At 60.6% G+C, this 57,671-nt stretch carries 54 protein-coding genes (2 of these 54 cut by a window edge); 44 read left to right on the top strand and 10 right to left on the bottom strand.

Annotated elements, in window-relative coordinates; genetic code table 11:
- Window positions 1-198, bottom strand: partial view of a YciI family protein gene (locus HKK53_RS12505; protein ID WP_169371068.1) — the 5' portion only. It extends 102 nt beyond the left edge of the window; the window shows 198 of its 300 coding nt (coding positions 1-198); its start codon is at window positions 196-198; the stop codon falls past the left edge of the window.
- 1 nt (window position 199) lies between these two features.
- Window positions 200-796 carry a septation protein A gene (locus HKK53_RS12500; RefSeq protein WP_133839185.1) on the bottom strand — a complete coding sequence of 199 codons (597 nt, stop codon included), beginning with the start codon at window positions 794-796 and terminating at the stop codon, window positions 200-202.
- Window positions 797-883: 87 nt separating this feature from the next.
- Between HKK53_RS12500 and HKK53_RS12495 the strand changes: the two genes are divergently transcribed.
- The 6 genes from HKK53_RS12495 to rluB all read left to right on the top strand — a co-directional run bounded on the left by HKK53_RS12495 (window position 884) and on the right by rluB (window position 5,986).
- A complete protein-coding gene (locus HKK53_RS12495; RefSeq protein ID WP_133839184.1) occupies window positions 884-1,747 on the top strand; it encodes a PHP domain-containing protein in 864 nt (287 codons plus the stop codon).
- Between the two features lie 13 nt (window positions 1,748-1,760).
- On the top strand, window positions 1,761-2,390 hold the full coding sequence (locus HKK53_RS12490; protein ID WP_169371067.1) for an L-threonylcarbamoyladenylate synthase: 630 nt from the start codon (window positions 1,761-1,763) through the stop codon (window positions 2,388-2,390).
- Between the two features lie 60 nt (window positions 2,391-2,450).
- A complete protein-coding gene (locus HKK53_RS12485) occupies window positions 2,451-3,209 on the top strand; it encodes a segregation and condensation protein A (protein ID WP_178117485.1) in 759 nt (252 codons plus the stop codon).
- Window positions 3,210-3,220: 11 nt separating this feature from the next.
- A complete protein-coding gene (gene scpB, locus HKK53_RS12480) occupies window positions 3,221-4,210 on the top strand; it encodes an SMC-Scp complex subunit ScpB (RefSeq protein WP_169371065.1) in 990 nt (329 codons plus the stop codon).
- A gap of 124 nt (window positions 4,211-4,334) precedes the next feature.
- On the top strand, window positions 4,335-4,526 hold the full coding sequence (locus HKK53_RS12475) for a DUF1289 domain-containing protein (RefSeq protein ID WP_169371064.1): 192 nt from the start codon (window positions 4,335-4,337) through the stop codon (window positions 4,524-4,526).
- 155 nt (window positions 4,527-4,681) lie between these two features.
- On the top strand, window positions 4,682-5,986 hold the full coding sequence (gene rluB / locus HKK53_RS12470) for a 23S rRNA pseudouridine(2605) synthase RluB (protein WP_169371063.1): 1,305 nt from the start codon (window positions 4,682-4,684) through the stop codon (window positions 5,984-5,986).
- Window positions 5,987-6,157: 171 nt separating this feature from the next.
- Here the strand turns inward: rluB and HKK53_RS12465 are convergent, their stop codons facing one another.
- Window positions 6,158-7,123 (bottom strand): leucyl aminopeptidase, encoded by a 966-nt coding sequence (locus HKK53_RS12465; protein ID WP_169371062.1) that lies wholly within the window; start codon window positions 7,121-7,123, stop codon window positions 6,158-6,160.
- A gap of 68 nt (window positions 7,124-7,191) precedes the next feature.
- A complete protein-coding gene (locus HKK53_RS32795) occupies window positions 7,192-7,326 on the bottom strand; it encodes a hypothetical protein (RefSeq protein WP_054049237.1) in 135 nt (44 codons plus the stop codon).
- 926 nt (window positions 7,327-8,252) lie between these two features.
- On the opposite strand from HKK53_RS32795, the gene HKK53_RS12460 reads away from it, so the two are divergent.
- Together HKK53_RS12460 and arfB are read left to right on the top strand one after the other, a co-directional pair.
- Window positions 8,253-9,665 carry an amino acid permease gene (locus HKK53_RS12460; protein WP_169371061.1) on the top strand — a complete coding sequence of 471 codons (1,413 nt, stop codon included), beginning with the start codon at window positions 8,253-8,255 and terminating at the stop codon, window positions 9,663-9,665.
- Window positions 9,666-9,861: 196 nt separating this feature from the next.
- On the top strand, window positions 9,862-10,275 hold the full coding sequence (gene arfB, locus HKK53_RS12455; protein ID WP_007920134.1) for an alternative ribosome rescue aminoacyl-tRNA hydrolase ArfB: 414 nt from the start codon (window positions 9,862-9,864) through the stop codon (window positions 10,273-10,275).
- Here arfB and HKK53_RS12450 read toward each other — a convergent pair.
- The 6 genes from HKK53_RS12450 to phhA all read right to left on the bottom strand — a co-directional run bounded on the left by HKK53_RS12450 (window position 10,272) and on the right by phhA (window position 14,586).
- The gene (locus HKK53_RS12450) at window positions 10,272-11,471 is read right to left on the bottom strand and encodes an MFS transporter (RefSeq protein ID WP_169371060.1); all 1,200 of its coding nucleotides are present in this window, start codon (window positions 11,469-11,471) and stop codon (window positions 10,272-10,274) included. The genes arfB and HKK53_RS12450 overlap by 4 nt on opposite strands.
- 102 nt (window positions 11,472-11,573) lie before the next feature.
- Window positions 11,574-11,756 carry a hypothetical protein gene (locus HKK53_RS12445; RefSeq protein WP_054049614.1) on the bottom strand — a complete coding sequence of 61 codons (183 nt, stop codon included), beginning with the start codon at window positions 11,754-11,756 and terminating at the stop codon, window positions 11,574-11,576.
- Between the two features lie 77 nt (window positions 11,757-11,833).
- Window positions 11,834-11,965 (bottom strand): hypothetical protein, encoded by a 132-nt coding sequence (locus HKK53_RS32790; protein ID WP_256672193.1) that lies wholly within the window; start codon window positions 11,963-11,965, stop codon window positions 11,834-11,836.
- A gap of 209 nt (window positions 11,966-12,174) precedes the next feature.
- Entirely contained in the window at window positions 12,175-13,368 is a 1,194-nt protein-coding gene (locus tag HKK53_RS12440; RefSeq protein WP_429513994.1) for an amino acid aminotransferase, read from the bottom strand.
- Entirely contained in the window at window positions 13,368-13,724 is a 357-nt protein-coding gene (locus HKK53_RS12435; protein ID WP_123509107.1) for a 4a-hydroxytetrahydrobiopterin dehydratase, read from the bottom strand. The genes HKK53_RS12440 and HKK53_RS12435 overlap by 1 nt, the downstream gene beginning before the upstream one ends.
- A gap of 70 nt (window positions 13,725-13,794) precedes the next feature.
- On the bottom strand, window positions 13,795-14,586 hold the full coding sequence (gene phhA, locus HKK53_RS12430) for a phenylalanine 4-monooxygenase (protein ID WP_169371059.1): 792 nt from the start codon (window positions 14,584-14,586) through the stop codon (window positions 13,795-13,797).
- A 280-nt stretch (window positions 14,587-14,866) separates the two neighbouring features.
- On the opposite strand from phhA, the gene HKK53_RS12425 reads away from it, so the two are divergent.
- The 36 genes from HKK53_RS12425 to fliF form a co-directional block, all read left to right on the top strand.
- Window positions 14,867-16,429: a sigma-54-dependent transcriptional regulator gene (locus HKK53_RS12425; RefSeq protein WP_169371058.1), complete on the top strand. Its 1,563-nt coding sequence runs from the start codon at window positions 14,867-14,869 to the stop codon at window positions 16,427-16,429.
- 300 nt (window positions 16,430-16,729) lie between these two features.
- Entirely contained in the window at window positions 16,730-17,470 is a 741-nt protein-coding gene (locus HKK53_RS12420) for a flagellar basal body rod protein FlgF (protein WP_169371057.1), read from the top strand.
- Window positions 17,471-17,515: 45 nt separating this feature from the next.
- The gene (gene flgG, locus HKK53_RS12415) at window positions 17,516-18,301 is read left to right on the top strand and encodes a flagellar basal-body rod protein FlgG (protein ID WP_169371056.1); all 786 of its coding nucleotides are present in this window, start codon (window positions 17,516-17,518) and stop codon (window positions 18,299-18,301) included.
- A gap of 51 nt (window positions 18,302-18,352) precedes the next feature.
- A complete protein-coding gene (gene flgH, locus HKK53_RS12410) occupies window positions 18,353-19,048 on the top strand; it encodes a flagellar basal body L-ring protein FlgH (RefSeq protein WP_169371055.1) in 696 nt (231 codons plus the stop codon).
- A gap of 27 nt (window positions 19,049-19,075) precedes the next feature.
- Window positions 19,076-20,164, top strand: coding sequence for a flagellar basal body P-ring protein FlgI (locus HKK53_RS12405; RefSeq protein ID WP_169374234.1), 1,089 nt, complete (start codon window positions 19,076-19,078; stop codon window positions 20,162-20,164).
- Window positions 20,165-20,175: 11 nt separating this feature from the next.
- Window positions 20,176-21,474 (top strand): flagellar assembly peptidoglycan hydrolase FlgJ, encoded by a 1,299-nt coding sequence (gene flgJ / locus HKK53_RS12400; RefSeq protein ID WP_169371054.1) that lies wholly within the window; start codon window positions 20,176-20,178, stop codon window positions 21,472-21,474.
- 23 nt (window positions 21,475-21,497) lie between these two features.
- The gene (gene flgK, locus HKK53_RS12395) at window positions 21,498-23,540 is read left to right on the top strand and encodes a flagellar hook-associated protein FlgK (RefSeq protein WP_169371053.1); all 2,043 of its coding nucleotides are present in this window, start codon (window positions 21,498-21,500) and stop codon (window positions 23,538-23,540) included.
- A 13-nt stretch (window positions 23,541-23,553) separates the two neighbouring features.
- Window positions 23,554-25,131, top strand: a complete 1,578-nt coding sequence (locus HKK53_RS12390; protein ID WP_169371052.1) for a flagellar hook-associated protein 3 — start codon at window positions 23,554-23,556, stop codon at window positions 25,129-25,131.
- 114 nt (window positions 25,132-25,245) lie between these two features.
- The gene (locus tag HKK53_RS12385) at window positions 25,246-28,842 is read left to right on the top strand and encodes a glycosyltransferase (protein ID WP_169371051.1); all 3,597 of its coding nucleotides are present in this window, start codon (window positions 25,246-25,248) and stop codon (window positions 28,840-28,842) included.
- Window positions 28,843-28,976: 134 nt separating this feature from the next.
- On the top strand, window positions 28,977-30,776 hold the full coding sequence (locus HKK53_RS12380) for a calcium-binding protein (RefSeq protein WP_169371050.1): 1,800 nt from the start codon (window positions 28,977-28,979) through the stop codon (window positions 30,774-30,776).
- Window positions 30,777-31,086: 310 nt separating this feature from the next.
- Complete coding sequence (rfbF, locus tag HKK53_RS12375) at window positions 31,087-31,860, top strand: glucose-1-phosphate cytidylyltransferase (RefSeq protein WP_169371049.1); 774 nt, start codon at window positions 31,087-31,089, stop codon at window positions 31,858-31,860.
- Entirely contained in the window at window positions 31,842-32,924 is a 1,083-nt protein-coding gene (rfbG, locus tag HKK53_RS12370; protein WP_169371048.1) for a CDP-glucose 4,6-dehydratase, read from the top strand. The genes rfbF and rfbG overlap by 19 nt, the downstream gene beginning before the upstream one ends.
- Window positions 32,921-33,481 carry a dTDP-4-dehydrorhamnose 3,5-epimerase gene (gene rfbC, locus HKK53_RS12365; RefSeq protein WP_169371047.1) on the top strand — a complete coding sequence of 187 codons (561 nt, stop codon included), beginning with the start codon at window positions 32,921-32,923 and terminating at the stop codon, window positions 33,479-33,481. Before rfbG ends, rfbC begins: the two co-directional genes overlap by 4 nt.
- 11 nt (window positions 33,482-33,492) lie before the next feature.
- The gene (locus HKK53_RS12360; protein WP_169371046.1) at window positions 33,493-34,350 is read left to right on the top strand and encodes an NAD-dependent epimerase/dehydratase family protein; all 858 of its coding nucleotides are present in this window, start codon (window positions 33,493-33,495) and stop codon (window positions 34,348-34,350) included.
- A complete protein-coding gene (locus tag HKK53_RS12355) occupies window positions 34,340-35,410 on the top strand; it encodes a class I SAM-dependent methyltransferase (RefSeq protein WP_169371045.1) in 1,071 nt (356 codons plus the stop codon). The genes HKK53_RS12360 and HKK53_RS12355 overlap by 11 nt, the downstream gene beginning before the upstream one ends.
- A gap of 17 nt (window positions 35,411-35,427) precedes the next feature.
- Window positions 35,428-36,165: a cephalosporin hydroxylase family protein gene (locus HKK53_RS12350; RefSeq protein WP_169371044.1), complete on the top strand. Its 738-nt coding sequence runs from the start codon at window positions 35,428-35,430 to the stop codon at window positions 36,163-36,165.
- A 55-nt stretch (window positions 36,166-36,220) separates the two neighbouring features.
- A complete protein-coding gene (locus tag HKK53_RS12345) occupies window positions 36,221-39,136 on the top strand; it encodes a glycosyltransferase family 2 protein (protein WP_169371043.1) in 2,916 nt (971 codons plus the stop codon).
- A gap of 30 nt (window positions 39,137-39,166) precedes the next feature.
- The gene (pseB, locus tag HKK53_RS12340; RefSeq protein WP_169371042.1) at window positions 39,167-40,168 is read left to right on the top strand and encodes a UDP-N-acetylglucosamine 4,6-dehydratase (inverting); all 1,002 of its coding nucleotides are present in this window, start codon (window positions 39,167-39,169) and stop codon (window positions 40,166-40,168) included.
- Window positions 40,165-41,322, top strand: a complete 1,158-nt coding sequence (gene pseC, locus HKK53_RS12335) for a UDP-4-amino-4,6-dideoxy-N-acetyl-beta-L-altrosamine transaminase (RefSeq protein WP_169371041.1) — start codon at window positions 40,165-40,167, stop codon at window positions 41,320-41,322. The genes pseB and pseC overlap by 4 nt, the downstream gene beginning before the upstream one ends.
- A 59-nt stretch (window positions 41,323-41,381) precedes the next feature.
- Window positions 41,382-42,002, top strand: a complete 621-nt coding sequence (locus HKK53_RS12330) for a pseudaminic acid biosynthesis-associated methylase (RefSeq protein ID WP_169371040.1) — start codon at window positions 41,382-41,384, stop codon at window positions 42,000-42,002.
- Complete coding sequence (gene pseF, locus HKK53_RS12325; RefSeq protein WP_169371039.1) at window positions 41,999-42,697, top strand: pseudaminic acid cytidylyltransferase; 699 nt, start codon at window positions 41,999-42,001, stop codon at window positions 42,695-42,697. The genes HKK53_RS12330 and pseF overlap by 4 nt, the downstream gene beginning before the upstream one ends.
- Window positions 42,694-44,199 carry a UDP-2,4-diacetamido-2,4,6-trideoxy-beta-L-altropyranose hydrolase gene (pseG, locus tag HKK53_RS12320; protein ID WP_169371038.1) on the top strand — a complete coding sequence of 502 codons (1,506 nt, stop codon included), beginning with the start codon at window positions 42,694-42,696 and terminating at the stop codon, window positions 44,197-44,199. Before pseF ends, pseG begins: the two co-directional genes overlap by 4 nt.
- Window positions 44,192-45,244: a pseudaminic acid synthase gene (gene pseI, locus HKK53_RS12315; RefSeq protein WP_169371037.1), complete on the top strand. Its 1,053-nt coding sequence runs from the start codon at window positions 44,192-44,194 to the stop codon at window positions 45,242-45,244. Before pseG ends, pseI begins: the two co-directional genes overlap by 8 nt.
- A 229-nt stretch (window positions 45,245-45,473) precedes the next feature.
- A complete protein-coding gene (locus HKK53_RS12310; RefSeq protein WP_169371036.1) occupies window positions 45,474-46,400 on the top strand; it encodes a ketoacyl-ACP synthase III in 927 nt (308 codons plus the stop codon).
- A gap of 78 nt (window positions 46,401-46,478) precedes the next feature.
- Window positions 46,479-47,771 carry a motility associated factor glycosyltransferase family protein gene (locus HKK53_RS12305; protein ID WP_169371035.1) on the top strand — a complete coding sequence of 431 codons (1,293 nt, stop codon included), beginning with the start codon at window positions 46,479-46,481 and terminating at the stop codon, window positions 47,769-47,771.
- Window positions 47,768-48,034, top strand: a complete 267-nt coding sequence (locus tag HKK53_RS12300; protein WP_169371034.1) for a hypothetical protein — start codon at window positions 47,768-47,770, stop codon at window positions 48,032-48,034. The genes HKK53_RS12305 and HKK53_RS12300 overlap by 4 nt, the downstream gene beginning before the upstream one ends.
- Window positions 48,035-48,278: 244 nt before the next feature.
- Window positions 48,279-49,139 (top strand): flagellin domain-containing protein, encoded by an 861-nt coding sequence (locus HKK53_RS12295; protein WP_169371033.1) that lies wholly within the window; start codon window positions 48,279-48,281, stop codon window positions 49,137-49,139.
- Window positions 49,140-49,216: 77 nt separating this feature from the next.
- Complete coding sequence (locus tag HKK53_RS12290) at window positions 49,217-49,588, top strand: flagellar protein FlaG (protein WP_169371032.1); 372 nt, start codon at window positions 49,217-49,219, stop codon at window positions 49,586-49,588.
- Window positions 49,589-49,670: 82 nt separating this feature from the next.
- Complete coding sequence (fliD, locus tag HKK53_RS12285; protein ID WP_169371031.1) at window positions 49,671-51,092, top strand: flagellar filament capping protein FliD; 1,422 nt, start codon at window positions 49,671-49,673, stop codon at window positions 51,090-51,092.
- 131 nt (window positions 51,093-51,223) lie between these two features.
- Window positions 51,224-51,619, top strand: coding sequence for a flagellar export chaperone FliS (gene fliS, locus HKK53_RS12280; protein ID WP_169371030.1), 396 nt, complete (start codon window positions 51,224-51,226; stop codon window positions 51,617-51,619).
- Window positions 51,620-51,629: 10 nt separating this feature from the next.
- Entirely contained in the window at window positions 51,630-51,926 is a 297-nt protein-coding gene (locus HKK53_RS12275; RefSeq protein WP_169371029.1) for a flagellar protein FliT, read from the top strand.
- A 169-nt stretch (window positions 51,927-52,095) separates the two neighbouring features.
- On the top strand, window positions 52,096-53,571 hold the full coding sequence (locus HKK53_RS12270; RefSeq protein ID WP_133839143.1) for a sigma-54 dependent transcriptional regulator: 1,476 nt from the start codon (window positions 52,096-52,098) through the stop codon (window positions 53,569-53,571).
- 128 nt (window positions 53,572-53,699) lie between these two features.
- On the top strand, window positions 53,700-54,893 hold the full coding sequence (locus HKK53_RS12265) for a sensor histidine kinase (RefSeq protein ID WP_169374233.1): 1,194 nt from the start codon (window positions 53,700-53,702) through the stop codon (window positions 54,891-54,893).
- A 5-nt stretch (window positions 54,894-54,898) separates the two neighbouring features.
- Window positions 54,899-56,278 (top strand): sigma-54-dependent transcriptional regulator, encoded by a 1,380-nt coding sequence (locus HKK53_RS12260; RefSeq protein ID WP_169371028.1) that lies wholly within the window; start codon window positions 54,899-54,901, stop codon window positions 56,276-56,278.
- A gap of 115 nt (window positions 56,279-56,393) precedes the next feature.
- Window positions 56,394-56,723 (top strand): flagellar hook-basal body complex protein FliE, encoded by a 330-nt coding sequence (gene fliE, locus HKK53_RS12255; protein WP_163909067.1) that lies wholly within the window; start codon window positions 56,394-56,396, stop codon window positions 56,721-56,723.
- A gap of 15 nt (window positions 56,724-56,738) precedes the next feature.
- Window positions 56,739-57,671, top strand: partial view of a flagellar basal-body MS-ring/collar protein FliF gene (fliF, locus tag HKK53_RS12250; RefSeq protein ID WP_169371027.1) — the 5' portion only. Its footprint extends 855 nt past the window's final position; 933 of the gene's 1,788 nt are visible here — the first part of the coding sequence; the start codon lies at window positions 56,739-56,741; its stop codon lies beyond the right edge, outside the window.

The following is a 57,671-nucleotide window of genomic DNA, read 5'->3' as shown; positions in this document are numbered from 1 at the left end:
TTCGAATTCGGCAACGATCAGGCTGCCGGTGAATCCTGCGGCGCCCGGATCATTGCTGTCCACGGCAGGGTTCGGGCCGGCGAGCACGATGCGACCTTCGCTCTTGAGCTGTTGCAGGCGCTCAAGGTGCGCGGGCCGGTTAGCCAGGCGGGCTTCCAGGGAGTTGGCGACGTCTGTGGCAACAATGGCGTAGAGCATGTCAGTCCTCGGTTTTTGGCGTTGTAGTGTCGGCGTCATGCAGGTGGCGGGACAGGTAGATACCCTGCGCGACCAGGAACAGCAGGGTCATGCCCAGGCTGCCGAACACCTTGAAGTCGACCCAGTAGTTCTGGAAGGTGAACGCGACGAACAGGTTGGCGGCGCCGCAGAACAGGAAAAAGGCGATCCAGGCGATGTTCAGGCGGGTCCAGACCGCGTCCGGCAGGGTCAGCGCGTGGCCCATGATGCGTTTGATCAGCAGTTGGTCGCCGATGAAGTGGCTGCCGATGAACGCCAGGGCGAACAGCCAGTTGACCACCGGGGCTTTCCATTTCAGGAAGGTTTCGCTGTGGAACGCCAGGGTCAGGCTACCGAAGACCAGGCAGGCGATCAGGGTCAGCCACTGGCTCTTCTCCAGCTTGCGTTGTTTGATGAAGAGCGTGCCGTACACCACCAGGGAACTGATGATCAGCATGGCGGTGGCACTGTAAATACCGCCTACAGTGACCTCATGACCGGCAATGTCGACGACCCGTGGATCGATTTTGAAGACAATGAAAAACAGCAGAAGCGGGATGAAGTCGATGAATTGTTTCACAGTGGCAGCCAGAAGCAGGATGTGTCGGCATAATAACAAACATATTGGCGCGCGATAGCGCCAGCTGATTTGAGGTTACAAAGCCCTGTGAATGTTGATTTGCACTGCCATAGCACGGCCTCCGATGGCGCCCTGGCGCCTGCGGTACTGGTTGCGCGTGCGTTCGAGAAAGGCGTGCGAGTCCTGGCCTTGACCGATCACGACACCCTTGAAGGCCTCGATGAGGCCCGCAGCGCGGCGACGGCGTTGGGGATGCAACTGGTCAACGGCGTCGAATTGTCCTGCACCTGGGGCGGCGCGACCATTCATGTGTTGGGCTACGGTTTCGACGTGAATGCCGTACCGTTGGTCGAGGCGATTGCCCGATTGCACGATGGGCGCTGGCTACGGTCCGAAGAAATAAGCCGCAAATTGGCGCTCAAGGGCATGCCTGGCGCGATGGACGGTGCTCGCGAGATGCAGCAAGCACTGGGCGACAGCGGCAACGCGCCGGCCCGTCCGCATTTTGCCGACTGGATGGTGCGCGAAGGCTACGTCAAGGACCGCGCCGAAGCGTTCCGCAAATGGCTGGGCGCCGGCAAGCTGGGGGACGTCAAGCAACACTGGCCGACCCTGGAAGACACCGTCGCGACCCTGCGCGCCGCCGGTGCCTGGGTTAGCCTGGCGCACCCATGGCATTACGATTTCACTCGCAGCAAGCGTCGTCGCCTGATTTCTGACTATATTCAAGCAGGGGGCCACGCAATCGAAGTGGTCAATGGCCATCAGCCCGCCGAACAGGTCGGCAGCCTGGCCATTCTTGCTCGCGAGTTCGGTCTGCTGGTCAGCGCCGGCAGTGATTTTCATGGCCCTGGAGGCTGGTCGGAAATCGGTGAATACCGCCCGGTTCCGGAGGATCTGCCACCATTATGGTGTCGATTCAAACATGACCCAATTATTGCCGCCGTCTGAACAGGTAGAGAATGTGAGTCAATTTTTCCAGATTCATCCGGAAAACCCGCAAGCGCGCCTGATCAAACAGGCTGTCGAGATCATCCGCAAAGGCGGGGTGGTGATTTATCCCACAGACTCGTCCTACGCCATTGGTTGCCAGATCGGCGACAAGAACGCCGTGGAGCGCGTACGCCGCTTGCGTCAGCTCGACGACAAGCACAACTTCGCGCTGATTTGCAGTGACCTGTCGCAGCTGGGCATTTTTGCCAAGATCGACACCGGCACTTTCCGTATCCTCAAGGCCCACCTGCCGGGGCCTTACACCTTTATTCTCAACGCCACCCGCGAAGTGCCGCGCCTGTTGCTGCACGCCAAGAAGCGCACCATCGGCCTGCGGGTGCCGAGCCATCCGATCGCCCTGGCGCTGCTGGCCGAACTGGGCGAGCCATTGATGAGCGTGACCCTGATCATGCCGGGCGACACCGACCCGCTGAGCGATCCCCACGAAATGCGCCAGTTGCTGGAGCACCAGGTGGATCTGATCATCGACGGCGGTTTCGGCGGGATCAAGGCGTCCACGGTGATCAACCTCGCCGACGGCGAACCGGAAGTGATCCGCGTCGGTTGCGGCGACCCTGCGCCGTTCATGGCCGAGGCGTAGATGTCTGCAGTAGAACCCGTCGACAGTCAGGCCGGAGCCCAGCAAGAGCTGCCCTTCGCCATGGTCTATGGCCAGGCGGTCATGGAAATGCCGCTGGACCTGTACATCCCGCCGGATGCCCTCGAAGTCTTTCTCGAAGCCTTTGAAGGCCCGCTCGATCTGCTGCTGTACCTGATCCGCAAACAGAACATCAACATCCTCGACATCCCGGTGGCGGAAATCACCCGGCAATACATGGGCTATGTCGAGTTGATGCAGTCGGTGCGCCTGGAACTGGCCGCCGAGTACCTGGTGATGGCGGCGATGCTGGCCGAGATCAAGTCGCGGATGTTGCTGCCGCGCGCCGAAACCATTGAAGCCGAGGAAGATGACCCGCGCGCCGAACTGATCCGGCGCTTGCAGGAATACGAGCGCTTCAAAGCCGCTGCCGAAGGCATCGATGGCCTGAGCCGGGTCGGTCGCGACGTGGTGGTGCCCAAGCTTGATGCCCCGGAAGCTCGGGCGCGAAAGCTGGTACCGGACGTGAGCCTGGAAGAATTGCTGATGTCCATGGCCGAGGTCCTGCGCCGGGGCGACATGTTCGAAAGTCACCAGGTCAGCCGCGAGGCCTTGTCCACCCGCGAGCGCATGAGTGACGTGCTGGAACGGCTCAAGGGCGGCGGCTTCGTGCCCTTTGTCGAACTGTTCACCGCGGAAGAAGGACGGCTGGGGGTGGTGGTGACCTTTATGGCGGTCCTCGAACTGGTCAAGGAATCCTTGGTCGAGCTGGTGCAGAATGAGCCGTTCGCGCCGATCCATGTGCGGGCCCGAGCCGAATAACGAGTTGAATCATGAACCTGACTGAACCCCGCGAGCTGGCGCCACTGCTTGAAGCCTTTCTGTTGGCCTCGGGAAAACCGCAATCCCTTGAACGCCTGTTCGAACTCTTCGAAGAGGGCGAGCGGCCGGAACCGCCGGTATTCAAGAAAGCGCTGACGATTCTGGCCAAGTCCTGCGACGGCCGCGCTTTTGAATTGAAGGAAGTCGCGTCCGGTTATCGCCTGCAAATCCGTGAGAAGTTTTCGCCGTGGGTCGGTCGTTTGTGGGAGGAGCGCCCGCAACGTTATTCCCGCGCCATGCTCGAAACCATGGCGCTGATCGCCTATCGCCAGCCGATCACCCGGGGCGAGATCGAAGACGTGCGCGGCGTGGCGGTCAACAGCCACATCGTCAAAACGTTGCTGGAACGCGAGTGGATTCGCATCGTCGGTTACCGTGATGTGCCGGGCAAACCGGCGATGTTCGCCACCACCAAGGTGTTTCTCGATCACTTCAACCTGAAGAATCTCGACGATTTGCCGCCGCTCGCTGAACTGCGCGAGATGGAGCCGGATCCGGTGCTCGACTTCGACGACGCACCGGTACCGGCCGGTTTGCAGGAACTGGCCGACGCCAGTGCCGAGCCGGAAGAGCCCAAGGAAGAAACCAGTTTCCACACGCTGTTGCTGGAACTGGATGACATGGAGCAGGGGATCAAGACTGACTTTGATGACTTGTTGCGTGATGGCGCGGTGACGGAGGGCGAGGAGCTTTTGGAGCAGCGGGAGCCTGAGCCTGAGCCGGAAATCGAAGTTGAACTTCAAATCGAAGCTGAAGCCACAGTTGAAGAAGAGCCGGAAGACGACGTGCTCGGTGTGGCCGAAGCCCGGGAGAAGCTCCTGGCTGCTGTCGCCGCTCTGGAGCAACCCAAGCCCGAACCGGAGCTGAGCGACGAAGAAGCCGAAGCCCGGGCCCTGGCCGAAGCGATCGAGGCCGAACGCCGCGAATTCGACGACGATTAACCTTCCACTGATCGTTCCCACGCTCCGCGTGGGAATGCATCCCGTGACGCTCTGCGTCACAGCGGACGCAAAGCGTCCGTGGTGGTATTCCCACGCGGAGCGAGGGAGCGAGCGGAGTCAAAAAATGAGCTCAACCAAAGACCCCTGCATCAGCGTCTGCAAATTCACCGACGACATCTGCGTGGGGTGCGGGCGCAGCAAGCGCGAAATCAAGGCCTGGAAGAAACTCGACAAGACCGACAAACGCACCGTGCTCGCCGAAGCGGCGCTGCGCCTGATCAAGCTTGGCGCCACCGGTCGGCGGAAAGGCAAGTAAGTCTCGATTGATCAGCTAGTCTCTGATGCGCGAACGCTCGCATGAGCGTATGATTCGCGACCCTCCGGCGATCCCTTCGCCCGAGACCCTGCTTTCAACGCTTCAGGCCCCTCACTTCAGAGCTGCCTGAACAGACCACACCGGGAGGTGCCCAGATGAGTATCAACGACCAGAAAGACGGCCCGAAAGACGACGCCGAAATCGGCCCCGCAGGCGAAAAACTGCAGAAAGTCCTCGCCCGTATCGGCGTCGGCTCGCGCCGTGACGTAGAAGCCTGGATCAGCCACGGCCGCATCAAGGTCAACGGCAAAGACGCCACCCTTGGCCAGCGCGTCGACATGCACGACGCCATCACCATTGATGGCCGCGTGATCAAGCGCGAAGAAGCCGCCGAGTCGGTACGCCGCGTGATCATGTACAACAAGCCCGACGGCGAAATCTGCACCCGCCTTGACCCGGAAGGCCGTCCGACCGTATTCGACAAGATGCCAAAACCGAAAGAAGGTCGCTGGATCAACATCGGCCGTCTGGACATCAACACCACCGGTCTGCTGATGTTCACCACCGACGGTGAACTGGCCAACCGCCTGATGCACCCTTCCTACGAAATGGACCGTGAATACGCGGTACGTGTGCGTGGCGAAGTCGATGACGAGATGATCGAGCGCTTGAAAGCAGGCGTCGTCCTCGAAGACGGCCCGGCCAAGTTCACCGACATCAAGCAAGCCCCGGGTGGCGAAGGTTTCAACCACTGGTACCACTGCGTGGTGATGGAAGGTCGCAACCGCGAAGTTCGTCGCCTGTGGGAATCCCAGGGCCTAGTGGTCAGCCGCCTGAAGCGCGTGCGTTTTGGTCCGGTGTTCCTCAACTCCGACCTGCCGATGGGGCGCTGGCGCGAAATGAGCCAGTACGAAGTCGACATTCTGAGTGCTGAAGTGGGCCTGACGCCTGTGGCCATGCCGCAGATGAACGCCAAGAGCAAAGACAAGCTCGATCGCATGCAGCGTAAATCGTCGCGTCCGATGGGCAAGACCGAGCGCGTGCGTTCGTTGCGTCCAGCCATCGGTAACCAGACCGCTGCGACGCCGCGTGATACCCGCGAACCGCATATCGAAGGCGAGCGTCCAGCCCGCAAGCCCGCAGCACCTCGTGCTGACGGCGAGCGCGGTCCACGCACGCCACGTCCGGCCAATGGCCGCACCGAGCGCGGCGAAGGCCGTGGCGCACCAAGCGGTGGTCGTAGCGATCGCGGCGCTCCTCGTGGTGAGGCTCGTGGTGATTCGAGTCGCGGTACGCCAGTGGCGGATCGTCCGGCCGATACCAAGCGCCCGGCCAAGGCACCGGCGAAGAAGCGTCCGGGCATCGTCCTGGTCGACAAGGACACGCCATCGGGCAAACGCCGTGGCGCGCCAGCCGGTTCGGGCCAGCGTCCGGGCTTTGGGCGTCGCAAGCCGGAGTAATCGGTAAGCGAGTCATAAAAAACGCCAACCTTAGGGTTGGCGTTTTTTTTGGTCTGGCTGATCGTTCCCACGCTCTGCGTGGGAATGCAGCCCGGGACGCTCCGCGTCCCAACCGAAGCGAACGCGGAGCGTCCATTGAGGCATTCCCACGCGGTGCATGGGAACGATCATTCAGAACACAAACCGCCCATCAAACACCGTCTCATCGTCCAGCGCCAACACGCCACTGGAGAAGATCAAATCCAGGTGATGACTGCCCTTGGCCCCGCCGCCCAACCCCAGGTGCAAGCCGCAATGGCGTTCCTCGAACCCGGCGTTGCGCGCGTAAAGCTCCTTCACGCCTTCATTGGTGCCAATGCCCAACTCCTCGATCCGCCGATTCGACGGATTGGCGTCCAGGTATTTGTTGAAGTCATGCTCCAGCCCCGGCACGTCCGTGGCGATTTTGCGGATGGTCGAGTTCTCGATCCACAGCTCCAGCGGCGATTCCAGGACTCCGTACTTGCGGGCAAACGGAATGGTGCTGAGGAACGTTCCCATGAACTTCACGCGGCCATTAATCTCTTCGCTATGAGTCGCGATCTCGCCGGGGGCCAGGTCAAAGTTGCCGACACCGTTGATGTCAGTCCACTTCTTGATACTGCTCAGCGGTGTTTCAAACCATGAGCCGTGATCATCTTTGAAACTGAGCGTCGTGGCATGGGACATGCGCTGGATCAAGTGGCTGTTCAACCCGGCAATGCGCTGCGGGGTGACGCTGAAAGTGTCGTAGAAATAATCGCCGTAATCCTTGAACAGCAGCGACTTCTTCCAGTTTTCCGCCATTACGCCTTGCAGCGCGCGGACAAATTCCGGGCCGTCGGGACGTGGGTTGGGCAGGGTGGAAGAGTCGTAGAAGAAAATATACAGATCACTGTCAGTAATCGCCTGAGCCAGCAATTCGGTGGGTTCGAGGTCCAGGCGCATGGCGCTGAAGCTGAACGGTGTGCTGCTACCGGCCTGTTCGGCGATAGCGCCGGTCAGTGCCTCGTAATCAGCGGTGTGGCCGAGCAGGACCTTCGCCGGGTTGACGCCGACGAGGGCCGGATGTTGTTCGAGGTAGTAAAGGAAATGCGAGATAGCCCGTTGCTTATCCATGTAGTCCTCCCTGACAAACCGAGAAATGTGGCAGGCGCGACCGGCCGGATCGCGCCTGCCGGGATGGCTTACAGAGGCCACATCGCCGTGCCGAACGGAACAACCGCGTCGGCTTGCATCATTTCAACGGCGGCTTCATGGGTCGGTGCCTCAAACCAATCGTCCAGTTGCAGTTCAGTTTCCAAGTCTTTGTCCAGTTGCATGTGAATCTCCTAGATGACTTTTGAGTAAGAACAGCGGCGTTGTTTTCAATCGATGAATACAACACCAACTTGCCGGTCGATGCGGCTCGGCAAGTCGCTGAAAACCTAGTTCAACGGTTTTTAAAATGCAAAAAAATAATTAAATAAGATTTGTTTGAACTATTTATTCCATTTTTTCAAGGCGAACTTCTTAATAAAAAACAAAAAACTAACTCGACCTTTTCCTTAGGAAGCTTCCTACCGTCAATTTGCAGTCGGCTGACAGAAAGATCTGATTTGGCAAATTTACGTTACGGCTTGTAACGCAAAGTTGACGAAATCGACGGCCAAACCCTGTCGTAGGACGCCTTTGCAAGGGCTGTAAGGAAAACCTTCCGCCAGGTCGTCTCGCGCCTGTCTCGCAAGGCTCTGGCGCGCTTGTTTCAGCGGCGTTTGAAGGGTGAGATGCGTCCCATGCCTGCCGTGCAGGTGCATAACAAGAAGGAGGCGCAATGAACGCCGTGATCGATCTCCATTTCTCCCCGTGGGTGGATTTTTTCATCGCCTGCGCCGACGACCTGCAAAGGTCCGACTCTTTTATTGCAGCTGCCCGAGACCCTCGAGGCGGACACAGGCAATCCCGGCAACCGACACGCTGATCCAGCGGGTCTGGCAGCAGGGGGTTAGCGGTGTACAATGCGCCGCGTTTTAACTGTGACCTCCTGCGCATCTGCGCACTTCAAGGCTACCCGTCTTGTTCACTCCGCCGCGCCACAAGCGTGTCGGGTTCGATTTCGTCACAGATAAAAACAAACAGGTGACGCATGACCGTTGTAAATACGCTGAACTCCTGGTGCTTGCGCTGGGGTTTGATCGGCGCTGCTTGAAATTGCAGCTGAGCAGCAACGTCTACTGAACATCATCAAACCTTGCGTGAGACCCTTTTCATGAGTGGACAAAACTCGCATTCAGGCGAGCTGAAACGCGGCCTGAAAAATCGCCATATCCAGCTGATCGCCCTCGGTGGCGCGATCGGTACCGGGCTGTTCCTTGGTTCGGCGGGCGTCCTTAAATCCGCTGGCCCGTCGATGATCCTCGGCTATGCCATCTGCGGTTTCATCGCTTTCATGATCATGCGCCAGCTCGGCGAGATGATCGTCGAAGAGCCGGTGGCCGGTTCCTTCAGCCACTTCGCCCACAAATACTGGGGCGGTTTCGCCGGCTTCCTGTCGGGCTGGAACTGCTGGATCCTGTACATCCTGGTGGGCATGTCGGAGCTGACCGCGGTCGGCAAGTACATCCACTACTGGGCGCCGGACATCCCGACCTGGGTCTCGGCCGCCGGTTTCTTCGTGCTGATCAACCTGATCAACCTGGCCAACGTCAAAGTATTCGGCGAGGCCGAATTCTGGTTCGCCATCATCAAGGTCGTGGCGATCGTCGGCATGATTGCCCTGGGCAGCTATTTGCTGGTCAGCGGCAACGGCGGCCCGCAGGCCTCGGTGAGCAACCTGTGGTCCCACGGTGGTTTCTTCCCGAATGGCGTCAGCGGACTGGTGATGGCCATGGCGATCATCATGTTCTCCTTCGGCGGCCTGGAAATGCTCGGTTTCACCGCAGCTGAAGCCGACAAGCCGAAAACCGTGATCCCGAAAGCCATCAACCAGGTGATCTACCGGATCCTGATTTTCTACATCGGCGCCCTGGTCATCCTGCTGTCGCTGACGCCATGGGACAGCCTGCTGGCGACCCTGAACGCGTCCGGCGATTCCTATAGCGGCAGCCCGTTTGTGCAGGTGTTCTCGATGCTCGGCAGCAACACCGCCGCGCACATCCTCAACTTCGTGGTCCTGACCGCGGCATTGTCGGTGTACAACAGCGGCACCTACTGCAACAGCCGCATGCTGCTGGGCATGGCCGAGCAGGGCGATGCGCCGAAGGCCCTGGCGAAGATCGACAAGCGCGGCGTGCCGGTGCGTTCGATCCTGGCCTCGGCCGCAGTGACGCTGATTGCCGTGCTGCTGAACTACCTGATCCCGCAAAACGCCCTGGAGCTGTTGATGTCCCTGGTCGTGGCGACCCTGGTGATCAACTGGGCGATGATTAGCTTTTCGCACTTCAAGTTCCGCCAGCATATGGACAAAACCAAGCAGACGCCGCTGTTCAAGGCCCTGTGGTACCCGTACGGGAACTACATCTGCCTGGCGTTCGTGGCGTTCATCCTGTGCGTGATGCTGCTGATCCCGGGCATTCAGATCTCGGTGTATGCGATCCCGGTGTGGGTCGCGTTCATGTGGATCTGCTACGGCATCAAGAACAAGCGCAGTGCGCAGCATGCGTTGCAGGCTGCAGCGAAATAACGCAGCACGTAGAAACAACAAACCCGGCCATGTGCCGGGTTTTTTGTTTTCAGGGGGATGCAAAATCCTGTAGGAGCAAGGCTTGCCCGCGAAGGCGTCGGCACATTCAGAATTGATGTTGGATGTGCCGACACCTTCGCGGGCAAGCCTCGCTCCTACAAGGTATTCTGGCGGTCCTGATATCGGACTTTTTTCCATGCTGGTGATTTCCAACAACGTGCATCTGCCGGATGCCGAGATCGAATTGACCGCCATCCGCGCCCAGGGCGCCGGGGGGCAGAACGTCAACAAGGTCTCCAGCGCCATGCACCTGCGCTTCGACATCCCGGCCTCGTCCTTGCCCGAGTTCTACAAGGAACGGCTGCTGGCGTTGCGCGACAGCCGCATCACCAGCGATGGCGTGTTGATCATCAAGGCCCAGCAATACCGCACGCAGGAAGCCAACCGCGCCGATGCGCTGGAACGGCTGGTCGAGTTGATCCTCAGCGCGACCAAAGTCGAAAAGAAGCGCCGCCCGACCAAGCCGACCCTCGGTTCGAAGAAGCGTCGGCTGGAATCGAAGACCAAGCGCGGCAGTATCAAGGCCGGGCGTGGCAAGGTGGATTTCTAGCGCGCGTCGCGTTGCTCCCGATACTTGGGCGCCTGGCGGTACAGGTAAACGCTCAACGCCAGACCGCTCAACGCGGCGAGGGCGGCAAACAGGAAGATCGAAGCAAAGCCAAATCCTGCCGCAATCGCACCGGCCAATGGCCCGGTAATCCCCAGCGACAAATCGATGAACAACGAATAAGCGCCAACCGCCGCGCCACGGCTGGAGGCGGGCACCAGGTTGACGGCTTCCACGCCCAGCGCCGGGAACACCAGCGAGAAGCCGAAGCCGCTCAGCGCCGCACCGGCCAGCGCCCAATTGGCGTCCGGTGCCATCCACAGCAGCAGCAAGCCCAGGGTTTCCACCGACAGGCAGGCAATCGCCACGCGAAATCCGCCGAGGCGGTTGATCAGGTTGCCGAACAGCAGTCGCGCGCCGATGAAACTGGCGCCGAACAGGCTCAGGCAGAGCACCGCGTTCGACCAATGCTGCGTGGCGTAATACAGAGTAATGAAGGTGGCAATGGTGCCGAAACCGATCGAGCCCAGTGCCAGGCCGCAGCCGTGGGGCAACACGCGACCGAGCACGTGCATGAACGGCAGGCGTTCCCCGACGACAATCGGTGCAGCGGTTTTCGGCCAGGCCAGTGCCAAGCCCAGCACGGCCAGTAGCACAATGCTCACGCCCATGCTCCACAAGCCCAGTTTATCGACCAGCCACACGCCAAACGGAGCGCCGATGGCGATGGCGCCGTAACTGGCGATGCCGTTCCAGGAGATGACCTTGGCGGTGTTCGCCGCGCCGACCCGGCCGATGCCCCAGCCGATCGAGCCGGAGCCCACCAGGCTTTCCGCGCTGCCGAGGATCAGGCGGCCGATCAGCAGGCTGATCAGGCTCAGCATCGGCAGGCTTTGGGTCCAGGCCGAAACCAGCATGAACACACCGCTCAAGCCACAACCGGCGAGGCCGTACATCACCGCCAGTTTGCTGCCCTTGTTGTCGATAATGCGCCCGGCGTACGGGCGGCTGAGCAGGGTGGCGAGGTATTGCACGCTGATTACCAGCCCGGCGATCACCGCGCCGAAGCCCAGGTCGCTGTGGACGTAGCCCGGCAATACGGCCAGGGGGATGCCGATATTGAGGTAGCCGATAAACGTGAAGAGGACGATGGAAACGACTTGCAGCGTGACCGCCAGGGGGCGCTGGTTTTCTGACATGGGTAAAAGTCCACGGGGCAGCAGGATAGATAGGCTGCTTATGATAGCGGCGCGAGGGGCGGGCGGTCGTGGAAAAGTAAAACTATTTGCCGGACGGGGGAATCAGGATTTGGCGGGCGCGACCAATTGAGTCGTGACCAGAGCGGCGAGGGCGTTTTCTTCGCTGCCGAAACGGGCCAGCAGGGCGGCTTGTTTTTCGGGGGAGAGGCGATTCCAGATCTCGATCATCTTCTCGGCGGTGCCGATCAGGACGCTGGCCTGGGTTTCGCTAAAATCATCAGTCATGGGGCGGGACTCGGGGGTTCAGGCGGTGTGGAAAGCGCATGTTAGCGCTTTCCACACGGTCTGGCATTGCAGGTGGATCAGTCTTCGCTGTCAGTCTTTCGACGGTCAGTGGCTTCTTTCGGCTCAGGCTGTTGGGCACTGGCTTGTTGCGGGGTTGTCTGCTCAGTTTCGTGCAGGCTTGGGAAGGGGAGATTAGGGATCTCGTGCATGTTTCGCGCTCCTCGCAAAGTCTGTTGATAGATCTGGTAGATCCGCGCTTTTAAAAAGCCTGGGCAGGATACAGCAGGAGAAATGACAAATAGACTTTTATCTGGGATTTCTGCGACCAATGGCCGCAGGGGAGGCGAAACGCAAAAGATCGAAGTCCCTACATGATCGTTCCCACGCAGAGCGTGGGAACGATCAGTGCGAAGTGAGGTTACTTGCAGACTTCAGCGATGGCTTCGGCCAGCAGCGCCAAACGCGTCGCATCAATTCCCGCCACGTTGGCCCGGCCGGAGTTGACCATGTACACGCTGTGATGATCGCGCAGTTGTTTCACCTGCTCGGCCGTCAACCCGGTGTAGGAGAACATCCCACGTTGCACGCCAATGTGCGCAAAGCGTTCGCGCAAGCCATGGGGTTCCAGGGCTTCCACCAGACCGCTGCGCAGTTGCGCGATGCGCAAACGCATGGCTTCCACTTCGTCGGCCCAGAGGCTTTTCAGCTCTGGATCGCCAAGGATGGTTGCCACCACAGCCGCGCCGTGATCCGGCGGGGTCGACCACAGGTTACGGGCGATGTTGGCCAGTTGGCTGCGGATATCGATTAATTTGTCCGCGGTCTTCGCGCAGACAATCAGCGCACCAGTGCGGTCGCGGTACAGGCCGAAGTTCTTCGAGCAGGAGCTGGTGATCAGCACTTCGGGCAACGCATCAACGAACAACCGGGTGGACCAGGCGTCCTGTTCCAGGCCATCGCCGAAACCTTGGTAGGCGAAGTCGATCAGCGGCAACAGCTCGCGGCGACGGACCACGTCCAGCACCCGACGCCAATCGTCATGGGACAGGTCGAAACCGGTCGGGTTATGGCAGCAGGCGTGCAGCAGCACTACATCGCCCTTCGGCGCTTCGTTGAGCACCGCAAGCATCGCTTCGACATCGAGACGGTTGTCGCTGCCCACGTACGGGTAGTGACTGACCTTGACCCCGGCCGTGGCGAAAATCGTTTCGTGGATCGGCCAGGTCGGGTTGCTCAACCAGACGCCACGGCCCGGCAGCATTTGCGCGATGAAGTCCGCGCTCAAGCGCAGCGCGCCGGTGCCGCCCGGGGTCTGGGTGACGCCGGCCCGTTGCTCGGCAATCAGCGCCGAATCGGCGCCGAGCACCAGCTCGTTCATCACTTTGCCGAAGGCTGGATCGCCATGCCCACCGATGTAGGTCTTGGTGGTCTGGCGATCCACCAGACGCGCCTCGGCGAGTTTCACCGCTTGAGGAATCGACGTCAGGCCCTGGGCGTCTTTGTAGACACCCACGCCCAAGTCGAATTTGCGCGGGTTGGGGTCCTGCGCATAGGCCTCCATCAGGCCGAGAATCGGGTCGCCGGGTACTCGGCCGATGGCGTCGAAATGCATTATTTGCGGCCCTCGGCATCCTTGGCGACGTCGTCAGTGCGCGCGGCCATGATGAAGTCGTTGCGGTGCAGGCCCTTGATCGAGTGGCTCCACCAGGTCACGGTGACTTTGCCCCACTCGGTCAACAAGCCCGGGTGGTGACCTTCGGCCTCGGAGATTTCACCGACAGCGTTGGTGAAGGCCAAGGCGTGCTTGAAATTCTTGAACAGGAAAACTTTTTCCAGCTGCATCACGCTGTCGCGAACTTCGATGTTCCAGTCAGGGATCTGTTTGATCAGTACCGGCAACTCTTCGTCGCTGACCTGAGGGGCGCCGGCTTGGCAGGCTTCGCAGTGGGCTTGGTTCAAAGTGGACATGGTCTGTTTCCCGATTCGATTCTTGTTAGACGTTACTATTTTTCAGCGCTGACCGCGACTGCCGGCATGTTCAGGCGGCTTTTGGCTTGGGCGGAAATTTCGGTGCGTGCAAGCCCAGCTGCATGCCTTGCTTGACCATGCCCATGATGTCTTCGTGGGCCAGGTCGAACAGGCGCTTGAGGTTGGGCAGCACAAAGTACAGCGGCTGCAAGATGTCGATGCGATACGGCGTGCGCATGCATTCCAGCGGATCGAAGGCCTGATGTTCCGGCTCGTCCGACATGCAATAAACAGTTTCTTTGGGCGAGGACAGGATGCCGCCGCCATAGATGCGCTGGCCCTGCGGGGTGTCGACCATGCCGAATTCGATGGTCATCCAGTACAGGCGCGCCAGGTACACGCGTTCTTCCTTGGAAGCCTGTAGGCCGAGTTTGCCGTAGGTGTGGGTAAATTCAGCAAACCAGGGGTTGGTCAGCAGCGGGCAGTGGCCAAAGATCTCGTGGAAAATGTCCGGCTCTTGCAGGTAATCCAGCTCTTCGCGGGTACGAATAAACGTCGCTACCGGAAACTGCTTGTTGGCGAGCAACTCGAAGAACGTCTGGAAGGGAATCAGCGCCGGAACCCGGGCAACCTGCCAGCCGGTGGTTTCACCAAGGACTTTGTTGATCTCTCCGAGTTGCGGAATGCGGTCGTGGGGCAGACCGAGTTTTTCGATACCGTCCAGGTATTCCTGGCACGCACGCCCTTCGATCACTTTCAGTTGGCGAGTGATCAGCGTGTTCCACACCGCGTGTTCTTCGGCGGGGTAGTCGATAAAACCTTGCGCATCGGGCTCGCGGGCCACGTATTGCGTCTGCTTCATGCTGCTCTCCTGCTAGGGGAATTCGTTCTTGTTATGTCCAAGCTATGGACCTAGGAATACCCCAAGGCGTGCGGTGATGCAGCAGAGGGTTTGGGTCGCGCGTAGGAAAAATCGCGGCTTTTCGTAAAGTTTTCGTTACGGATTGGCGACTGTGGCGCAGGTATTGAGTTTTCCGGGTTTGAAAAGCGCTCCGGCTGTCACATAATCTTGACGACTAACTGAGCACTCCCGCAGAAATTTTCCGGCGGCGAGCCTCGATCACCCTGTCCAGGCTCTTTATATGCGTATCAAAGTCCACTGCCAGAACCGCATCGGCATCCTGCGCGACATCCTTAACCTGCTGGTGGAATACGGGATCAACGTCGCGCGCGGCGAGGTCGGCGGTGAGCATGGCAACGCGATCTACCTGCACTGCCCGAACCTGATCAACATCCAGTTCCAGGCACTGCGTCCGAAATTCGAGGCGATTGCCGGGGTATTTGGCGTCAAGCGGGTAGGGCTGATGCCCAGCGAGCGTCGGCACATGGAGCTGAACGCGTTGCTCGGTGCCCTGGAGTTCCCGGTGTTGTCGATCGACATGGGTGGCTCCATTGTTGCGGCCAACCGTGCGGCGGCGCAGTTGCTCGGGGTGCGGGTGGACGAGGTGCCGGGGATTCCCTTGTCCCGTTACGCCGAGGATTTCGACTTGCCGGAACTGGTGCGCGCCAACAAATCGCGGATCAACGGTTTACGGGTGAAGGTCAAGGGCGACGTGTTTCTCGCCGACATCGCCCCGCTGCAATCGGAGCATGACGACAGCGAAGCCATGGCCGGCGCCGTGTTGACGTTGCACCGGGCGGATCGGGTCGGTGAGCGCATCTATAACGTGCGCAAGCAAGAGTTGCGCGGTTTCGACAGCATTTTCCAGAGCTCGAAAGTCATGGCAGCGGTGGTGCGCGAAGCGCGGCGCATGGCACCGCTGGATGCGCCGCTCTTGATAGAAGGCGAAACCGGCACCGGCAAAGAGTTGCTGGCGCGGGCCTGTCACCTGGCCAGTCCTCGCGGCCAGTCGCCGCTGATGGCGCTCAACTGCGCCGGCCTCCCAGAGTCCATGGCCGAGACCGAGCTGTTCGGCTACGGCCCTGGCGCCTTTGAGGGCGCTCGAGCCGAAGGCAAGCTCGGGCTGCTGGAGCTGACGGCGGGCGGTACACTGTTTCTCGATGGCGTCGGCGAAATGAGCCCGCGCTTGCAGGTGAAATTGCTGCGCTTTTTGCAGGACGGTTGCTTCCGTCGTGTCGGCAGTGATGAAGAAGTCTATCTGGATGTGCGAGTGATCTGCGCCACGCAAGTGGACCTGTCCGAATTGTGCGCGCGCGGCGAGTTTCGCCAGGATTTGTATCACCGCTTGAACGTGCTGTCGTTGCACATCCCGCCGCTGCGCGAATGCCTCGACGGGTTGACGCCGCTGGTGGAGCACTTCCTTGACCAGGCCAGTCGGCAAATCGGTTGCCCCTTGCCGAAACTGGCACCGGCGGCCATGGAGCGGCTCAGTCATTACCATTGGCCGGGCAATGTCCGGCAGTTGGAAAACGTGTTGTTCCAGGCGGTTTCCCTGTGCGAGGGCGGGACGGTCAAGGTCGAGCATATTCGCCTGCCGGATTACGGCGTGCGTCAGCCGCTTGGCGATTTCTCGCTGGAAGGCGGGCTGGATGCGATTGTCGGGCGCTTTGAAAAAGCGGTACTGGAGCGGCTGTATTCCGAGCATCCGAGCAGCCGGCAGTTGGGTAAGCGGTTGGGGGTTTCGCACACGACCATTGCCAATAAGCTCCGCGAATATGACGTCGGCAAAGAGTCAGGCACATGATCGTTCCCACGCTCTGCGTGGGAATGCAGCCCGGGACGCAGAGCGTCCCCAAAGCGGACGCAGAGCGTCCATTGAGGCATTCCCACGCAGAACGTGGGAACGATCAGTCCGAGGTTTGCCGCGAAGCGGCATAACACCGCCGGTTTTTCGACTTCGACACAATCCCCTCATCCCCTCCAAACCCCTCAAGTCCTTTGTTTGCCGGGCCCGGCGCCGTCAGAAAAAAGTTGGTCTGCAAATTGCTTAAGGCTCAGCAGTACAGCAGTGGGCGGCAAACGTCCGGCATGCAGAGGAAAGAGTGTGGACAAGTACCTTTATGTGGCAATGACCGGCGCCAGCCAGAATGCACTGGCGCAGAAGGCTCATGCGAACAACCTGGCGAACATCTCCACCAATGGTTTTCAAAAGGACCTGGAGCAGGCCCGTTCGATGCCGGTGTTTGGTGACAGCTTTCCGGCGCGTGCCTACGCCATGACCGAGCGCCCGGCCACCGACTTCTCGCCAGGTTCGATGGTGGAAACCGGTCGTGACCTCGACGTCGCCGTGACCGGCAATGGCTGGATCGCCGTGCAGACGCCTGATGGCGGCGAAAGCTACGTGCGCACCGGCAGCCTGAACATTGACGCCCTGGGCGTGCTGCGCGCCGGCAACGGTATGCCGGTGATGGGCAATGGCGGGCCGATTGCCGTGCCGCCCGAGCAGCAAGTCGAAGTGGGCGAGGACGGCACCATCAGCATCCGAGCCATGGGCGAAGGCCCGCGGGTGATGGCCGAAGTCGACCGCATCAAGCTGGTCAACCCTGACCTGAAGAACATGACCAAAGGCCTGGATGGTTCGATCCACACCAAGGACGGTAAGCCGGCGCAAGCCGATGCGGGCGTCAAGCTGGTGTCCGGGTTCCTTGAGTCGAGCAACGTCAATGCCGTGGAAGAAATGACCTCGGTGCTGGCTTTGTCGAAGCAGTTCGAGCTGCACATCAAGATGATGAACACCGCCAAAGACGATGACCAGGCCATGGCTCGGGTCTTGCAGATCAGCTAATTATCAGAACGTCGCGCCGTAAAACAGGCGCACGAGGAGAATCGAATGCTTCCGGCTCTATGGGTTGCCAAAACAGGTCTGTCCGCCCAAGACACTAACCTGACGACCATTTCCAACAACCTGGCCAACGTGTCGACCACGGGTTTCAAACGTGACCGCGCCGAGTTCCAGGACTTGCTGTACCAGATCAAACGCCAGCCAGGCGCCCAGTCGACCCAGGACAGCGAACTGCCGTCGGGCCTGCAAGTGGGTACCGGTGTGCGCATCGTCGGCACCCAGAAAAACTTCACCGCCGGCAGCCTGCAGACCACCGAAAACCCGCTGGACCTGGCGGTCGACGGTCGCGGTTTCTTCCAGATCCTGCAACCGGATGGCACGACTTCCTACACCCGTGACGGCACCTTCCACCTCGACTCCAACGGTCAGGTCGTGAACGCCAGCGGCTTCGCCCTGGAGCCGGCGATTGTCATTCCGAACAACGCCCAGACCTTCACGGTCGGTCGCGACGGCACCGTGTCCATCACCATTGCCGGCAACGCTGCCTCGCAAGTGATCGGCAACCTGCAAACCGCCGACTTCATCAACCCGGCCGGCCTGCAAGCGGTGGGTAACAACCTGTTCCTGGAAACCGCTGCCAGCGGCGCGCCGCAAGTCGGTACGCCAGGCCTGAACGGCTTCGGTACCACGCTGCAGAACACCCTGGAAACGTCCAACGTCAGCACCGTTGAAGAGATGGTCAACATGATCACCACTCAGCGCGCCTACGAGATGAACTCCAAGGTGATCTCCACCGCCGACCAGATGCTCTCGTTCGTAACGCAGAATCTGTAATCAAGTCTATGTGGCGGCCTGAAGCCGCCTGCAACACCGTGAGGTAGGGTCATGAATCGCTTTGTATCTGTTCTGGCACTGAGTGGGGTCGTCGGGCTCGCGGGCTGCGTTTCCCCGCCGCCCAAGCCCAATGACCCTTACTACGCCCCGGTGTTGCCGCGCACGCCGCTGCCGGCTGCGGCCAACAATGGCTCGATCTACCAGGCCGGTTTCGAACAGAACCTGTACAGCGACCGCAAGGCATTCCGGGTCGGCGACATCATCACCATCACCCTGAACGAGCGGACCCAGGCCAGCAAAGGCGCCAACTCGCAGATCGACAAGACCAGCAAGACCGGTATCGGCCTGTCGTCGTTGTTTGGCGGCGGCTTGAGCACCAATAACCCGGTGGGCAGCGGTGACCTGAGCCTGGACGTCGGCTACAGCGGCGACCGTGCCACCAACGGCGCGAGCAAGTCCGGCCAGAGCAACAGCCTGACCGGTTCGATCACCGTGACCGTCGCCGACGTCTTGCCCAACGGCATCATCGCCGTGCGTGGCGAGAAGTGGATGACCCTCAACTCTGGCGATGAACTGGTACGGATTGCCGGCCTGGTGCGCGCCGATGACATTGCAACCGATAACACCGTGTCGTCGACCCGCGTCGCCGATGCACGTATCACCTATTCGGGCACCGGTGCGTTTGCCGATGCGAGTCAGCCAGGCTGGTTCGACCGTTTCTTCCTCAGCCCGCTGTTCCCTTTCTAGGTGGCTACGTTGAACTTCAAACACCTGATGGTGGCCGCTCTGATGCTGTCCGCAGCCTTCACCGCTCAAGCCGAGCGGTTGAAGGACATCGCCAGCATTTCCGGCGTGCGGACCAACCAATTGATCGGTTACGGGCTGGTGGTCGGGCTTAACGGTACCGGTGACCAGACGACCCAGACCCCGTTCACCCTGCAGACCTTCAACAACATGCTCTCGCAGTTCGGCATCAAGGTGCCGCCGGGTTCGGGCAACGTGCAGTTGAAGAACGTTGCGGCGGTGTCGATCAGTGCGGATCTGCCGGCGTTTGCCAAACCGGGTCAACAGGTTGACATCACGGTGGCGTCCATCGGTAACTCCAAGAGCCTGCGCGGTGGGACCTTGCTGTTGACGCCGCTCAAAGGTATCGACGGCAACGTCTACGCCATCGCCCAGGGCAACCTGGTGGTCGGCGGTTTCGATGCCGAAGGCCGCGACGGTTCCAAGATCACGGTCAACGTGCCGTCGGCCGGTCGTATTCCCGGCGGTGCCTCGGTCGAGCGTTCGGTGCCGAGCGGTTTCAACCAGGGCAACAGCCTGACCCTGAACCTCAACCGTTCGGACTTCACCACCGCCAAGCGTGTGGTCGACAAGATCAACGACCTGCTCGGCCCTGGCGTGGCCCAGGCCATCGATGGCGGTTCGATCCGCGTCACGGCGCCACTGGACCCGAGCCAGCGGGTCGACTACCTGTCGATCCTGGAAAACCTTGAAGTCGATCCGGGCCAGGCGGTGGCGAAAGTCATCATCAACTCGCGCACCGGCACCATCGTGATCGGCCAGAATGTGAAAGTGTCCCCGGCCGCCGTAACCCACGGCAGCCTGACCGTGACCATCACCGAAGACCCGATCGTCAGTCAGCCCGGTCCTCTGTCCAATGGGCAGACGGCCGTCGTGCCGCGCTCGCGGGTCAACGCCCAGCAAGAAGCCAAGCCAATGTTCAAGTTCGGCCCGGGCACCACCCTCGACGAGATCGTCCGTGCGGTGAACCAGGTCGGCGCGGCGCCGGGTGACTTGATGGCCATCCTCGAAGCATTGAAACAGGCCGGCGCGTTGCAAGCCGACCTGATCGTGATCTGAGGACAGCGACCATGGACATGCGCAAGAGCGGGGCAATCAACAACAGCGATTCGGGTTCCTATTCGGACCTCAATCGCTTGAACCAGCTCAAGGTCGGTGACAAGAACAGCGACGGCAACATGCGCAAAGTGGCGCAGGAATTCGAGTCGCTGTTCCTCGGTGAAATGCTCAAGTCCATGCGCTCGGCCACCGAAACGCTGGGCCAGGACAATCCGCTCAACACCCCGGCCGCCAAGCAATACCAGGAAATGTACGACCAGCAGTTGGCCGTTTCCATGTCCCGCGAAGGTGGCGGTATCGGCCTGGCGGACGTGCTGATGCGTCAGATGTCGAAGAACAAGCCACTGGCACCGGGCGAAGCGGCGACGCTGTCGGCCGAGAAGCAGGAAGCGGCGAAAAAAGCCGCCGTCGAAACGCCGATTGCTGCCGGCACCATCGCCACCCACGGGCCGCTGTCGCGGGTCAATGGCGAGCGTCCGTTATGGGCTTCGCGTTCGCTGAAAGGTTCGACGGCCACCAGCGATCACAGCAATGACGTGGCGCTGCTCAACCAGCGTCGCCTGGCCCTGCCGCCGAAACTGGCCGACCGTTTGCTCGCCGGCCTGGTGCCGTCGACATCGACCGCCGCCACGACCGCCGCGACGATCAACAAGACCCTGTTGCCTGAACGCGCCACCACGCCGACCGGCGCGGGTCCGCTGTACAACGGCGATTGGCTGCCAACCGCAACGGCAGCGGCGTCGAGCGGGCAGATGCAGATTTACGGTCGTGCCATGGCGCAGATTCCCCTGGCGCCGGCGAAGAAAGCTTTCAGTTCCGCCGACGAATTCGTCAACACCATGTTGCCGATGGCCAAGGAAGCTGCCGACCGCATCGGCGTCGATCCGCGTTACCTGGTGGCCCAGGCCGCCCTGGAAACCGGTTGGGGCAAATCGGTCATGCGCGCCCAGGATGGCAGCAGCAGTCACAACCTGTTCGGCATCAAGGCCGGCAGCAGTTGGACGGGCGATTCGGCTCGGGCAATCACCAGCGAGTTCAGGGATGGCGCGATGGTCAAGGAGACGGCGCAGTTCCGTTCCTATGCCTCTTACAAGGACAGCTTCCATGACCTTGTGACGTTGCTGCAATCCAATAATCGCTATCAAGATGTGGTGAAGTCGGCCGATAACCCAGAACAGTTTGTGCGCGAGTTGCAAAAGGCCGGTTATGCAACCGACCCGAACTACGCAAGCAAGATTTCGCAGATAGCCAAGCAGATGACGAGTTACCAAAACTACGCTGCGGCGGGCGCTTCCACCACGCCTTTATAGGCACAAGGCATAAGGTCTGAACCATGAGTTTGCTCAATATCGGGATGTCGGGACTGGCGGCTAGCCAATCCTCTTTGGCTGTGACGGGCAACAACATTGCCAACGTCGACACCGCCGGTTACTCGCGTCAGCAAACCGTGCAGGGCACCAAGGCCTCGCAGCAGTACGGGAATGTCTTCATCGGCACCGGCACGACCCTGGCCGACGTTCGCCGGGTGTACAACGCCTACCTCGATTCCCAGTTGCAGACCGCCACTTCGCTCAATAGCGAAGCCGCTTCGTTCCAGGGCCAGGCCACGCCGCTGGATGCGTCGCTGTCGGACGTCAACACCGGCCTGACCGGCGTGTTGCAGAAATTTTTCACCTCGATGCAAGGTGTCTCGACCTCGGCGACTGACGATACCTCTCGCCAGTCGGTGTTGACCGGCGCCCAGGCGTTGACCAATCGCTTCAACACCCTTGCCAAGCAGTTGAACGATCAGAACAGCACGATCAATGGCAGCCTGGGGGACATGGCGGCGCGGGTGAACACGCTGGCCACCTCGATTGCCAACCTGAACCAGAAGATCGGCGAACTCTCCTCCAGCGGCGGCCAGCCGAACGACTTGCTCGACACCCGTAACGAAGCGGTGCGCCAACTGTCCGAAATGGTCGGTGCGCAAGTCGTCGAGCGCGGTTCCAGCTACGACGTCTATCTCGGCAGCGGCCAGCCATTGGTGATGGGCAACACCACCAATACCCTGGAGACCGTCGCGAGCAAGGACGACCCGACGCGCCTGGGCCTGCAGATGAACCGCGGCTCCAGCACCATCGACATCACGTCGGTGATCAGCGGTGGCGAAATCGGTGGGCTGCTCACGTATCGCAAGGAAGTGCTCGACCCGTCACTCAACGAGTTGGGGCGTGTGGCCCTGGTGGTCGCTGACCAGATCAACAGTCAGCAGGCGCAAGGCATCGACAAGAACGGTGAATTCGGCGCGGCCATTTTCAACAACATCAACAGTGCCGCCCTGATCAGCCAGCGCAGCATTGCCCAGTCGAGCAACAGCGCCGGTTCCGGCAACCTGGATGTCACCATCAAGGACACCGGCAAGCTGACCACCAGTGACTATCAGGTGACGTTCACCAGCGCCACCGACTACAGCGTCAAGCGTTCCGATGGCACTGACATGGGCACCTTCAGCACCACGACCACACCGCCACCGGTGATCGACGGTTTCAGCCTGGCGCTCAAAGGCGGCGCCCTGAGCGCGGGCGACAGCTTCAAGGTCACCCCGACGCGCAATGCCGCAGCCAGCATCCAGACCGTATTGAGCGACCCGAAAAAGATCGCCGCGGCCGCGCCGTTGACCGGCGTAGCCAGCGCCAACAACGGCGGCACGTACACCCAGCCAACGCTCAGCAGCACGCTGGATATCTACAACCCGGCGTCCCAGTCGGAATTGCAGGCGGCGCTGAAAAACTCGACGCCGGTCAAACTGACCTTCGGTGCCGCAAGCGGCGGCAGCCAGACCTACACCCTGACCGACGCCCAAGGCCATTCGCTGGGTAGCGGCACCATTGTTCCGGGCCAGAGCAACACCCTGAACCTGAAAGTGGGCATGGTCGATGCCAGCGGCAACCCGATCACGGACGGTGGCACCCCGCCGATCCAGAAAACCTTCACCGTGCAGACCACCGTCGGCGGCACGCCGAAGACCGGCGAAAGCTTCAGCATGTCCCTGACCGGCGCGTCCTCCTCGGACAACCGTAACGCGCAGTCGCTGGTCGCGCTGCAAACCAAGCAAACCGTGGACACCGGTTCGGCGAGCAAGGGCATCAGCCTGACCGACGCCTACAACAAACTGGTGACCAACGTCGGTACCCAGGCGGCCCAGGGCAAGTCCGACAGCGCCGCGACCACGGCGATCCTGACCCAGGCCAAGAGCGCCCGTGATTCGCTTTCCGGGGTCAACCTGGATGAAGAAACCGGCAACCTGGTCAAATACCAGCAGTACTACACCGCCTCTTCGCAGATCATCAAGGCTGCGCAGGAAACTTTCAGCGTGCTGATCAATAGCCTTTAAGGAGTCGTAATTCATGCGCATTGCTACCGCCCAGTATTACGAGACAACCGCTGCCAACTATCAGCGCAACTTCAACAAGGCGATCGCGACCAGCGACGAAGCCAGCAGCCTGACGCGCATCAACACCGCCGCCGATGATCCGCTGGGGGCCGGGCGTTTGCTGGAATTGGGCCAGCAGAGCGCGATGCTGAGCCAGTACAGCGGCAATATCAGCACGACCAAGAGCGCGCTGAGCCTGCAGGAAACCACCCTGGACTCCATTGGTACCGCGTTGCAGCGCGCCAAGGAAATTGCCCTCAGTGCCAACAATGGCATTGCCACCGACGACGACCGTAAGGCCTATGCCGCGGAGTTGAACGAGATCAAGCAGCAAGTGCTGGGCCTGATGAACTCCAAGGATTCGGGCGGCAATTACCTGTTCGCCGGTTCGAAAACCGACACCGCGCCGTACTCGCAGAATTCCGACGGCACCTACACCTACAACGGTGACCAGAGCAGCATCAACCTGGGCATTGGCGATGGCTTGTCGGTGGCGACCAACACCACGGGCTGGGACGCGTTCCAGCAGTCCATCAATACCAGCCGCACCCAGACCACCATGACCGCACCGGCGGTAGATGATGGTCGCGTGATCCTGTCCAATGGCCAGGTCGGTACCAGCGCCACCTACGACGCCAAGTTTGCCAACGGCCAGCCGTACACCGTCAGCTTCCTCAGCAGCACCCAGCTGAAAATCACGGATGCGCTGGGTAACGATGTCACGACCGAGGCCAGCCAGAACGGTGTGATCAGCAACAGCAACGGCGCCAACCAGTCGGTTAGTTTCCGGGGTGTCGACCTGAACCTGAACATCAACCTCAAGGCGGGTGATGTGGCGGATACGGTTATTGCCGGTCACAGCTTCCAGCTGTCAGCCAAGCCGGACACGTTCAACGCCACACGCAGCGCCGGTAACCCGTCCACCGCCGTCATTACCGGCTCCACCGTGACGGACCCGACCGCCTACAACAGCACCTTCCCGACGGGCGGGGCGATTATCAAGTTCACCAGCGCCACCGCCTTCGATATGTACGCGGCGCCAGTGACTGCCGACAGCCGCCCCGTGTCGTCGGGCGCCGTGGTTGCCGGGCCTCCTGCCACGGCCACCGCCGCAGGCGTGACGTTTGCCCTGGGCGGCGGCGCACCGGCCGCCGGCGACCAGTTCGCCGTGCAGTCCAACAATCACCAGACCCAGAATGTGCTCGACACCCTGAGCAAAATGTCCGCCGCCATGAGCCTGCCGATCGACGGTAACACCGTCGCCAAGCAGCAATTCCAGGCGGCCATGGAATCGGGCATCGCGAATCTGGGCAGCGCCAGCGACCAGTTGGGCAGGGCCGTCACTTCGATCGGTGCCCGCGGTCAGTCGCTGGATGACCAATCCACGACCAATCAGAGTCTGACCCTGGCGAATACCGCCACCCAGGGATCGATTCGCGACTCCGATCCGGCCGAAGTGATGACGCGCCTGACCCTGCAACAGACCATGCTGCAAGCCGCGCAACTGGCGTTCAGCAAGATCACGTCGCTGGGCCTGTTCAACAAGATCTGACGGTAGCCGGGCGCGCTAGCGCCCGGTGACCTGACCGCCCCATCTCTACTGTCTTTTTCCGCGGTTCAAAGGGCTCGCTTTTCTGGGCGAGCTCGCGCCGCCTGCGAGTCCGCCGTGAATTCACTCCCTCTTGTCAGCCTTGTCATTCCTGCCTTCAATCCGCGCTTTTTCAGTCGGGCGTTGCACAGTGCCGTGACTCAGAGCTATGGCAATCTCGAAATCATTGTTTGCGACGACAGCCGTGGCACTGAAATCGAAGAGGCGGTCAATTCCGTATCGGAACGAACCGGTGTTGCCGTGCACTACGTGCGTAATCCGCGGACCCTGGGGATGGTCGGGAACCTGCAGGCTTGTCTGGCAGAAGCGCAGGGTGAGTTCATCAAGTTTCTGTGCGATGACGATCATCTGTTTGCCGCGTGCATCGAGCAGCAGGCGCATGAGTTGATGTCGCGTGAAGAGGTGAGCCTGGTACTGGCCCAGCGTTTGTTCTGGGACGCTGACGACATGATCTTGCCGGAGCGCCTGGAAAACACTTCGCTGTCTCCGGTGAGCGGTTTGTTCAAGGGCGATGACCTGCTGGGGATTTTCGAGCGCTTCCCGGTCAATATCCTCGGCGGCCTCAGCAATGCCCTGTTCCGACGCGCCGACGTGGTGGAGTTGTTGCCAGCCCTGACCCAGCCGGGTCATTGCTTCGTGGCGACCCTCGATTTTGCTCTGTATGTGTGCCTGCTGCGCCGCGGCAATCTGGTGATGTCCAACAATGTGCTCAGCGTCGAGCGTCTGTATCCGGAGCGCTTGAGCGCCCAGCAGTCGATCAAAGATGCGGTTGAAACCGAGCGCGAATGGGTCACGCAGATGCTCAAGGCGCGTAACGGCGAGTCCGCGCCGGCGCCTGGCTGGATTCGCTATATGCCCTTGGTCCGGGCAGACGAATCGCCGCGGGTCTGGGAAGAGTTGCCCTTGAGCCGGACCTTGGGCACCAAGCAGAGCAACCTGGCATGGCGCGTCGGCATTGACAGCGTCAGCTTTGCCGACCTTTACGCGCAATGGCTGGCGTGTCGTGCCCTGACCGAAGGGCAACGCAAACTGCTGCCGGACACTCTGGCGAGCTGGCCGCGTACGCCCAAGATTGTGCCGATCATCATCGATGAGCAGGGCAGCCGCTCGGCACTGGAACTGACCTTGCAGTCGCTGGCGGCGCAAGACTACGCGCCTGAATTGACCCTGGTGCTGTCCGCCTCATGCACCGAGGCTGAGCTGGATGAGCGGGTGTTCCGCTTGCCCCTGCAAGATGACAGCCTGGCGCAGATCAACGAACTGCTGCCGCAACTGGACGGTGCCGACTGGTTTTACTTGCTGCGTGCCGGTGATCGACTGGTGGCGCCAGCCTTGCTGGCCATGGCCGACCGGATTGCGCTCTCGCGTTCGCTGACGTGCCTGTACAGCGACGAAGGCAGCTTGCGTCAGGGAGAGTCGGCGGAACCTGCATTCAAACCTGACTTCAACCTGGACCTGATGCGCAGCTACCCGTATGTCGGGCGAGCCCTGGCTTTTGAGCGTGAGCGTTTCCTGGCGCTGGGCGGATTCGATCCTGAGTTCGCCGAACTGGCCCCTCACGATGTGCTCTGGCGCATGGTCGAGAATGACGGTCCGCAAGTGGTCGGGCATATTGCAGAGGTGTTGCTGGAGTCGGCGTTCGATCTGGCCAAGTGGCTGTCCCAACCTGAAGTGGTGGAAAACAATCCCCGGTTGCTGGAGGCGCATCTGCAACGCCTGGGCATCGCCCATGACATCCGCAGCGGCAGCTCCGACCTGCTCAACCGTGTCGATTATCACCATGAAAACCGGCCGCTGGTGTCGATCATCATCGTCACCAAGGATCAGCACCTCGCCTTGCAGCGCTGCGTAGAAACCTTGCTGGAAAAGACCGTCTACACCGAGTACGAACTGTTGTTGGTCGATAACGGCAGCGAGAGCGCCGAAGCGCTTGCCTGGCTGGCCGGCATGGCGCAGTTGTGCAGCGAGCGAATTCGTGTACTGACTTATCCGCAACAGGGGAATGCCGCGGCGGTGCGTAATTTCGCCGTAGGGCAGGCCAGGGGCGACTACGTCCTGATGCTCAATCCCTTCGCCGTGATCACTCAGGGCGACTGGCTGGACGAAATGCTCAATCACGCCCAGCGCCCGGAAGTCGGCGTGGTCGGTGCCAAACTGTTCAACCCGGATGGGTGTGTATTGCACGCGGGGCTGATCCTGGGCTTGCAAGGGCCGGCCGGCGTACCGTTTTACGGTGAATCCCTGCAGGCCGCGGGGTATATGTTCCGGTTGCAGGTCGCCCATGACTTGAGTGCGGTCGGCGGCGATTGCCTGATGGTCCGCAAGGCGGTGTTTGAAGCGGTGGGCGGACTGGATGAGCAAAACCTCGCCCTGACGCTCAACGAAGTGGACCTGTGCCTGCGAATCGGCCAGGACGGCTACCTGATCGTCTGGACACCCTTTGCCCGACTGGCGCTGGGCGCGCGCCCGGCCGCCGTGGCACAAGAGAGTGAACAGGTGTTGCGTGGCCAGGAACAGGACGTGTTCTACAAACGCTGGTTGCCGATCGTCGCCCGTGATCCGGCCTACAACGTCAATCTTTCGTTGCACGGTGTCGGCGGTTCGAGCTTCAGCCTTGAACCCGGCCTGCGCACCGGATGGAATCCGTTTTCCAAGGCGCAGCTGCCGAATGTGCTCGCCTTGCCGCTCAATGCCTCGGCCATCGGTCACTACCGTGTGACACAACCGATGATCGAGCTGGAAGAGGCGGGCAGGGCCGAGGGCCGCATTCACTACAACATGCCGACGATCATTGAAATCGAGCGTCAGTCACCGGACGTTATCATCCTGCAGGGGCGCTACTCCGAAGGCTCGATCAATGAAGTGGCGCCGCTGCAAATGTTCTCCAACGCCCGGCGGATCTACGAACTGGATGACTATGTCATCGACGTTCCCCATCGCAATGCGCATATCCGCAACATGCCGAACAGGGATGAAATGGAGCGTCTGGTACGGCGCGCCATCGCGATGTGCGATCGCGTCGTGGTGTCGACCGAACCGCTGGCGAACGCCTTGTCGGACATGCATCACGACATTCGCGTGGTGCCGAACATGTTGGCCAAACACCTGTGGAGCGATATGCGCAGCCAGCGCCGAACCTCGAAGAAACCTCGGGTCGGCTGGGGCGGCGGCACCAGTCACCACGGGGATCTGGCGGTGATTGCGGACGTGGTCCGCGAACTGGCCAATGAGGTCGACTGGGTGTTCTTCGGTATGTGCCCGGACGATTTGCTGCCGTACATGCATGAGTTCCATGGCGTGATCCCGCTGGATAACTACCCGGCGAAACTGGCCAGCCTGAACCTCGACCTGGCCCTGGCGCCGCTGGAGTTCCACATCTTCAACGACTGCAAGAGCAACCTGCGCCTGCTGGAGTACGGTGCCTGTGGTTTCCCGGTGATCTGTTCCGACACCGAAGCCTATCGCGGGTATCTGCCGTGCACACGGGTCAAGACCAACTCCACGGATGAGTGGCTGCAAGCGATCCGCATGCACCTGGCCGACCCGGACGCCAGCTACCGCATGGGCGACCAATTGCGTGAAATCGTCCTGCGCGACTACGTGTTGCGTGGCGACAATCTGCGTTACTGGGAGAACGGCTGGCTGGAAGACTGATCGTTCCAATCCGTTCCTGAAAAGAAGGCGACCCTGGGTCGCCTTTTTTTTGCCTGCGGGTTCAAGCTTTGGTTTTCAGCGGTCGATAGTTGCCCAAGGATTTGGTTTTTTCACACCAAGGCAAGGAAGAAAACATGGCAGTTATTAACGGTACAAACGGCACGGATACGCTGATAGGGACGCGTGAGGATGACGTCATCAATGGACTGCGCGGCGATGATGTACTGATCGGCGGTGCCGGCGCGGACATGCTCGACGGTGGCGCCGGGTTCGATACGGCGGATTACGCCTGGTCGTCGGCGGGCATCAACATCGACCTGCGCAGCGGCGTCAGCCTGCCCGGTATCGGCGGCGATGCCCAAGGCGATACGCTGAAGAATATCGAGAAGGTCATTGGCAGTGATTACGATGACACCTTCACCACCACGCTGGCCGGCCGGACCCTTGAAGGCGGACGGGGCAACGACACCTACATCGTGAATGCCGGCGGCACGAACATCATTGAAGAGAGCGGTTGGGCCGGCGGCTATGACGACCAGGTACTGACCAACCAGAGCCGCTACACCCTGGATGCCAACATCGAACGCCTGACCTACACCGGCACCGGCAAATTCACCGGGTTCGGCAATGCCAGCGATAACGTGATCACTGGCGGTGCGGGCAATGATGTGTTGCTCGGTGGCGGCGGTGCCGACCAGTTGATCGGTGGTGCAGGGTGGGACACCGCGAGCTACACCGACAGCGCCGAGGGCCTGACCCTTGATCTGAAGTACGGCGCTTACACCTCCGGTATCGCCACCGGCGACACCTTCAGCGATATCGAAGCGATCCGTGGCTCGAATCACGACGACGTGATCATGGCCGGTGGCGCTTTCAAGGCGCTGGACGGTGCCGGAGGTTTCGACACGGTGGATTACTCGATGTCGGAACAGGGCATCACCCTCGATATCCGTAACGGCACGGGCAAGCCTGGCATTGGCGGCGACGCCGAAGGCGTTACGCTGAAAAACATCGAGCACGTCATCGGCACCATATGGGGTGACACCTACGTGATCAACACCCCCGGCGTCACGATTTCCGAGCAGGGTTTCGGGTCGGGCATCGACGAAATTCGCACCGGCCTGGCTACCTACACCATGGACGCCAACATCGAGTCACTGACCTATACCGGTAAGGGCTCGTTCACCGGTCATGGCAATGCCGGCGACAACACCCTCACCGGCGGCGCGGGTAACGACGTGCTGTCGGGCGGCGAAGGCGCCGACCACTTGATCGGCGGCGCTGGTCTGGACACCGCGAGCTATGCCGACAGTACCGAAGGTTTAACGGTCGACCTGATAGCCGGGCAACTGAGCACCGGCGCTGCGGCGGGGGATACCTACACTGGTATCGAGCGGGTGCTTGGCTCGAACTATGACGACCATTTCCGGGCGATTGACCTGCAGATCGGCATCGATGGCGGGGCCGGTTTCGATACCGTGGATTATTCCTGGTCCAGCGATGCGCTGAACATCAACCTTCGCGAGCCAGGTACCGGCGCTGACGCCTTGACCCATGTGGAAAAAGTCATCGGTTCGTTCGGGGCCGACACGTTCACCACGTCCATCGGCGGCGTCACCTTCGAGGGGGGTGACGGTGACGACACTTACATCATCAACACCAGCAGCCTGGTGACAATCCTTGATAATGGCCGCAGCAATGTCACGGGCGACACACTGGTACTGAACAACGTCGCCAGCGCCACCGACCTGAATCTCCTGCGAGTAGGCGATGATCTATTTCTCTACAGTCGCCTGGATAGCCAGGCCGAAGTGCCTGACCATGGTGTGAAACTGCAGGACTGGTATGCAGGCTCCAACACCATCGAGAACTTCCAGGCGGCCAATGGCGACGTCCTGCCGGTTAACGCGGATGCGTTCAGCATGTTTGGCTAAACATCCTCGGCCATCAGCCTTCAGTGCCTTGTGCATCTGAAGGCTGTTCAGGCGATACCGAGAGGGGAATCCGGTCATGACTGATCGGGTTCCCTTTTTTCGTTTCAGCCAGGCTCTGAGGTATCTTCTCGCGTTTTTCTGGCTCACAGAGCTGGCGCGTTTCCTGCAAGTCCCCCTCCATATCGCCATAAAACGAGCACTTGCGCCGTAGCGGGCAGTGCGTACAGCGGCGTTGAGCGTTTTATCCAGAAGGCCGGCAAAAGCTTGATACAGCTTGGCCGGGCCCTGTGACGAACAAGAGGGGAAGAGGATGAAGGCAGTTATTTTGGCGGGTGGTCTGGGCACGCGAATCAGCGAAGAGTCGCACCTCAAGCCCAAGCCGATGATCGAGATCGGCGGCAAGCCAATTCTCTGGCACATCATGAAGCAGTACTCCGCGCACGGAATCCACGATTTCGTGATCTGCCTTGGCTACAAGGGCTACGCGATCAAGGACTTCTTCGCCAACTATTTCCTGCACACCTCCGACGTCACCTTCGACATGCGCAACAACCGCATGGATGTTCATCAGAACTACAGCGAGCCATGGCGCGTCACGCTGATCGATACCGGTGAAGAAACCATGACCGGCGGGCGTTTGCGTCGTGCATCGCGCTACCTGGAGGATGAACAGGCGTTCTGTTTCACCTACGGCGACGGCGTCTCGGACCTGAATATCGGCGCTCTGGTGGATTTCCACCTGGCCCACGGCAAACTGGCCACCGTCACGGCGGTCCAGCCACCCGGACGCTACGGGGCCCTGGAGCGCAACGGCGACACGGTATTGGGCTTCACCGAGAAGCCTCGCGGCGACGGTGGCTGGATCAATGGCGGCTTCTTTGTGCTTTCGCCCAAGGTTTTGCCCTACATCACGGGCGATCACACCTCATGGGAAGCCGAACCGCTGACGGCGCTGGCGAGTGAAGAACAATTGCAGGCCTTCCAGCACGACGGCTTCTGGCACCCGATGGACACTCTGCGTGACAAAAATCACCTTGAGGCGTTGTGGCAGAGCGGGGAGGCCCCATGGAAGCAATGGGATTGAGCCCGGAGTTCTGGCGTGGCAAGCGGGTTCTGGTCACCGGCCACACCGGTTTCAAGGGCAGTTGGCTGACCCTGTGGCTGCAAAGCCTCGGTGCCGAGGTCAGCGGGTTTTCCCTTGATCCGTCCACCGAGCCGAGCCTGTTTGAGCTGGCGCGGGTACACGAAGGCATCAACGATCAACGGGGCGACCTGCGTGACCTGGGCGCCTTGCTTGAGGTGATCGCCGACACCGAGCCAGAGATCGTCTTGCACCTGGCCGCCCAGCCATTGGTGCGCGAAGGTTATCGTGACCCGCTGGGCACGTACTCCAGCAATGTCATGGGCACCCTCAACCTGCTCGAAGCGATTCGCCAGGTCGGCAGTGTTCGTGCCTGTGTGCTGGTGACCACCGACAAGGTCTACGCCAACAAGGAATGGCTGTGGCCGTACCGCGAAGACGAAGCCCTCGGCGGTCATGATCCTTACAGCAGCAGCAAGGCCTGCTGCGAATTGCTGGCGCAGTCCTACGCCGCTTCGTTCTTTGCGGCTGATCGTTATGACGAACATGGGCTGGCCCTGGCGACCGCGCGTGCCGGCAATGTGCTGGGCGGCGGTGACTTCGCACCGGAGCGGCTGATCCCGGATGTGCTCAAGGCCTGGTCGGCAAACGAGCCCGTTACCTTGCGCTACCCGCAAGCGGTACGGCCGTGGCAGCACGCGCTGGAGCCGTTGGCCGGTTACCTGCTGCTGGCTGAGCGCTTATATAACCAGGGGCCGGTGTTCGCTGGCGCCTGGAACTTCGGTCCCGGTGAAGCCGATATGTGCACAGTCGGGGAAGTGGTCGCGCGCCTGGCCAGTCGTTGGCCACAGGCACCGGGCGTGCGCCTAGAAACCAGCGACATGCATGAGGCCGGCCTGTTGCGCCTGGACAGCAGCCGTGCGCAGCAATTGCTGGGCTGGCGCGCCAGTTGGTCACTGCGCCAGTGCCTTGAACAGACGCTGGACTGGCACCTGGCCTGGAAAAATGGCGAGGACATGCGCGCGGTCACCCTGAATCAATTGAATCTCTACAAGGATCGGTCATGAGCGAGCTCACACTCCAGGCGCTGAAGCTGGAAGGGTTGTTTCTGATCAAGCAGAAAGTGTTCTGTGATGATCGCGGCCGGTTTGCCCGTTTGTTTTGCCAGACCAGTTTGACGTCCCAGGGCCGGCCGTTCGCGATTCGCCAGATCAACCATTCGCGTACCGCCGAGCAAGGCAGCGTTCGCGGTATGCACTATCAAAAAGCCGGGTTTGCAGAGTCCAAATTGATTACCTGTGTGCGCGGTGCGGTCTGGGATGTGGTGGTTGATCTGCGTCCGCAGTCGCCTACCTATTTGCACTGGCACGCTGAAGAACTGCGCGCCGACGACGGGCGCAGCCTGTTGATCCCGGCGGGCTTCGCGCATGGTTTTCAATCCTTGACCGAAGACTCGGAAGTGCTCTATCTCACGGATGCGGACTACGCACCGGCCCATGAAGCCGGCCTGTCGGTCAACGATCCCGCGCTGGCTATTCCCTGGCCGCTGCCCGTCAAGAACTTGTCGGCCAAGGATGCCAGTCATCCGCTGCTGGACGAGACGTTCCGCGGTGTCGAGCTGTGACGGCCCGCGCGATGAACGTGTTGGTCACGGGGGCCACTGGCTTCGTCGGCCGGCATCTGGTCAGCGCGTTGCTCGCCAAGGGTTTCAAGGTGCGCGCGGTTTCACGCAACCTCGAAGCCGCCCGTGTGTTGCCATGGTTTAACGATGTGGAATTCGTCGCGGCGGATATCCAGGACCCGGACCTGGATGTGGCGGCGTTGGCCGAGGGGATCGACGTCATCGCCCACCTGGCCTGGACCGGCTTGCCGAACTATCAGGCGCTGTTCCATTTCGAGCGCAACTTGCCGCTGGATTACACCTTTCTCAAGCGTGTGATCGAGGCGGGCGTCAGCCAGGTGCTGGTCACCGGCACCTGCTTCGAGTACGGGCTGCAAAGTGGTCCGCTGAGTGAGGCGGTGGCCGCGCAACCCAACACCCCCTATGGCTTGGCCAAACACACCTTGCGGCTGTTTCTCGAAGCCTTGCAGCGTGAGCGTCCATTCACCTTGCAATGGGCTCGACTGTTTTATCTGCACGGCGAGGGGCAGAACCCCAACAGTCTGTTGGCCAGCCTCGACCGGGCCATCGACGCCGGTGATCCGCAGTTCAACATGTCGGCGGGCGACCAGTTACGTGACTACCTGGAAATCAGCCAGGCCGCCGGCTTGCTGGCGGCGCTCATCGGCCGTCGCGATGTCGCGGGCGTCATCAATTGCTGCAGCGGGCAACCGGTGTCCGTCAGGGCACTGGTTGAACAGCATGTGCGTCAGCGTCAAGCGTCCATCGCCCTGAATCTGGGGCACTACGGTTACTCCGCCCATGAACCCATGGCGTTCTGGGGCGTGGCCCAGCGGATTTCGCAACTGGCAGGAGAAGAACATGCAGCGTGAGCTATATCGAGTGAGCGGGCTGCCGGTTTTGCAGAACCGTACGTTTGCCAGCGCCGAACAGGCCCAGGCGTCGGGCAGCGCCGATATCGTGCTGGTGCAGGACAGCCAGAGCGGGCTGATCTTCAACCAGGCGTTCGACGCCAGCAAACTCAGCTACGACGCCGACTACCAAAACGAACAGGCCCACTCGGTGCAGTTCCAGCAGCACTTGAATGATGTCGAGGCCATCCTCGCTCATCATTTCAAAGGCCAAAGCCTGATTGAAGTCGGTTGCGGCAAAGGCTATTTCCTCGAGATGTTGCGCGGGCTGGGTTATGCCATCACGGGTATTGACCCTTCCTACGAAGGTGATAACGCCGAAGTCATCAAGGCGCCTTTCACTCAAGAGTTGGGGCTGAATGCCGACGCGATTGTCTTGCGTCACGTTCTGGAACACATCAGCGACCCGGTGAGTTTCCTGGCCGACATCGCCAGTGCCAACCAGGGCGGGCAGATTTACATCGAGGTGCCGTGCTTCGACTGGATCGTCGAGCACAACGCCTGGTTCGACGTGTTCTACGAGCATGTGAACTACTTCCGTCTCGCAGACTTGCGCGGGCTGTTCGGTACGGTGCACGAGGCCGGGCACCTGTTTGGCGGTCAGTACCTGTACATCGTCGCCGACCTCTCGACCTTGCGCCGCACCCCGGTCGAGTCGCCGCGTCTGCTCACGCTCGCGGACAACTTCACCGCCAGCATCGGTCGCGCGGTGCAGATCATTCAGGCCAGCGGCAGTCAGGCCGCAGGCATCTGGGGCGCCTCGTCCAAAGGGGTGATCTATTCGCTCTTCCTGCAGCGCGCCGGTGTGACCGTCGAGCATGTGGTCGACATCAATCCCTCCAAGCAGGGGCGTTACCTGCCGCTGAGCGGGGTGCGTGTGTCCTCTCCGCAAGAGGCCCTGGACGGTCTGCCCGAGGGCGCCAACCTGTTTGTGATGAACTCCAACTACCTCGAAGAAATCAAGCGGATGACCGGTGGACGCTACGTCTATCACGCCGTAGACAGCGCTTCGTTCCAGTGACTATTGAGACTTATAAAATGACTGACAACACCATCCATAAAGCCTTCGAAGCCGAATGCCAGGCCGAAATCGCCCGTCAGGCCGATGACCAGAAAGTCACCCAATTGGCCCGGGATTTCTTCAACGAATCGGCCAGGCACAAGTACAGCTACCACTTCTCGTGGATGGGCCGTCCGATCATCCAGTTGCCGCAAGACATGATGGCGATGCAAGAGATCATCTGGAACGTCAAGCCAGACCTGGTGATCGAGTGCGGCATCGCCCACGGCGGTTCGATCATCTACTACGCATCCCTGCTGGAGCTGCAAGGCCACGGCGAAGTCCTGGGCATTGACCTGGACATCCGTCCGCACAACCGCGAAGCCATCGAAAGCCACCCGATGAGCAAGCGCATCAAGATGATCGAGGGTTCGAGCATCGACCCGGCGATCGCCGCCCAGGTTCGCGCCGCGGCCGAAGGCAAGAAAGTCATCCTGGTGCTCGATTCCAACCACACCCACGATCACGTGCTGGAAGAGCTGCGTCTCTACGCACCCCTGGTTTCCGTCGACAGCTACTGCGTGGTGATGGACACCGTGGTGGAAGACATGCCGGCCGACTTCTTCCCGGACCGTCCATGGGGCCCGGGCGACAACCCGAAAACCGCCGTGTGGAAATACCTGGAAGAGAACCAGGACTTCGAGATCGATCAGCAGATGCACAACAAACTGCTGATTACCGTGGCACCGGACGGCTACCTGCGTCGGGTTCGTTAAGTCGCGACATCAACAAAGCGTTATTTGGGCGATATGCCGGTTGTGGGGAGAGGTTATGCAAGGCGAGTACAGTTCTGAACACACGTTGCCACTCAATGAGCTGTTGACGGTGGTGCTGATTACCCACAACCGGCCGGCGTTTTTGCGCCGTGCGTTGAAGTATTACAGCACCTTGCCTTGCAAAGTCCTGGTGCTGGACTCCACTCCGGAGCGGCCCGACGGCGATTTTTCCGCGGTCGATTATCATCACGTGCCGCAATTCGCCTATTGGGGAATGCAGGCCAAGCTGGCCTATGGTGTCGAACGGTTGACCACGCCGTACATGGTGCTGGCGGCGGACGATGACTTCATCCTGCACGATGCGCTGTTCGACTCGGTCGGTTTCCTCGAAGCGAACCCCGACTACGGCATGTGCCACGGCTATTGCCTGATGTACCTGACCCTTGCCGGTGGCGTGAGTTACTACCGTCGTGACAAAAAGGTCTGCGAGGACTATTCGTCCGAGCGCGCCCAGGACCGGGTGCTGGATTACATGAAGCAGTACCTGCCACCGTTCTACGCCGTGACCCGCACCGACATTATGAAAGCCTGGCATTCGGCATTGCCGCCGGGCACCAGTTTCGAATGGCAGGAAATCGGCCACGTGTACTTCCTGTTGGCGAGCGCCAAGGCGCGGATTCTGCCGATAGCCTACGTGGTGCGCGAGATCAACTATGGCGTCTCCGACCACAACACCGAGGTGTACCACTCGCTGACCTACACCGATGCCAAATCGGTGGCCGAGCGTGAAGCATTTGCCGAATTCCTCGCTGCCTTGCCCACCGGCATCAAGGACCTTGATCCGCAGCAGGGCAAAGCGTTCGCCCTGGAAAGCTTCGAGGCCATGGTCGACAGCCTGCAAACCGGCCGGGCGCTGACGGCGGAGCTGATTATCCAGTCCACCTGGAGCCAGGCCGCAAAGGCGCCGGTCCGTCGTTTCGGCCCGTTGCAGTACGTGGAAATGCCGTTCTACAACCAGGCGTTTTTCGACCGCCTGACCCAGTTTGAATTCATGCTGCACGCCATGCCGGCCGGGCGCGTTCAGCTCCAAGGCCTGGAAGGTGTCTGGGCGCGTCAGGAACATCTGCTGCGGGCTCGCAACAACGACACCGCGGAAAGTGTGGTCGATCGCCTGTGGCAGGCCCACGACGCCAATGCCTTCAACCGTACCGTGGTCAAGCGCCTGGCGGCGCAACTGGAACTGCTGGGCGAGGACGAAGAGGCACTGGCGATGCGTGACTGGATTGCGCGCCTTGAGGCGGTATCGGTCGACGACCATCACCCGACGTTCGACAAGATGACGTCGGGCCGTCTGCTCAACTGGTTGGCGCCTCGCCAGCCTGAGGCACAACAGGCCCAGGCGATTGCCCAGCATCTGGCGGCCCATGATGGCGGTCCGCAGTTCGGGATCTTTTTGCTCGACCTGGACAACGACATCGACAAGGTGCAGGTCACGCTCGACAGTCTGGTCGAAGGTCACGGCAAGGCGTTCAAAATCGTCGTGCTCACCACCGGTGAACCACCGGCGGCAACCACGGCGCAAAACACGCTGCACTTCGTCCGGGTCACACAAAGCAACTTTGTCGACAAACTCAACCTGAGCGTCCGTCAATCGACCGGTGACTGGCTGTTGCTGGCCGAGGCCGGTGATGAGTTCACCGCCGGTGGTCTGTTGCGCGCCAGCCTGGAATTGATGTCGGCCACCGACATTCGCGCCGTCGCCACCGATGAAATCCAGCGTACCGCCGAAGGTGCTCTGGTGGATGTGTTCCGCCCGGGCTTCAACCTTGACCTGCTGCAAAGCGTGCCAGCCTTGATGGCGCGGCACTGGCTGATCCGCCGGGAAGTACTGCTCGAGGTGGGCGGTTATCAGCCCGATTTCAGCAAGGCCCTGGAGTTCGACCTGTTGCTGCGCATCATCGAGCAGGGCGGCCTGAGCGGCTTGGCCCACCTGGATGAACCGTTGCTGATCGCCCAGGCGCCGGTGCCGGAAGAAAACCCCGATGAGCGCCTGGCGTTGTCGCGCCACCTGGGCAACCGCGGCTACAAGGCCAAGATCGTTTCGCCGGTGCCTGGCACCTACCAGATCGATTACCGTCACACCGAGCGTCCGCTGGTCTCGATCATCGTACCGGCCGGCGACGATGTGCCCGCGCTGCTGCGCTGCCTGGAAAGCGTGGTGCTCAAGACGCGCTACACCCGCTACGAACTGTTGGTCGCGGTAAACCCGGGTCAATCGTCAGTCGTCAACGATTTGCTGGGTTCGTTGAACAACTCGAAGATCCGCGCACTGTTCGCCGATCAGTCGCTGAGCGAGATCGCCTTGTACAACGCGACCAGCCAGCAGGCGAAGGGCGAATACCTGGTACTGCTGGGGGTCGACAGTGAAGTGGTCAATCCGAACTGGATCGAATCGCTGCTCAACCATGCCCAGCGTCCGGAAGTGGGCATCGTCGGTGCCAAACTGGTAGATCGCGCTGGCAAGGTCACGCAAGCCGGCCTGATTCTGGGTATGAACGGCGGTGTCGGTTCGGCTTTTGTCGGTGAAAAACAAGACGCTGCCGGCTACCTGCATCGGTTGGCGGTGGAGCAGAACTACTCGGCGGTGTCGAAGGCGTGCCTGATGGTGCGCAAAGAACTGTTCGACGCCCTGGGCGGCCTGGATGAAACCACGTTTGCCGAAGGCTTGAGCGACGTCGACCTGTGCCTCAAGGCCGGCCAGGCCGGTTACCTCACCGTGTGGACGCCGCTGGTCCAGGTCGTTCATCCCGGTGCAGTGCCACAGGGCGCGCAGGTGCTCGACGCCTTGCGTGAAAAGTGGTCCGCCGTCTTCGCTCAGGACCCGGCCTACAACGCCAACCTGGCGCTGACCGGCAAGGGCTTTGTACTGGCTGAAAGCACCCCGGTGGACTGGGCGCAGTTGCTCGCATAAACCTGGCTCACAGGTACAAGGACTCAAGGCATGTTCAACGGTAAATCGATTTTCATCTCGGGCGGCACCGGTTCGTTCGGGCGCAATTTCATCCGCCGCTTGCTGGAGCAATACCAGCCCAAGCGCGTGGTGGTGTTCTCCCGCGACGAGCTCAAGCAATACGAGATGCAGCAGACGTTCAACGCCCCTTGCATGCGTTACTTCCTCGGTGATGTGCGCGATGCCGAGCGGTTGCGCCAGGCCATGCGCGGCATCGATTACGTGGTGCATGCCGCGGCCCTCAAGCAAGTGCCGGCCGCCGAGTACAACCCGACCGAATGCATCCGCACCAACGTCAACGGCGCGGAAAACATCATTGCCGCGGCCATCGATAACGGCGTCAAGCAAGTGGTCGCGCTGTCCACCGACAAGGCGGCCAGCCCGATCAACCTGTACGGGGCGACCAAGCTGCTGTCGGACAAACTGTTCGTCGCCGCCAACAACATTGCCGGCGAACAGCAGACCCGCTTTGCCGTGGTGCGCTACGGCAACGTCGCCGGTTCGCGCGGCTCGGTGGTGCCGTTCTTCAGCAAGCTGATCAACGAAGGCGCCACCGAACTGCCGATCACCGACGAGCGCATGACACGCTTCTGGATCACCCTCGATCACGGCGTGCAGTTCGTGCTCGACAGCTTTGCCCGGATGCACGGCGGTGAAGTGTTCGTGCCGAAGATCCCGTCGATTCGCATCGTCGATCTGGCGCTGGGCATGGCCGAACACTTACCGCACAAACACGTCGGCATTCGTCCGGGTGAAAAACTCCATGAGCTGATGGTGCCGCTGGACGATGCGCGCATGACCCTGGAATTCGCCGATCACTACACCATCCAGCCGTCGATCCGCTTCACCAGCGTCGACGTGGATTTTGCCGTGGACAAACTCGGCGAGCGGGGCAAACCGGTGAGTGAAGATTTCGAGTACCGCTCCGACACCAATCCGCACTACCTCTCGGTTGGCCAGATCGCCGAGCTGCACGCGGAGCTGCCGGCATGATTCCCTATGGTCGGCAGAGCCTGGATCAGAGCGACATCGACGCGGTGGTCGCCGTGTTGCAGTCCGACTGGCTGACCCAGGGGCCGACCATCGAGCGTTTCGAGCAGGCCATGGCGCAACGTTGCCAAGCCGATTTCGCGGTGGCGGTGTGTAACGCCACGGCGGCGTTGCACATCGCTTGCCTGGCGGCAGGGCTTGGGCCGGGCGAGCGGTTGTGGACCACGCCCAATACCTTTTTGGCCTCGGCCAATTGCGGTCGTTATTGTGGTGCCGAGGTGGACTTCGTCGACATCGACCCGTTGACCTGGAACCTCGATGCCTATGCCCTGAAAGCCAAGCTGGAAGCTGCGGAGGATAACGGCACACTGCCCAAAGTGCTGGTGGCGGTGGCGTTCTCGGGGCAGAGCTGCGACATGCGCATGATCGCCGAACTGGCCGAGCGTTACGGCTTTACGGTCATTGAAGACGCCTCCCACGCGGTTGGCGCGTCCTATGCCGGGCGACCGGTGGGCTGCGGTGATTTCGCGGCGATGACCGTGTTCAGCTTCCATCCGGTGAAAATCATCACCAGCGCCGAAGGTGGCATGGTGCTGACCAATCGCCAGGACCTCGCCGAGCGCCTGCAACGCTTGCGCAGCCACGGCATGACCCGTGATCCGGCGCAGATGACCGAACCCAGCCACGGTCCCTGGTACTACCAGCAGATTGAACTGGGTTTCAACTACCGCATCACCGATCTGCAAGCGGCCCTCGGCCTGTCACAGTTGAACAAACTGGACGACTTCATCGAGCGTCGGCGTGAACTGGCGGCGCGCTACGACCGCTTGCTGGCGTACCTGCCGCTGACCTTGCCCAGCCCTCAGCCTGAAGCTGAATCGGCGTGGCATCTGTATGTGGTGCGCTTGCAGCTGGATCGCATCACCCTCAGTCATCGACAAGTATTTGAAGGGTTGCGCGTGGCCGGGGTCGGTGTGAACCTGCATTACATCCCGGTGCATTTACAGCCGTACTACCGCGATCTGGGGTTTGCCGAAGGCGACTACCCGCAGGCCGAGCGTTACTACGCCGAAGCCATCAGCCTGCCGCTGTTTCCGTTGCTCAGCGATGAACAGCAGGACTACGTGGTCGAGCAACTGCGACGGCTGACCGAATAAATACCTTGGCCTGGTTGGAGCTGCACCAGGCCTGAGTGTTGAGCGAATGGGAATGTGCAATGCGTGAACTGACTGAGCAGGAACAATTCTGGCAGGGCGATTTCGGTAATCGGTACGTCGATCGCAACATCGGGCAACCCCTGGTCGCTGCCAACCTGGCGTTGTTTGCCAAGGCGCTGACCCGGGCCGCGCGCATCGAAAGCCTGATGGAGCTGGGCACCAATGCCGGCAACAATTTGCAGGCGCTGCGGCAGCTGTTGCCCCGGTGCGAATTGTTCGGCGTGGAGATCAATGCCAGCGCCTGCGCCCAGGCCCGGGCGCTGGACATTGCGCAGATCTGGCACGGCTCGCTGTTCGATTATCCTTGCGAGCGCCGCTTCGACCTGACCTTGAGCAAAGGCGTGCTGATTCATCTGGCACCGGAGCTGTTGCCCGCGGCGTACACGCAGCTTTATGAACTGAGCCAGCGTTACATCCTGATCGCCGAGTACTACAACCCGGCACCGGTAGAGGTGTCCTATCGCGGCAACAGCGGCAAGTTGTTCAAACGTGATTTTGCCGGTGAAATGCTCGATCGTTATGCTGACCTGCAACTGCTGGATTACGGTTTCGGTTACCACCGCGACCCGCAATTCCCGGTGGACGACATCACCTGGTTCCTTCTGGAAAAACGCCCTTGAGCAACGTCGCAATCATCCCGGCCCGTGGTGGCAGCAAACGCATACCGCGCAAGAACCTCAAGCCGTTCGACGGCGTGCCGATGATTGCCCGTTCGATTAAAACCGCCCTCGATTCGGGGCTGTTCGCCCAAGTGGTGGTCAGCACTGATGATGAAGAAATCGCCGGACTGGCCCGAGCCTGTGGTGCCCAGGTGCCGTTTATGCGGCCGGCGGCATTGGCGGATGATTTCACCGGCACGGCGGCGGTGATTGCCCATGCGCTGCAAGCGCTGGAGCAGGATTTTGCGTTCGCCTGTTGTCTCTACGCCACGGCACCGCTGCTGCAAACCCGGTTTCTGCAACAGGGCTTGAATCTGCTGGAACAGCATCCCGACAAGTCCTTCGCGTTCTCGGTCTGTGATTTCGGCTTCCCGGTGCAGCGTGCCTTGACCCTTGACGATCACGGCGCATTGACCGCGTTGTACCCGCAGTTCAGCCAGACGCGTTCGCAAGACCTGCCACCGGCCTATCAGGATGCCGGGCAATTCTATTGGGGCCGCAGTGACGCCTGGTTGCGTGGCGAGGTGTTGTATTCAACCCAAAGCCTGCCGGTGATCCTGCCGCGTTATCTGGTGCAGGACATCGATACGCCTGAAGACTGGACGCGTGCCGAGTATCTATATGCCGCATTGAAGGCCGGTGGTGAGTTGCAATGAGAGTGCTGATCCGCGCCGACGCTTCGCCGACCATCGGCAGCGGCCATATCGCTCGCTGCCTGACCCTGGCCAGGGTGTTGCGCCGCCAGGGCGTGCACGTCGCGTTTGCCTGTCGCCAATTGCCGGGCCATCGGCTCGACAGTCTCGCCGCCGAGGGTTTTGAAACCTTCGGCCTGCCGGATCGCTATCCCGATGAGGACCCGCAGCAGGCCATCGAATCCCTGTTGCCATGGCAGGCGGACATTGCCGCTTTAGACCAGGCACTGGAACAGCAACCGGCCTTCGACTGGATCATCGTCGACCACTACGGCCTCGATCATCACTGGCAGACCGCGGCCCGTCGCTGGGCGCCACGGATCGCGGCGGTGGATGATCTGGCGACCCGGACCTACGACATTGATTTGCTGCTCAACCAGAATCTGTCCGGTACCGCCGAGGCCTATGCCGGGCTGGTCAGCGCCGATTGCCGGACCCTGCTCGGTCCACGCTTTGCCATGCTGCGCGATGAGTTCTGCTGCCCGCCGATTGAAATCAGGCCCCAGGCCAAACGCGTACTGGTGAACTTCGGCGGCTTCGACGCGGCGATGCAGACCCATCACGCCATGTTGGCGCTGCTGGAATTCACTGCGCTGGAAGTCGACTTTGTCGCCGGTGCCGACAACCCGGCCTGGGAGGCGATGCACGCATTGGCGGCTGATCGTCCGCACTGGCGTCTGCACCGTTTTGTCAGCGACTTTTACCGGTTGATGACCGAGGCCGATCTGTTTGTCGGTGCCGGTGGCGGCACCAGTTGGGAGCGCGCCGCCATGGGGCTGCCGACGATTTGCATTGCCGTATCGAATAACCAGCAGGCCAACGGCGAGGTCATGGCCACTGCGGGCGCCCATGTGTTCCTTGGCGCGCGGGAGCAGGTCAGCGTCGAGCAACTGCGCCAGGCCATCGGATTTGTCGCGGGCAATCAGGGGTTGCGCCAGAGCCTGGCCGAGCGTTCCCGGCAGCTGGTCGATGGCCGTGGTGCGCAGCGAGTGGCGGCAGCGCTGGTCGGTGCGGTGTTGCCGGTGCGCGCGGCGACCGTGGACGATGCGCGGTTGTTGTTCGAAGGGCGCAATGCCGAAGCGGTTCGGCGCTGGTCGCTGGACAGCCGCATTATCGATTGGCCGTCACACCAGGCCTGGCTGGCGGCGAGTCTGAACAACGAACAGCGCTTGCTGCTGATCGCCGAGGCCGGCGATGGTCCGGTCGGGGCGTTGCGTTACGACCTTCACGGGTTAAGCGCCGAAGTCTCGATTTATCTGTTCGATGGCCGTTTCGGCCTCGGCTGGGGCAGGGCGCTACTGGCGCGGGGCGAAGCCTTCGTGAAGGCCTGCTGGCCGCAACTGCAAAGCATCACCGCGCAAGTCTTGCCTGCCAACCAGCCGTCGCTGAGCCTGTTTCGCGAAGCCGGTTTCACCCAGAGTACTTGCGCGTTCACCCGCGTATTGAAGGATCACGTAAATGACTAGTTTCAAGATGGGCGACCGTTGGATCGGTGCCGACGCACCGCCGTTCATCATTGCCGAGATGAGCGGCAACCATAACCAGTCGCTGGACGTGGCGCTGCAAATCGTCGAGGCCGCCGCCAAGGCCGGCGCCCACGCCTTGAAGCTGCAAACCTACACCGCCGAGACCATGACCCTGGACCTCGATGAAGGCGAGTTCTTCATCAAGGACCCCAACAGCCTGTGGACTGGCACGTCGTTGTACGCGTTGTACGAAAAGGCCCATACGCCGTGGGAATGGCACGCGCCGATTTTCGCCCGCGCCAAGGAGTTGGGCATGCTCGCGTTCTCGACGCCGTTCGACGACACGGCGGTGGACTTCCTCGAAAGCCTCGACGTGCCGGCCTACAAGATCGCCAGTTTCGAAAACACCGACCTGCCGCTGATCCGGCGGGTCGCCGCCACCGGCAAGCCGTTGATCATCTCCACCGGCATGGCCAGCATCGCCGAACTCGACGAAACCGTGCGCGCCGCGCGGGAGGCCGGTTGCACGGATCTGGTGCTGCTCAAGTGCACCAGCACCTACCCGGCGACCCCGGCCAACAGCAATGTGCGAACCATTCCCCATCTGCGGGAATTGTTTGGTTGTGAGGTCGGGTTGTCCGATCACTCCATGGGCGTCGGTGCGTCCGTCGCGGCAGTGGCACTCGGGGCGACGGTGGTGGAAAAACACTTCACCCTCGACCGCGCCGCCGGTGGGGTGGACGCCAGTTTCTCCCTGGAACCGGCAGAGCTGGCCAGCCTGGTGATCGAAACCGAGCGCGCCTGGCAGGCCATGGGGCACGTGCATTACGGCGTGACCGAGGCCGAGCGCAAGTCGCTGGTGTACCGGCGCTCGCTGTACGTCACCCAGGACATGGCCGCCGGTGAACCCTTCACCGCCGCCAATCTGCGGGCCATTCGCCCGGGGCTGGGGCTGGCGCCCAAACACGCTGAAACCCTGCTCGGTCGCCGCGCTCGCCAGGCGATCAAGCGCGGAACGGCGCTGGACTGGTCCTTGGTCGAATAACCCTTGTCGGGCTGATTCGGCAAAATAGCGTGACCTGTGAGTCATAACGCGCATCTTCACTGTATTGTATTGACCGGGGAGATGGCGCCTGGCCCTTTATCGGGTCCAGTGATAGCCCTTGACGCTTCCCGCTGTCGCCCGTTTCGGGCGGCTGAAAATCTTTGTATGTCGGCGCCCCTCGAATCCTTGCGAGCGGTGGTATTGGGCTGTTTATTATTGGGAAGCCGTAATGATTGGCATAAAAAGCATTGCGAGCTACGTTCCTGTAGCCGGCGTGGACAATTACGCACAAGGTGCAAAATTCGAGAAGGATGAAGAGTTCATCCTGGGCAAGATCGGTTCGGCCTTCCTGCCGCGCAAAGACGCTGAGCAAGAAACCTCGGACCTGTGTGTCGAAGCAGCCAACGCGCTGTTCGCCAACAACCCCGATTTGAAGCGTGAAGCCATCGACGTGCTGATCGTCGTTACCCAGAACGGTGACGAAGAAGGCCTGCCGCACACCGCCGCCATCGTCCAGGACAAGCTGGGCCTGTCGACCAACGTGGCCGCGTTCGATATTTCCCTGGGCTGCTCGGGCTACGTCTACGGCATCTACGCGATCAAGGGCTTCATGGAAGCCACGGGCCTGAAGAACGGCTTGCTGGTAACGGCCGACCCGTACTCCAAGATCGTCGACCCGGAAGACCGCAACACCACCATGTTGTTTGGCGATGCCGCCACCGCCACCTGGATGGGCGAAGACGCACCGTGGCAGTTGGGCAAGGCCAAGTTCGGCACCGACGGTTCCGGCGCGCCGCACTTGAAGGTCACCGATGGCGTGTTCTACATGAACGGTCGCCAGGTCTTCAACTTTGCGCTGCTCAAAGTCCCGGCGCATTTGCATGAGCTGCTGGATGAGTCAGGCCTCAAGGCTGACGACATCGACGCGTTCTGCATTCACCAGGGCAGTGCGGCGATTGTCGATGCGGTCGCCCGACGCTTCGAAGGCGAGCCGGAGAAGTTCATCAAGGACATGGTCGAGACCGGCAACACCGTGTCGTCGAGCATTCCATTGCTGCTGGAAAAACACGTCCTGGACTCCGACTGGAAGCGCGTTGCGCTGAGCGGTTTTGGGGTAGGGCTGTCGTGGGGTTCGGCGATCATCTATCGTCCTTGAGCCAACCCCGATACAAAAATAGCGTTCAAGGGTTAACCTTGAACGCTATTTTTTTGCCTGTAAGAACAGCGAGGCGACATGAGCGAAAGCTTTGACGACAATGCCCGGGTGATAGAGCGACGCTGGCCGACGCTGTCGGCGCGTTTGATGCTGGAAGACAGCGCGGCGATCCAGGCCGAGTTGTCCGAAGGGCTGGGTTCGACGCTGAGCATTGGCGGGATTCAACTCACCAGTCGCCATGATCGCGTTCGCGAAGCCCGGATGCAGGCCGCCAGTCTGCCGGCGGACAAGGCGCAATTGCACGTCTATGGCACCGGCCTGGGCGACTTGCCGACGGTCCTGCTGGAGCGTGCCGGACTTGAACGGTTGTACGTGCATATCCTCAACGGCGCCCTGTTTGCGCTGGTGCTGCAATTGCTCGACCAGCGCCAATGGCTCGATGATCCACGGGTGGAGCTGCTGTACGCCGGTGATCAGGCGGATATCTACACGCCGTTTTTCGCCTTGCCTGCCGAAATGCTACTGGCGGACGATTTCAACGCGAAGATTCGCGATCGCCTGGTCAGCGAAGTGCACCTGAGTTTCAACAACCGCGAGTTCGATCCGCAGTCGCCGTTCATTCTCCAGCGTTTGCAGGACAGCCTGGAAGTGCTGCTGGCCGACGATGATGTCGCGCAGCTGTTCGGCACGTGCCCCGGCCGGGAGATCTACGTGATCGGCACCGGGCCCAGCCTTGAAAGCCACTTCCAGCAATTGGCGGCGATCCGCGAGCAAGCGCAGCGACCGCTGTTCATCTGTGTCGACACCGCCTATCGACCGTTGCGCGAGCACGGGATCAAGCCAGACCTGGTGGTGAGCATCGATCAGCGCATCAGCTTTCGGCACCTGCCCTGGGAGGACTCCGACGGCATTCCGCTGGTGTACCTGCCCATGAGTGATCCGCAGGTGCTGAAGGCCTGGAAGGGCAAGCGTTACGGCGGTTACTCGGCCAGCCCGATCTACGCCACCCTGCGGCAACAACACACCCGTGCGCAATTGTATGTGGGCGGCAGCGTGATTCACCCGGCCGTGGACCTCGCCGTGAAGATGGGCGCCGGGCGCATTACCCTGTTTGGCGCCGACTTTGCCTTCCCGATGAACAAGACCCATGCCGGTTGGAGTGATGGCGACTTGGGCCCCGGGGTCAATCTGGCACGGCACTGGGTGCGCGACGGGCATGGCGAGCGGGTCAGGACGCAGCTGAATTTTCGCAGCTACCTGTGTGAACTGGAGCGCTACATCGCCGGCCACCCCGAGGTGCGCTTCTTTAACAGCAGTCGCGCGGGCGCAATGATTGCCGGCACGCAGTTCAACCGGGAGTTCGTGCAATGAGTGTGCTTTCGCAATGCATCAACGAAAGCCGGCAGTGTGCCGGGTTGTTTCGGCTGGGCCGCGATGTCGAGGCCGCGTTGGCCATGGTGGATGTGTTCGATGAGGCACAGCGCCTGTTGTCGGCGGCGCCCCGGGAGGTCCAGCTGCAATGGGCGCAGGTGCTCACCCAGATGCTGGCCTGTCAGGAGCGTCAGGATTGGCTGGGATTGGCTGACTTCATGGAGTACGAACTGGTCGATTTGCTGGAAAGCGTGGAGGTTTGAAAGCCGACGGACGGCTCTGGTTGGGATGTTTGAGGATCGGACGGTTTTATGACGTCATTTTTCGGGTGGTCAGGGGCCGCTAAGCCTTTGTTTTCTAGGGGGTGGCAGTGTGATGGCAATATTTTTTCAAAAAGCCCTCAAGCAACCTGCATTCCCGACGATAACTATTACGAAGGTTCTCTAGGCCATACCCGGCGGTTGCCAGGGCCGGAAGCCGCAGTACCCAACCAACGAGGATTTCGTCATGGCTTTAACAGTAAACACCAACACCACGTCGTTGAACGTTCAGAAAAACCTGAACCGCGCTTCCGACGCTCTGTCGACTTCGATGTCCCGTCTGTCCTCCGGCCTGAAAATCAACAGCGCTAAAGACGACGCTGCCGGCCTGCAGATCTCCAACCGTATGTCCTCCCAGATCCGTGGCCAGATCGTTGCGGTTAAAAACGCCAACGACGGTATCTCGATGGCTCAGACCGCTGAAGGCGCTCTGCAAGAATCCACTAACATTCTGCAACGTATGCGTGAACTGGCTACACAAGCACGTAACGGCACTAACGGCACTGCTGACCAGACCGCAACCAACGCTGAATTCGCTCAGATGTCTGACGAACTGACTCGTATCGCGGCTTCGACCAACCTGAACGGCAAGCAACTGCTGGACGGTTCGGCTGGCACCATGACCCTGCAGGTTGGTTCCAACACTGGTACGGCTAACCACATCGACCTGGTTCTGAGCTCCAAGTTCGACGCCGTCAGCCTGTCCGTAGGTAGCGGTACTGTTGTTCTGACCGGTACTACCGGTACTGGCGTAAGCTCCGCTGCTGCCAACATCGACAACGCGATCACCGCAATCGACGCTGCAATCGCTTCCATCGGTGCAACCCGTGCAAACCTGGGTGCTTCGCAGAACCGTCTGACCAGCACCATCTCCAACCTGCAAAACATCACTGAAAACGTTACTGCTGCTCAAGGTCGCGTACAAGATACCGACTTCGCCGCAGAAACCGCTAACCTGACCAAACAGCAAACTCTGCAACAAGCTTCCACCGCTGTTCTGGCCCAGGCTAACCAGCTGCCATCCGCTGTACTGAAACTGCTTCAGTAATATCGGATTGAGTTTTGGCGGGGGAGTGCGCTTGCGTGCTCTCTCGCTTTTTCCGTTTAAGAGGTGAGGTGATGGTCATGGACATGAGCGTGAAGCTGAACTTGTCTTACCCGGCCGCAAAACCGGCGGTCAGTACTACCGAGAAGCCGGCCGAAAAGCCTCGCGTCGAAAGCATCCAGGCTGTCGCTGCAACGGGTAAAAGCTCGGAATCGGATAACTCGGACAACTCGGATAAGTTGAAAATGGCCGTTCAGGAGATCGAAAAGTTCGTTCAGTCGGTCAAGCGTAACCTGGAGTTTTCCATCGACGAAACCTCCGGCAAAGTCATCGTCAAGGTGATCGCCAGCGAATCCGGTGAAGTGATTCGACAGATTCCGTCGGCTGAAGCCATGAAACTGGCTGAAAGTCTGCACAACGCCAGTAATGTTTTGTTCGATGCCAAAGCCTGATACTGGCATGAAACGTGTTTGTACGATCATTGTCCGCGTTTAGTGGTCAAAAGACCGGCGACACACAGATAGGGAGATGCACATGGCAAGTCCAATTCTACCGGGTTCGGGTCTAGGGTCCGGTCTCGACATCGGTGCGATCGTGACCGCGCTGGTCAACTCCGACAAATCGGCCAAACAGACGCTGATCACTAATCAGACGTCCATCAATACGGCCAAGATTTCTGCTACCGGTTCGTTGAAGTCCGCCCTGGCGGCGTTCCAGACTGCAATGACTAACCTCGGCAAACGTGATGCGCCGTCGTTTTCCGGTTTTACCGCAACATCGAGCACGCCCACGACATTGACTGCTACTTCGGATAACACCGCGGTGAACGGTAGCTACAGTGTTGTCGTGGATAAACTGGCGACCGGTTCGAAAGTGGCCAGCGCGGCGTTTGCCGGCGGTGCCACCAGTGCCATTCCGACTGGTACGTTGAATATCAGTCAAAATGGTATTGATTACCCGGTGACCATTGCCAGCGGCGCGACTCTGCAGTCGACCCGTGACGCGATCAACACCACGCTGCAAGGCAAGGGCATCAGCGCCAACATCGTCACCGATGCCAATGGTTCGCGATTGGTCATTGGTTCGACGGTGACAGGCGCGGGCTCGGACCTTAAGGTCAGCGGTATTGCCGGCCTGGAAATCGATGGCACCAACAGCCTGGGCAATACTCCAGCTGCCGGCGCCTCCGGCAACATCGGTGGTTTGGCCTTGGATGCAAAGGTCACGATCGATGGCCTGACCGTTACCAGCAAAAGCAACACGATCAGCGGGGCGGTCGGCGGCATTAACCTGACCCTGGTGGCGGAAAGCTCGACACCGGTCAAGGTCACCGTTGGCACCAACACAGACGGCCTGAAAACCTCGCTGCAGACGTTCGTTGATGCTTACAACACGGTGATCAACACCCTGACCACTCTGACCAAGCCAAGCCTGGATGATCAGAACAACCCGACTATCGGCGCGGCGATGACCGGTGACTCCCTGCCACGTAACCTGATCACTGCCGTGCGTGATGTGCTGGTGGCTCCGGGGGCGGGCGGACAGTTGTCTGTTCTGTCGCAGTTGGGTATTCAGACCGATCAGAAGACCGGCACGCTGACCATCGATGCGACCAAGTACGCCAAGGCGATGGCAACCCCGGGGATGAGCAGTTCGGTACAGAACCTGTTCACCGGCACTGATACTAAAAACGGCCTGTTGGCGCGCATGTCGGCGGCGATCACGCCTTACTCCCAGACCGGCGGTATCCTTGACCAGCGCAACAGCAATCTGAGCAAGGTTCAGAAGGACCTGGGCAATCAGCAGACGGCGCTGGACCTGCGGGTGACCAACCTGACGGCCTCGCTGACCGCCAAGTACAACGCGATGGACCTGTTGGTCGGCCAGATGAAGGCCACCGCCAGCAACATCACCGGCTTCTTCGCGTCGCTGAACGCTCAGCAGTCCGCCAAGTAGCTATGAGCTGACGACAAAAACCCGGCTACGCTTTTCGGCGTACGCCGGGTTTTTGTCTTCTGATCTAAAGTTTCCAGGTTCGCAGGCGATACACTGGTCATACGAGTCATTGAGTGGCAATGAGGTAGAAAATGAATCCGATGTTAGCCCTTCGGCAATATCAGAAGATCGGGGCGCAGGCCCAGACGTCCGAAGCCAGCCCGCACCGCCTGGTGCAAATGTTGATGGAAGGCGGCCTGGATCGCATTGCCCAGGCCAAAGGCGCGATGGCGCGCAAGGACATTCCTGGCAAGGGAACGTCAATCAGCAAGGCCATCGGCATCATCGGTGGCTTGCGTGAAGGCCTGGATCTGGAAAAAGCCGCCGACACCGTCGGTGAGCTCGATCGTCTCTACGCTTACATGATGAAGCGCCTCGCCGAGGCGAACATCAAGAGCGACCCGCGGATTCTCGATGAGGTCGACGGTCTGCTGCGCACGGTTAAAGAAGGCTGGGATGCCATCGCCGCGCCTGGTCCGCAGTTTTAAGGAGATCACCATGAGTCTTGTATTGCAGCGAATCGAACAAACCCGCGAAGCGCTGGTCGGTGCACTGGCCGAGCGCAACTGGGAGGCGATCGGTCAATTGGACCTGGATTGCCGTTCCTGCATGGAAGATGTCTTGAGTGAAGCTTCGCTGGACGAGGTGGCGTTGCGCGACAATCTCGAGGAGTTGCTGGGGGTCTACAAGCAACTGCTCGAGGTGGCGATGGGGGAGAGGCAGGCGATAGTCGACGAGATGTCTCAGATCCACCAAGCACAGAATGCCGCAAAGGTTTACCATCTGTTTGGTTAATCCGCGGTTAATCCAAACATAGTGCGCCATAAATTTGACTGTGCACGGTTTTTTGACTTAACTAGTGGCTGTATCCAGATTTCAGGCGTCTACAGGCATAACGTGTCTGCAAGCGTCTAGCTTGCCCCCTCATTTCGGGCATTGAGTTGACTAGGGAAGTTGCTATTGCATGTGGCGTGAAACCAAAATTCTGCTGATTGATGACGATAGCGTCCGTCGCCGCGATTTGGCGGTGATTTTAAATTTTCTCGGCGAAGAAAATTTACCCTGCGGCAGCCATGACTGGCAGCAGGCGGTCGGCTCGTTGTCTTCAAGTCGTGAAGTCATTTGTGTGCTGATCGGGACGGTTAATGCTCCTGGCGCGCTTTTGGGCTTGCTAAAGACACTCTCAACCTGGGATGAGTTCCTTCCGGTTTTGTTAATGGGCGATAATTCTTCCGTTGACTTGCCCGAAGACCAGCGTCGCCGAGTGCTTTCGACCCTCGAGATGCCGCCCAGCTACAGCAAGTTGCTCGACTCCCTGCACCGTGCCCAGGTCTATCGCGAGATGTACGACCAGGCCCGCGAGCGCGGTCGTCACCGTGAACCCAATCTATTCCGCAGCCTCGTCGGCACCAGCCGTGCGATTCAGCACGTGCGCCAGATGATGCAGCAGGTAGCCGACACCGATGCCAGCGTGCTGATCCTCGGTGAGTCCGGTACCGGCAAGGAAGTGGTCGCGCGCAACCTGCATTACCATTCCAAGCGTCGTGACGCGCCGTTCGTGCCGGTCAACTGCGGGGCGATCCCGGCCGAGTTGCTGGAAAGCGAACTGTTCGGCCACGAGAAGGGCGCCTTCACTGGCGCGATCACCAGTCGTGCCGGGCGTTTCGAGCTGGCCAACGGTGGCACCCTGTTCCTCGACGAAATCGGCGACATGCCATTGCCGATGCAGGTCAAGCTGTTGCGGGTCCTGCAGGAGCGCACCTTCGAGCGCGTGGGCAGCAACAAGACCCAGAGCGCCGATGTGCGCATCATCGCGGCGACTCACAAGAATCTCGAAAGCATGATCGAGATCGGCGCCTTCCGCGAAGACTTGTACTACCGCTTGAACGTATTCCCGATCGAGATGGCGCCACTGCGCGAACGTGTCGAAGACATCCCGTTGCTGATGAACGAGTTGATCTCGCGCATGGAGCACGAGAAGCGCGGCTCGATCCGTTTCAACTCCGCAGCGATCATGTCTCTGTGCCGTCACGGCTGGCCGGGCAACGTCCGTGAGTTGGCCAACCTGGTGGAACGCATGGCGATCATGCATCCATACGGGGTGATCGGCGTGGTCGAGTTGCCGAAGAAATTCCGCTACGTCGACGACGAAGACGAGCAACTGGTCGACAGCCTGCGCAGCGATCTGGAAGAGCGGGTGGCCATCAACGGGCATACCCCGGACTTCAGCGCCAATGCACTGCTGCCGCCGGAAGGCCTGGACCTGAAGGACTACCTCGGTGGTCTGGAGCAAGGGCTGATTCAGCAAGCGCTGGATGATGCCAATGGCATTGTGGCGCGCGCTGCCGAGCGCCTGCGTATTCGTCGCACCACCCTGGTGGAGAAGATGCGCAAGTACGGCATGAGTCGTCGTGACGGAGATGAACAGGCAGATGATTGACGCCTGTTTTTCAACTCCTTCATTTATAAGCGTTTTTTTTTAGGCACGGGTATTGCTACATCTCTCGCAACGTTCCGTTTCACTGACGGTCAGCCAAGCGAGAGAGCACGATGCCCCAAGCCGCCCAGATGTCTCCTGTCCCTGACGCTTCGGGGCAACCGTCGTCCGTAGAGCAGACAAGCCGGCTGGGTCTTGAGCAGGCGTTCGTGCTGTTCAACCAGATGTCGAGCCAATTGACTGACTCCTACAGCATGCTCGAAGCCCGGGTCACCGAGCTCAAGGGTGAGCTGGCGGTGGTCAGTGCCCAACGCATGCAGGAACTGGCGGAAAAAGAACGCCTGGCCAACCGCCTGCAAAACCTCCTTGATCTGTTACCCGGTGGCGTCATCGTGATCGACGCCCAGGGCATGGTGCGCGAAGCTAACCCGGCGGCCTGCGAGTTGCTCGGCCTGCCCCTCGAAGGCGAGCTGTGGCGCCAGGTGATTGCGCGCTGCTTTGCGCCCCGTGAAGACGACGGTCATGAAATCTCCCTCAAGGACGGTCGGCGTCTGTCGATCGCCACCCGCTCGCTGGATGCCGAGCCTGGTCAGTTGGTGCTGCTCAACGACCTGACCGAAACCCGTCACCTGCAAGATCAACTGGCCCGCCATGAGCGCCTGTCGTCCCTGGGTCGAATGGTTGCCTCGCTGGCTCATCAGATTCGCACGCCGCTGTCCGCAGCCCTGCTGTACGCCAGTCATTTGACTGAGCAGGAATTGCCGGTCGCCACTCAGCAACGCTTCGCCGGCCGTTTGAAAGAACGCCTGCACGAACTGGAGCATCAGGTGCGCGACATGCTCGTGTTCGCTCGCGGCGAATTGCCGCTGACCAACCGCGTCACGCCCAAGGAGCTGCTGCAATCGCTGCAAGCCGCGGCGCTGACCCACGTTCAAGACCTGCCGATCCGTTGGCAGTGCGACAGTCACGCGGGGGAGTTGCTGTGCAATCGCGACACCCTGGTCGGGGCGATTCTGAATCTGATCGAAAATGCGATCCAGGCCAGCAACGGTGCCGTGCGCCTGAAGGTTCACCTCTATACCCGTGGCAGCAATCTGCGCCTGTGCGTCAGTGACAGCGGCAGCGGCATCGATGACACGGTACTGGCGCGCCTGGGCGAGCCATTTTTCACCACCAAGACCACCGGAACCGGCCTGGGCCTGACCGTGGTCAAGGCAGTGGCCCGTGCTCATCAGGGAGAATTGCAGTTGCGCTCGCGGCTCGGTCGCGGTACCTGTGCGCTGGTGTCCCTGCCGTTGTTTATCAGCGCATCGGACGCGGAGTGAAGGGCATGGCAATCAAGGTTCTACTGGTCGAGGATGACCGCGCGCTGCGCGAGGCACTGGCGGATACGCTGCTGCTCGCGGGGCATGATTACAAGGCCGTCGGTTCGGCGGAAGAGGCGCTGACGGCGGTCGGCGTCGAGGCGTTCAATCTGGTGGTCAGTGACGTCAACATGCCAGGCATGGATGGCCATCAATTGCTCGGATTGTTGCGGGCGCGGCAGCCGCAATTGCCGGTGCTGCTGATGACCGCGCATGGCGCCGTGGAGCGGGCAGTCGACGCTATGCGTCAGGGGGCGGCGGATTACCTGGTCAAGCCGTTCGAACCCAAGGCCTTGCTCGATCTGGTGGCGCGCCATGCGTTGGGCAGTCTCGGCGCCACCGACGGTGAGGGGCCGATCGCCTTCGAACCGGCCAGTGCGCAATTGCTCGAACTGGCCGCGCGAGTGGCGCGCAGCGATTCCACGGTGTTGATCTCCGGTGAGTCCGGCACCGGCAAGGAAGTGCTGGCGCGCTATATCCACCAGCATTCCCATCGCGCCAGTCAGCCATTCATTGCCATCAACTGCGCGGCAATCCCCGACAACATGCTCGAGGCCACGTTGTTCGGTCACGAGAAAGGCTCGTTCACCGGCGCCATCGCGGCTCAGGCCGGCAAGTTCGAACAGGCCGACGGCGGGACTATCCTGCTCGACGAAATTTCGGAAATGCCCATGGGCTTGCAGGCCAAATTGCTGCGGGTGTTGCAAGAGCGGGAAGTCGAACGGGTGGGGGCGCGCAAGCCGATCAGCCTGGACATCCGCGTCGTCGCCACCACCAACCGTGACCTGGCCGGTGAAGTGGCAGCGGGGCGTTTCCGTGAAGACCTTTACTATCGGCTGTCGGTTTTTCCGCTGGCCTGGCGTCCGTTGCGCGAGCGCACCGCCGACATCCTGCCGCTGGCCGAGCGTCTTCTGGCCAAACACGTCAATAAAATGAAGCATGCCGCGGCCAGACTCTCGCCCGAGGCGCAAGCGTGCCTGATCGGTTATCCGTGGCCGGGTAATGTGCGTGAGCTGGATAACGCCATCCAGCGCGCGCTGATTCTGCAGCAGGGCGGTTTGATTCAGCCGCAGGATTTCTGCCTGTCGGGGCCGGTCGCCTGTGCGCCATTACCCGCATTGACGCCGGTGCGGGCCGTGGAAGTCGAGGCCGATTCGGCCAGTGCCCTGGGCGACGACCTGCGTCGACATGAGTTCCAGATGATCATCGACACCCTGCGCGCCGAGCGTGGCCGTCGCAAAGAGGCCGCCGAACGCCTGGGCATCAGCCCGCGCACCTTGCGCTACAAACTGGCGCAAATGCGTGACGCCGGAATGGATGTGGAAGCTTATCTGTTCGCCACCTGATTCACCGGGAAGGCTTTTGTGAAGCCAGGCCACCGAGCTGGCACCCTTGTTGCTAACACCTCACTACCCGCCGAGTGAGTGTCAAAAAATTGCGGGTCGACGAAGAGAGCAGACCATGAGCCAAGGTATTGAATTTAATCGATTGATGTTGGACATGCGGTCCATGCAAATGGACGCGATGTCGGCACCGAAATCGACTGCCGCCGTTCCTGAACTGGGTGGCAGCAGCTTTGCCGACATGCTCGGTCAGGCCGTCAATAAAGTGAACGACACCCAGCAGGCGTCGAGTCAACTGTCCAGTGCCTTTGAAATTGGCAAGAGCGGCGTTGATCTGACGGATGTGATGATTTCCTCGCAGAAGGCCAGTGTGTCTTTCCAGGCGTTGACCCAGGTGCGTAACAAGCTGGTTCAGGCTTACCAAGACATCATGCAGATGCCGGTTTAAGGACGATATTGAGTCATGGCAGATGCAATCGCCGATAATGTTCCGGCCAAGGCCACCCCAGTAGACGGCAAACCGCCGCTGTTCGGGTTGTCCTTCCTGGAAAACCTCTCCGAGATGACCATGCTGCGTCAGGTGGGCCTGTTGGTCGGCCTGGCTGCGAGCGTGGCGATTGGCTTTGCCGTGGTGTTGTGGTCGCAGCAGCCGGACTACCGGCCTCTGTACGGCAGTCTTGCCGGTATGGACGCCAAGCAGGTCATGGAAACCCTGGCCGCCGCTGACATTCCTTACACCGTTGAACCGAACTCCGGTGCCTTGCTGGTCAAGGCCGATGATGTGTCCCGTGCGCGCCTCAAGCTCGCCGCGGCTGGTGTCACTCCCAGCGACGGCAACATCGGTTTTGAAATCCTCGACAAGGACCAGGGCCTGGGCACCAGCCAGTTCATGGAAGCGACCCGTTATCGTCGCGGCCTCGAAGGCGAACTGGCCCGCACCATTTCCAGCCTGAACAACGTCAAGGGTGCCCGTGTGCACCTGGCGATTCCGAAAAGCTCGGTGTTCGTGCGCGATGAGCGCAAGCCAAGTGCGTCGATTCTGGTTGAGCTGTATTCCGGCCGCTCCCTGGAGCCAGGCCAGGTACTGGCGATCATCAACCTGGTCGCCACCAGCGTTCCGGAACTGAGCAAGTCGCAGATCACCGTTGTCGACCAGAAGGGCAACCTGCTGTCCGATCAGGCGGAGAACTCCGAACTGACCATGGCCGGCAAGCAATTCGATTACAGCCGCCGCATGGAAAGCATGCTCACCCAGCGTGTGCACAACATCCTGCAACCGGTGCTGGGCAATGACCGCTATAAAGCCGAAGTCTCGGCCGACGTGGATTTCAGCGCCGTCGAATCGACCTCCGAGCAGTTCAACCCGGACCAACCGGCGCTGCGCAGCGAGCAATCG

The sequence above is a fragment of the Pseudomonas sp. ADAK7 genome, from assembly GCF_012935675.1.
Classification (GTDB): domain Bacteria; phylum Pseudomonadota; class Gammaproteobacteria; order Pseudomonadales; family Pseudomonadaceae; genus Aquipseudomonas.
Note: the sequence above shows the minus strand (reverse complement) of the source record. Positions and strands in the feature narration are given on the sequence as shown.

Bases quoted from the DNA above. Each gene is read 5' to 3' on its own strand.
- HKK53_RS32795 (WP_054049237.1), bottom strand. From the start codon at position 7,326: ATGCAACTGGACAAAGACTTGGAAACTGAACTGCAACTGGACGATTGG.
- HKK53_RS12460 (WP_169371061.1), top strand. From the start codon at position 8,253: ATGAGTGGACAAAACTCGCATTCAGGCGAGCTGAAACGCGGCCTGAAA.
- fliS (WP_169371030.1), top strand. From the start codon at position 51,224: ATGAATCCGATGTTAGCCCTTCGGCAATATCAGAAGATCGGGGCGCAG.
- pseI (WP_169371037.1), top strand. From the start codon at position 44,192: ATGACTAGTTTCAAGATGGGCGACCGTTGGATCGGTGCCGACGCACCG.
- HKK53_RS12405 (WP_169374234.1), top strand. From the start codon at position 19,076: ATGGTGGCCGCTCTGATGCTGTCCGCAGCCTTCACCGCTCAAGCCGAG.
- fliD (WP_169371031.1), top strand. From the start codon at position 49,671: ATGGCAAGTCCAATTCTACCGGGTTCGGGTCTAGGGTCCGGTCTCGAC.
- scpB (WP_169371065.1), top strand. From the start codon at position 3,221: ATGAACCTGACTGAACCCCGCGAGCTGGCGCCACTGCTTGAAGCCTTT.
- HKK53_RS12450 (WP_169371060.1), bottom strand. From the start codon at position 11,471: ATGTCAGAAAACCAGCGCCCCCTGGCGGTCACGCTGCAAGTCGTTTCC.
- HKK53_RS12275 (WP_169371029.1), top strand. From the start codon at position 51,630: ATGAGTCTTGTATTGCAGCGAATCGAACAAACCCGCGAAGCGCTGGTC.
- HKK53_RS12295 (WP_169371033.1), top strand. From the start codon at position 48,279: ATGGCTTTAACAGTAAACACCAACACCACGTCGTTGAACGTTCAGAAA.
- pseC (WP_169371041.1), top strand. From the start codon at position 40,165: ATGATTCCCTATGGTCGGCAGAGCCTGGATCAGAGCGACATCGACGCG.
- arfB (WP_007920134.1), top strand. From the start codon at position 9,862: ATGCTGGTGATTTCCAACAACGTGCATCTGCCGGATGCCGAGATCGAA.
- HKK53_RS12360 (WP_169371046.1), top strand. From the start codon at position 33,493: ATGAACGTGTTGGTCACGGGGGCCACTGGCTTCGTCGGCCGGCATCTG.
- rfbF (WP_169371049.1), top strand. From the start codon at position 31,087: ATGAAGGCAGTTATTTTGGCGGGTGGTCTGGGCACGCGAATCAGCGAA.
- HKK53_RS12300 (WP_169371034.1), top strand. From the start codon at position 47,768: ATGAGTGTGCTTTCGCAATGCATCAACGAAAGCCGGCAGTGTGCCGGG.
- HKK53_RS12435 (WP_123509107.1), bottom strand. From the start codon at position 13,724: ATGTCCACTTTGAACCAAGCCCACTGCGAAGCCTGCCAAGCCGGCGCC.
- HKK53_RS12485 (WP_178117485.1), top strand. From the start codon at position 2,451: ATGGTCTATGGCCAGGCGGTCATGGAAATGCCGCTGGACCTGTACATC.
- HKK53_RS12440 (WP_429513994.1), bottom strand. From the start codon at position 13,368: ATGCATTTCGACGCCATCGGCCGAGTACCCGGCGACCCGATTCTCGGC.
- HKK53_RS12310 (WP_169371036.1), top strand. From the start codon at position 45,474: ATGATTGGCATAAAAAGCATTGCGAGCTACGTTCCTGTAGCCGGCGTG.
- flgK (WP_169371053.1), top strand. From the start codon at position 21,498: ATGAGTTTGCTCAATATCGGGATGTCGGGACTGGCGGCTAGCCAATCC.
- HKK53_RS12380 (WP_169371050.1), top strand. From the start codon at position 28,977: ATGGCAGTTATTAACGGTACAAACGGCACGGATACGCTGATAGGGACG.
- flgH (WP_169371055.1), top strand. From the start codon at position 18,353: ATGAATCGCTTTGTATCTGTTCTGGCACTGAGTGGGGTCGTCGGGCTC.
- HKK53_RS12265 (WP_169374233.1), top strand. From the start codon at position 53,700: ATGTCTCCTGTCCCTGACGCTTCGGGGCAACCGTCGTCCGTAGAGCAG.
- fliE (WP_163909067.1), top strand. From the start codon at position 56,394: ATGAGCCAAGGTATTGAATTTAATCGATTGATGTTGGACATGCGGTCC.
- HKK53_RS12445 (WP_054049614.1), bottom strand. From the start codon at position 11,756: ATGACTGATGATTTTAGCGAAACCCAGGCCAGCGTCCTGATCGGCACC.
- rfbC (WP_169371047.1), top strand. From the start codon at position 32,921: ATGAGCGAGCTCACACTCCAGGCGCTGAAGCTGGAAGGGTTGTTTCTG.
- phhA (WP_169371059.1), bottom strand. From the start codon at position 14,586: ATGAAGCAGACGCAATACGTGGCCCGCGAGCCCGATGCGCAAGGTTTT.
- HKK53_RS12390 (WP_169371052.1), top strand. From the start codon at position 23,554: ATGCGCATTGCTACCGCCCAGTATTACGAGACAACCGCTGCCAACTAT.
- HKK53_RS12465 (WP_169371062.1), bottom strand. From the start codon at position 7,123: ATGGATAAGCAACGGGCTATCTCGCATTTCCTTTACTACCTCGAACAA.
- HKK53_RS12475 (WP_169371064.1), top strand. From the start codon at position 4,335: ATGAGCTCAACCAAAGACCCCTGCATCAGCGTCTGCAAATTCACCGAC.
- HKK53_RS12355 (WP_169371045.1), top strand. From the start codon at position 34,340: ATGCAGCGTGAGCTATATCGAGTGAGCGGGCTGCCGGTTTTGCAGAAC.
- rfbG (WP_169371048.1), top strand. From the start codon at position 31,842: ATGGAAGCAATGGGATTGAGCCCGGAGTTCTGGCGTGGCAAGCGGGTT.
- HKK53_RS32790 (WP_256672193.1), bottom strand. From the start codon at position 11,965: ATGCACGAGATCCCTAATCTCCCCTTCCCAAGCCTGCACGAAACTGAG.
- HKK53_RS12345 (WP_169371043.1), top strand. From the start codon at position 36,221: ATGCAAGGCGAGTACAGTTCTGAACACACGTTGCCACTCAATGAGCTG.
- HKK53_RS12425 (WP_169371058.1), top strand. From the start codon at position 14,867: ATGCGTATCAAAGTCCACTGCCAGAACCGCATCGGCATCCTGCGCGAC.
- HKK53_RS12290 (WP_169371032.1), top strand. From the start codon at position 49,217: ATGGACATGAGCGTGAAGCTGAACTTGTCTTACCCGGCCGCAAAACCG.
- flgJ (WP_169371054.1), top strand. From the start codon at position 20,176: ATGGACATGCGCAAGAGCGGGGCAATCAACAACAGCGATTCGGGTTCC.
- flgG (WP_169371056.1), top strand. From the start codon at position 17,516: ATGCTTCCGGCTCTATGGGTTGCCAAAACAGGTCTGTCCGCCCAAGAC.
- HKK53_RS12350 (WP_169371044.1), top strand. From the start codon at position 35,428: ATGACTGACAACACCATCCATAAAGCCTTCGAAGCCGAATGCCAGGCC.
- HKK53_RS12330 (WP_169371040.1), top strand. From the start codon at position 41,382: ATGCGTGAACTGACTGAGCAGGAACAATTCTGGCAGGGCGATTTCGGT.
- HKK53_RS12270 (WP_133839143.1), top strand. From the start codon at position 52,096: ATGTGGCGTGAAACCAAAATTCTGCTGATTGATGACGATAGCGTCCGT.
- HKK53_RS12260 (WP_169371028.1), top strand. From the start codon at position 54,899: ATGGCAATCAAGGTTCTACTGGTCGAGGATGACCGCGCGCTGCGCGAG.
- HKK53_RS12305 (WP_169371035.1), top strand. From the start codon at position 46,479: ATGAGCGAAAGCTTTGACGACAATGCCCGGGTGATAGAGCGACGCTGG.
- pseG (WP_169371038.1), top strand. From the start codon at position 42,694: ATGAGAGTGCTGATCCGCGCCGACGCTTCGCCGACCATCGGCAGCGGC.
- pseB (WP_169371042.1), top strand. From the start codon at position 39,167: ATGTTCAACGGTAAATCGATTTTCATCTCGGGCGGCACCGGTTCGTTC.
- rluB (WP_169371063.1), top strand. From the start codon at position 4,682: ATGAGTATCAACGACCAGAAAGACGGCCCGAAAGACGACGCCGAAATC.